45 protein-coding genes, 1 tRNA gene and 1 riboswitch (1 of these 47 running past the window's edge) are annotated in these 57,671 nt (G+C 70.8%); of the genes, 19 read left to right on the top strand and 27 right to left on the bottom strand.

What is annotated here, in order from left to right:
* From ACIRRY_RS34490 to ACIRRY_RS34425, 14 genes are all read right to left on the bottom strand, one after another.
* Positions 1-267, bottom strand: partial view of an exopolyphosphatase gene (locus ACIRRY_RS34490; RefSeq protein ID WP_403980662.1) — the 5' end (the start) only. It extends 687 nt beyond the left edge of the window; only the first 267 of its 954 coding nucleotides appear in the window; the start codon lies at positions 265-267; its stop codon lies beyond the left edge, outside the window.
* Entirely contained in the window at positions 264-902 is a 639-nt protein-coding gene (locus ACIRRY_RS34485; RefSeq protein ID WP_403980660.1) for a DUF501 domain-containing protein, read from the bottom strand. Before ACIRRY_RS34485 ends, ACIRRY_RS34490 begins: the two co-directional genes overlap by 4 nt.
* A gap of 35 nt (positions 903-937) precedes the next feature.
* On the bottom strand, positions 938-1,414 hold the full coding sequence (locus ACIRRY_RS34480) for a septum formation initiator family protein (RefSeq protein WP_200691296.1): 477 nt from the start codon (positions 1,412-1,414) through the stop codon (positions 938-940).
* Positions 1,415-1,521: 107 nt separating this feature from the next.
* Positions 1,522-2,808: a phosphopyruvate hydratase gene (gene eno / locus ACIRRY_RS34475; protein WP_317881007.1), complete on the bottom strand. Its 1,287-nt coding sequence runs from the start codon at positions 2,806-2,808 to the stop codon at positions 1,522-1,524.
* A 292-nt stretch (positions 2,809-3,100) separates the two neighbouring features.
* Positions 3,101-3,805 carry a transglycosylase family protein gene (locus ACIRRY_RS34470; protein ID WP_403980658.1) on the bottom strand — a complete coding sequence of 235 codons (705 nt, stop codon included), beginning with the start codon at positions 3,803-3,805 and terminating at the stop codon, positions 3,101-3,103.
* Between the two features lie 9 nt (positions 3,806-3,814).
* A riboswitch (cyclic di-AMP (ydaO/yuaA leader) is annotated at positions 3,815-3,987 on the bottom strand.
* A gap of 193 nt (positions 3,988-4,180) precedes the next feature.
* Positions 4,181-5,164, bottom strand: coding sequence for a transglycosylase family protein (locus ACIRRY_RS34465; protein WP_403980656.1), 984 nt, complete (start codon positions 5,162-5,164; stop codon positions 4,181-4,183).
* Between the two features lie 201 nt (positions 5,165-5,365).
* Positions 5,366-6,658: a cytochrome P450 gene (locus ACIRRY_RS34460; RefSeq protein WP_403980654.1), complete on the bottom strand. Its 1,293-nt coding sequence runs from the start codon at positions 6,656-6,658 to the stop codon at positions 5,366-5,368.
* Entirely contained in the window at positions 6,655-8,694 is a 2,040-nt protein-coding gene (locus tag ACIRRY_RS34455; protein WP_403980651.1) for a tetratricopeptide repeat protein, read from the bottom strand. Before ACIRRY_RS34455 ends, ACIRRY_RS34460 begins: the two co-directional genes overlap by 4 nt.
* Before the next feature lie 289 nt (positions 8,695-8,983).
* Positions 8,984-10,048, bottom strand: coding sequence for a nucleoside triphosphate pyrophosphohydrolase (locus ACIRRY_RS34450; protein WP_403980650.1), 1,065 nt, complete (start codon positions 10,046-10,048; stop codon positions 8,984-8,986).
* A 99-nt stretch (positions 10,049-10,147) separates the two neighbouring features.
* A complete protein-coding gene (locus tag ACIRRY_RS34445) occupies positions 10,148-10,792 on the bottom strand; it encodes a SurA N-terminal domain-containing protein (protein WP_403980647.1) in 645 nt (214 codons plus the stop codon).
* Positions 10,793-10,993: 201 nt separating this feature from the next.
* The gene (locus ACIRRY_RS34440; RefSeq protein WP_403980645.1) at positions 10,994-11,821 is read right to left on the bottom strand and encodes a glycoside hydrolase domain-containing protein; all 828 of its coding nucleotides are present in this window, start codon (positions 11,819-11,821) and stop codon (positions 10,994-10,996) included.
* Positions 11,822-11,975: 154 nt separating this feature from the next.
* On the bottom strand, positions 11,976-13,463 hold the full coding sequence (locus ACIRRY_RS34435; protein WP_403980872.1) for a protein kinase: 1,488 nt from the start codon (positions 13,461-13,463) through the stop codon (positions 11,976-11,978).
* Positions 13,464-13,501: 38 nt separating this feature from the next.
* On the bottom strand, positions 13,502-14,161 hold the full coding sequence (locus ACIRRY_RS34430; RefSeq protein WP_403980642.1) for a hypothetical protein: 660 nt from the start codon (positions 14,159-14,161) through the stop codon (positions 13,502-13,504).
* Between the two features lie 162 nt (positions 14,162-14,323).
* Complete coding sequence (locus tag ACIRRY_RS34425) at positions 14,324-16,654, bottom strand: N-6 DNA methylase (protein WP_403980640.1); 2,331 nt, start codon at positions 16,652-16,654, stop codon at positions 14,324-14,326.
* A gap of 230 nt (positions 16,655-16,884) precedes the next feature.
* Here ACIRRY_RS34425 and ACIRRY_RS34420 point away from each other — a divergent pair, with 230 nt between their 5' ends.
* Positions 16,885-17,586, top strand: coding sequence for a hypothetical protein (locus tag ACIRRY_RS34420; protein ID WP_403980638.1), 702 nt, complete (start codon positions 16,885-16,887; stop codon positions 17,584-17,586).
* A gap of 237 nt (positions 17,587-17,823) precedes the next feature.
* A complete protein-coding gene (locus ACIRRY_RS34415; RefSeq protein WP_403980635.1) occupies positions 17,824-18,573 on the top strand; it encodes a hypothetical protein in 750 nt (249 codons plus the stop codon).
* A 133-nt stretch (positions 18,574-18,706) separates the two neighbouring features.
* Here the strand turns inward: ACIRRY_RS34415 and ACIRRY_RS34410 are convergent, their stop codons facing one another.
* A complete protein-coding gene (locus ACIRRY_RS34410) occupies positions 18,707-19,441 on the bottom strand; it encodes an HNH endonuclease family protein (RefSeq protein ID WP_403980869.1) in 735 nt (244 codons plus the stop codon).
* A 205-nt stretch (positions 19,442-19,646) separates the two neighbouring features.
* Entirely contained in the window at positions 19,647-20,555 is a 909-nt protein-coding gene (locus tag ACIRRY_RS34405; RefSeq protein WP_403980633.1) for a hypothetical protein, read from the bottom strand.
* Between the two features lie 116 nt (positions 20,556-20,671).
* Here ACIRRY_RS34405 and ACIRRY_RS34400 point away from each other — a divergent pair, with 116 nt between their 5' ends.
* Positions 20,672-21,292, top strand: coding sequence for a TetR/AcrR family transcriptional regulator (locus ACIRRY_RS34400; protein WP_403980630.1), 621 nt, complete (start codon positions 20,672-20,674; stop codon positions 21,290-21,292).
* Positions 21,293-21,925: 633 nt separating this feature from the next.
* Here the strand turns inward: ACIRRY_RS34400 and mfd are convergent.
* The 3 genes from mfd to ACIRRY_RS34385 all read right to left on the bottom strand — a co-directional run bounded on the left by mfd (position 21,926) and on the right by ACIRRY_RS34385 (position 29,166).
* Positions 21,926-25,456: a transcription-repair coupling factor gene (gene mfd / locus ACIRRY_RS34395; RefSeq protein WP_403980627.1), complete on the bottom strand. Its 3,531-nt coding sequence runs from the start codon at positions 25,454-25,456 to the stop codon at positions 21,926-21,928.
* 351 nt (positions 25,457-25,807) lie between these two features.
* On the bottom strand, positions 25,808-28,381 hold the full coding sequence (locus ACIRRY_RS34390; RefSeq protein ID WP_403980625.1) for an ABC transporter permease: 2,574 nt from the start codon (positions 28,379-28,381) through the stop codon (positions 25,808-25,810).
* Positions 28,378-29,166: an ABC transporter ATP-binding protein gene (locus tag ACIRRY_RS34385; RefSeq protein ID WP_200716925.1), complete on the bottom strand. Its 789-nt coding sequence runs from the start codon at positions 29,164-29,166 to the stop codon at positions 28,378-28,380. The genes ACIRRY_RS34390 and ACIRRY_RS34385 overlap by 4 nt, the downstream gene beginning before the upstream one ends.
* A 380-nt stretch (positions 29,167-29,546) precedes the next feature.
* Between ACIRRY_RS34385 and ACIRRY_RS34380 the strand changes: the two genes are divergently transcribed.
* Positions 29,547-31,091: an MFS transporter gene (locus ACIRRY_RS34380; RefSeq protein ID WP_403980622.1), complete on the top strand. Its 1,545-nt coding sequence runs from the start codon at positions 29,547-29,549 to the stop codon at positions 31,089-31,091.
* 23 nt (positions 31,092-31,114) lie between these two features.
* Here ACIRRY_RS34380 and ACIRRY_RS34375 read toward each other — a convergent pair whose 3' ends face one another.
* From ACIRRY_RS34375 to ACIRRY_RS34365, 3 genes are all read right to left on the bottom strand, one after another.
* A complete protein-coding gene (locus tag ACIRRY_RS34375) occupies positions 31,115-32,275 on the bottom strand; it encodes an oxygenase MpaB family protein (protein ID WP_403980619.1) in 1,161 nt (386 codons plus the stop codon).
* Between the two features lie 67 nt (positions 32,276-32,342).
* Positions 32,343-33,398, bottom strand: a complete 1,056-nt coding sequence (locus ACIRRY_RS34370; protein ID WP_403980616.1) for a polyprenyl synthetase family protein — start codon at positions 33,396-33,398, stop codon at positions 32,343-32,345.
* A complete protein-coding gene (locus ACIRRY_RS34365) occupies positions 33,388-33,681 on the bottom strand; it encodes a polyprenyl synthetase (RefSeq protein ID WP_403980614.1) in 294 nt (97 codons plus the stop codon). Before ACIRRY_RS34365 ends, ACIRRY_RS34370 begins: the two co-directional genes overlap by 11 nt.
* A 338-nt stretch (positions 33,682-34,019) precedes the next feature.
* Here ACIRRY_RS34365 and ACIRRY_RS34360 point away from each other — a divergent pair, with 338 nt between their 5' ends.
* From ACIRRY_RS34360 to ACIRRY_RS34345, 4 genes are all read left to right on the top strand, one after another.
* A complete protein-coding gene (locus tag ACIRRY_RS34360; RefSeq protein WP_403980611.1) occupies positions 34,020-34,508 on the top strand; it encodes a DUF485 domain-containing protein in 489 nt (162 codons plus the stop codon).
* Positions 34,505-36,202, top strand: a complete 1,698-nt coding sequence (locus tag ACIRRY_RS34355) for a cation acetate symporter (RefSeq protein WP_403980609.1) — start codon at positions 34,505-34,507, stop codon at positions 36,200-36,202. Before ACIRRY_RS34360 ends, ACIRRY_RS34355 begins: the two co-directional genes overlap by 4 nt.
* A 157-nt stretch (positions 36,203-36,359) precedes the next feature.
* Positions 36,360-38,066, top strand: coding sequence for a PHP domain-containing protein (locus tag ACIRRY_RS34350; RefSeq protein ID WP_403980606.1), 1,707 nt, complete (start codon positions 36,360-36,362; stop codon positions 38,064-38,066).
* The gene (locus ACIRRY_RS34345; RefSeq protein ID WP_403980604.1) at positions 38,063-38,671 is read left to right on the top strand and encodes a hypothetical protein; all 609 of its coding nucleotides are present in this window, start codon (positions 38,063-38,065) and stop codon (positions 38,669-38,671) included. The genes ACIRRY_RS34350 and ACIRRY_RS34345 overlap by 4 nt, the downstream gene beginning before the upstream one ends.
* Before the next feature lie 69 nt (positions 38,672-38,740).
* Here the strand turns inward: ACIRRY_RS34345 and ACIRRY_RS34340 are convergent, their stop codons facing one another.
* The 3 genes from ACIRRY_RS34340 to ACIRRY_RS34330 form a co-directional block, all read right to left on the bottom strand.
* Positions 38,741-39,628 (bottom strand): cellulose-binding protein, encoded by an 888-nt coding sequence (locus ACIRRY_RS34340; RefSeq protein WP_403980601.1) that lies wholly within the window; start codon positions 39,626-39,628, stop codon positions 38,741-38,743.
* A 188-nt stretch (positions 39,629-39,816) separates the two neighbouring features.
* A complete protein-coding gene (locus ACIRRY_RS34335; protein WP_403980599.1) occupies positions 39,817-42,900 on the bottom strand; it encodes an SUKH-4 family immunity protein in 3,084 nt (1,027 codons plus the stop codon).
* 8 nt (positions 42,901-42,908) lie between these two features.
* On the bottom strand, positions 42,909-43,910 hold the full coding sequence (locus tag ACIRRY_RS34330) for an SMI1/KNR4 family protein (RefSeq protein WP_403980596.1): 1,002 nt from the start codon (positions 43,908-43,910) through the stop codon (positions 42,909-42,911).
* Positions 43,911-44,282: 372 nt separating this feature from the next.
* Here ACIRRY_RS34330 and ACIRRY_RS34325 point away from each other — a divergent pair, with 372 nt between their 5' ends.
* Together ACIRRY_RS34325 and ACIRRY_RS34320 are read left to right on the top strand one after the other, a co-directional pair.
* Positions 44,283-44,822 carry a YwqJ-related putative deaminase gene (locus ACIRRY_RS34325; RefSeq protein ID WP_403980594.1) on the top strand — a complete coding sequence of 180 codons (540 nt, stop codon included), beginning with the start codon at positions 44,283-44,285 and terminating at the stop codon, positions 44,820-44,822.
* Positions 44,823-44,974: 152 nt separating this feature from the next.
* Positions 44,975-45,469 (top strand): SUKH-3 domain-containing protein, encoded by a 495-nt coding sequence (locus ACIRRY_RS34320; protein ID WP_403980592.1) that lies wholly within the window; start codon positions 44,975-44,977, stop codon positions 45,467-45,469.
* A 210-nt stretch (positions 45,470-45,679) separates the two neighbouring features.
* On the opposite strand, the gene ACIRRY_RS34315 is transcribed toward ACIRRY_RS34320, so the two are convergent.
* On the bottom strand, positions 45,680-47,014 hold the full coding sequence (locus tag ACIRRY_RS34315; RefSeq protein WP_403980589.1) for a sensor histidine kinase: 1,335 nt from the start codon (positions 47,012-47,014) through the stop codon (positions 45,680-45,682).
* A 207-nt stretch (positions 47,015-47,221) separates the two neighbouring features.
* Between ACIRRY_RS34315 and ACIRRY_RS34310 the strand changes: the two genes are divergently transcribed.
* The 7 genes from ACIRRY_RS34310 to ACIRRY_RS34280 all read left to right on the top strand — a co-directional run bounded on the left by ACIRRY_RS34310 (position 47,222) and on the right by ACIRRY_RS34280 (position 52,712).
* A tRNA-Gln gene (locus tag ACIRRY_RS34310) sits at positions 47,222-47,293 on the top strand.
* A 147-nt stretch (positions 47,294-47,440) separates the two neighbouring features.
* The gene (gene glmU / locus ACIRRY_RS34305) at positions 47,441-48,886 is read left to right on the top strand and encodes a bifunctional UDP-N-acetylglucosamine diphosphorylase/glucosamine-1-phosphate N-acetyltransferase GlmU (protein ID WP_403980587.1); all 1,446 of its coding nucleotides are present in this window, start codon (positions 47,441-47,443) and stop codon (positions 48,884-48,886) included.
* A gap of 77 nt (positions 48,887-48,963) precedes the next feature.
* Entirely contained in the window at positions 48,964-49,944 is a 981-nt protein-coding gene (locus ACIRRY_RS34300; RefSeq protein ID WP_403980584.1) for a ribose-phosphate diphosphokinase, read from the top strand.
* A gap of 181 nt (positions 49,945-50,125) precedes the next feature.
* Complete coding sequence (locus ACIRRY_RS34295; RefSeq protein ID WP_403980581.1) at positions 50,126-50,707, top strand: 50S ribosomal protein L25/general stress protein Ctc; 582 nt, start codon at positions 50,126-50,128, stop codon at positions 50,705-50,707.
* Positions 50,708-50,808: 101 nt separating this feature from the next.
* A complete protein-coding gene (pth, locus tag ACIRRY_RS34290) occupies positions 50,809-51,411 on the top strand; it encodes an aminoacyl-tRNA hydrolase (RefSeq protein ID WP_403980578.1) in 603 nt (200 codons plus the stop codon).
* A gap of 206 nt (positions 51,412-51,617) precedes the next feature.
* The gene (locus tag ACIRRY_RS34285; protein ID WP_403980575.1) at positions 51,618-52,190 is read left to right on the top strand and encodes an MFS transporter; all 573 of its coding nucleotides are present in this window, start codon (positions 51,618-51,620) and stop codon (positions 52,188-52,190) included.
* A gap of 21 nt (positions 52,191-52,211) precedes the next feature.
* On the top strand, positions 52,212-52,712 hold the full coding sequence (locus ACIRRY_RS34280; protein ID WP_403980572.1) for a hypothetical protein: 501 nt from the start codon (positions 52,212-52,214) through the stop codon (positions 52,710-52,712).
* Positions 52,713-52,788: 76 nt separating this feature from the next.
* Here the strand turns inward: ACIRRY_RS34280 and ppc are convergent, their stop codons facing one another.
* Positions 52,789-55,521 carry a phosphoenolpyruvate carboxylase gene (gene ppc / locus ACIRRY_RS34275; RefSeq protein WP_403980569.1) on the bottom strand — a complete coding sequence of 911 codons (2,733 nt, stop codon included), beginning with the start codon at positions 55,519-55,521 and terminating at the stop codon, positions 52,789-52,791.
* A gap of 307 nt (positions 55,522-55,828) precedes the next feature.
* Here ppc and ACIRRY_RS34270 point away from each other — a divergent pair, with 307 nt between their 5' ends.
* Together ACIRRY_RS34270 and ACIRRY_RS34265 are read left to right on the top strand one after the other, a co-directional pair.
* Positions 55,829-56,845: an acyl-CoA desaturase gene (locus ACIRRY_RS34270; RefSeq protein ID WP_403980566.1), complete on the top strand. Its 1,017-nt coding sequence runs from the start codon at positions 55,829-55,831 to the stop codon at positions 56,843-56,845.
* Positions 56,842-57,519, top strand: coding sequence for a TetR/AcrR family transcriptional regulator (locus ACIRRY_RS34265; protein ID WP_019064642.1), 678 nt, complete (start codon positions 56,842-56,844; stop codon positions 57,517-57,519). Before ACIRRY_RS34270 ends, ACIRRY_RS34265 begins: the two co-directional genes overlap by 4 nt.
* Positions 57,520-57,671 lie beyond the last annotated feature (152 nt).

Here is a 57,671-nt window from a genome sequence, read left to right as displayed (position 1 = left end):
CGAGGCGTCGCGGGAGGCGGACGTGGCGACGAAGCGGAGGCGTTCGGCGCCGAGTTCCTTGATGATCGCCGCGTAGTCGCGGCAGGCCGCGAAGGTGCGCTCCAGTGCTTCGGGGGCCAGCCGGCCGGTCCTGTCCACGCCCTGGCCGAGCCGGACGATCGTCATCCGCCGGTCCAGGTCGACGAGTTCACCGGTCGCAGGGGTGACGTCGGCGACGAGGAGGCGGATCGAGTTCGTACCGCAGTCGATGGCGGCGACCCGGGTCACTGGTCGTCCCCCTTCGACTCGGAGGGCTCCTCGACGGGCTTCTCGACCGGCTTGAACGAGAAGTAGCCGTTGCCGTCCTCGGACGTCACGGTCTCCCAGCCCTCGCCGGTCGGCGGCACCCCGGGCACGGACACGCACGGGCCCTTCGCCCACCACTCCGGCAGCATCGCGAGGGCCTCGTCGCCCAGCGGGTTGACTCCCGGGCCGGCGGCCAGCGAGTGGCCGACCAGTACGTGCAGGCACTTCACCCGGTCCGGCATGCCGCCCGCGCTCGGGAAGCCCTCCAGGACCTCGATGGCGTCCCGGCGGGCGATGTAGTCCTCGTGGGCGGCGCGGTACGCGGCGGCCAGTTCGGGGTCCGTCTCCAGACGGGCCGTCATCTCCTTCATCACGCCGTTCGCCTCCAACGTGCCGATCGCCGAGGCGGCGCGCGGGCACGTGAGGTAGTACGTCGTCGGGAAGGGCGTGCCGTCGGGGAGGCGGGGGGCCGTCTCCACCACGTCCGGCTGTCCGCACGGGCAACGGTGCGCGATCGCGCGCAACCCGCGCGGCGGGCGCCCGAGTTGCTGCTGGAAGGCCGCGACGTCGGCGTCGGTGGGCTCGGTGCGCGGGGTGGGCGGCGGGGGCGTTTGCATGCCTGTACGAAAGTCTCTCTGAAGTGTCTGTCGGTTCACCGGTCGGAGGCGTCGGACTTGTCGACGCCGTCCCACACGTTCGCGTACCAGGGGCGGTCGGCGGCGCCCAGTTCGGCGCGTGACTGCTTCGCCGCGTCCGGGTCGATCACGATGTAGCCCGTCTCCCCGGGCATCACATAGTGCAGCCGCTGCCGGATCTGCTGTTCCGCGTACGCGTCGTCCTGCCAGCGTGCCTTGAGGTCGCGGAGCTGCTCGACGCGCTGCCGGGCCTGGTCCTGCTGCCGCTCCAGGTCGGAGATCTCGGCGCGCTGGGAGACGTACTGCCTTATCGGGTACGCCAGCGCCACGATCAGCGAGCACAGCACCAGGGCGAGGAGGGCCGCCCGGCCGGTGAGCCGGGAGCGGCGGGCCTGCCGCTTGGTCTGGGAGCGGTAGACACGGGCCGCCGTCTGCTCGCCGAGCAGCTTGAGCCTGGTCGCGGTGGAGAACCGGTCCCGGTCCTTCACGGCCATGTCCCGCCTCCCCTTCACACGTGCGTACGTCCCCGTACACGGTACGGGACCGGGTGCGGGGACGTACGTACGACTGGCTAAGGATTGACCCGGTGGAACCCTGGGTCTCAGCCCTTGAAGCGCGGGAAGGCGCTGCGGCCCGCGTACTCCGCCGCGTCGTCGAGGATCTCCTCGATGCGCAGGAGCTGGTTGTACTTGGCGACGCGGTCCGAGCGGGCCGGGGCGCCGGTCTTGATCTGGCCGCAGTTCACCGCGACGGCGAGGTCGGCGATGGTGGTGTCCTCGGTCTCGCCGGAGCGGTGGGACATCATGCACTTGAAGCCGTTGCGCTGGGCCATCTCGACGGCGTCCAGGGTCTCGGTCAGCGAGCCGATCTGGTTCACCTTGACGAGCAGGGCGTTCGCGGTGCCCTCCTCGATGCCGCGGGCGAGGCGCTCGGGGTTGGTGACGAAGAGGTCGTCGCCGACGATCTGGACCTTGTCGCCGATGCGGTCGGTGATGACCTTCCAGCCGGCCCAGTCGTCCTCGTACAGCGGGTCCTCGATGGAGACGAGCGGGTAGGCCGCCACGAGCTCCTCGTAGTACTCGGTCATCTCGGCGGCCGAGCGGGACTTGCCCTCGAACTCGTACTTGCCGTCCTTGTAGAACTCGGACGCGGCGACGTCGAGCGCGAGCCCGATCTGCTCGCCGGGGATGTAACCGGCCTGCTTGATGGCCTCGATGATGAGGTCGAGGGCGGCGCGGTTGGACTCCAGGTTCGGGGCGAAGCCGCCCTCGTCGCCGAGGCCGGTGGACAGGCCCTTGGTCTTCAGCACCTTCTTGAGGGTGTGGTAGACCTCGGCGCCCCAGCGCAGCGCCTCGGAGAAGGACTCCGCGCCGATCGGGGCGATCATGAACTCCTGGATGTCCACGTTCGAGTCGGCGTGCGAGCCGCCGTTGAGGATGTTCATCATCGGAACGGGCAGCAGGTGCGCGTTCGGACCGCCGAGGTAGCGGAAGAGGGGCAGGTCGCTGGCCTCGGACGCGGCGTGCGCGACGGCGAGGGAGACGCCGAGGATGGCGTTGGCGCCGAGCGAGCCCTTGTTGTCGGTGGCGTCCAGGTCGAACATCGCCTGGTCGATCAGGCGCTGCTCGGTGGCGTCGTAGCCGACGAGCTCCGGGCCGATCTGCTCGATGACGGCGAGTACGGCCTTCTCGACACCCTTGCCGCCGTAGCGGTTGGGGTCGCCGTCACGCAGTTCGATGGCTTCGAAGGCGCCCGTGGAGGCGCCGGACGGAACGGCGGCACGACCCGTGCTGCCGTCGTCGAGGCCGACCTCGACCTCGACCGTGGGGTTGCCTCGGGAGTCCAGGATTTCCCGGGCTACGACGACGTCGATGGACGGCACGAGCATCTCCTTCTTGGGGTCTGACGCGGCTACGGCAACACCGCAGCGGCTCTGCGAGACGAGCCTAACCGGCTCGGGGCGATTGGCCATCCGGTCGGCCGCCTGATGGACAGAACCGAGAGTAAATTGTTTCCGAACGGAACAAAAAGGTTCCCTGAAGGGGACACAAAAAGCCCCGCTCCGGTGCGTACGGGGGAACACGCACCGGAGCGGGGAGCCCGTGGGGGACGGGGGTGACCCTCACGAGGTCTCCATGGTGCGGTCCACGGATGTGAGGGCGCTGTGGTTCAGCTGAGTGCTACTTAAGGTGGAGCTGCTGACCCGGGTAGATGAAGTCGGCGTCGTCGATGATGCTCTTGTTCAGCTTGAACAGCTGCTGCCAGCCGCCCTTCACCTTGTGCTTCTCGGCGATGGAGCTGAGGGTGTCGCCCTTGACGACCTTGTACTCGCCGTCACCCTTCTTGACCTTCGTGCCGGTCGGGGTGGTGACGGTCTTCTTGGCGGCCGGGCGCTCGGCGGAGCGGGAGGCGGTGGTGTCGGTGGTGGAGCGCTCGGTGGTGCTCTTGCTCGACGAGCTGCTGCTGTTCGAGGAGCTGGAGGAGCTGCTGCCGCCGGAGTAGGCGGCGCCCGACAGGCCGGTGCCGCAGGTGGGCCAGGCACCCTTGCCCTGGGCCGCGAGAACCTTCTCGGCCACGGCTATCTGCTGGGACTTGGAGGCCTGGTTCGCGGTGGAGGCGTAGGCGGTGCCGCCGTACGCGGCCCACGTCGAGGCGGAGAACTGCAGACCGCCGTAGTAGCCGTTGCCGGTATTGATGGACCAGTTGCCGCCGGACTCGCAGCTGGCGACCGTGTCCCACTCGGAGGCGGTGGCGGCGGAGGCGCTGCCGGTCGCCATGAGCGGGGCGGCGATGGCGACACCGGTCACGCCGGCGAGCGTGGCGACGCGGGTAGACCGCTGAAGAACTGTCGGACGGCGGTGCTTGCCCTTGCTGGAAAACAGCATGGAAGATCCCAATCCCCTCACCGACGCCTACGAGGTGAGCTGTCGGGTTCGGGCCGTGTGAGTTGCCCGGCCGCACACCTCTCGGTGCGCGACTTAACCCCAAGCCGGTTCCGGTGTCTCTCGACTCCCGGGCCCGGCACTTACCTTGGGTCCCCCGCTCCTGCCTACGGCGCTTGACGCGACGACTGTTCCCGGAGGCCGCTGGCAGGACTCGGCGTGTGCGGCAGCCGGGGCTCGTGGTGACGAGCGGCCTCGACCGTAGACAGGGAACCCACGGGATTTCAAAGACGATCAGGGCTTCTGAGACTCATCCCACACTTTCACCAAAGCGGACATTCAGCGCGAAGCGTGACGCGAACTCCCGCTGTTCTCTTGCTACTTTTCGTCCGCTTCCGTACCGACGTCCAAGGTCTGACCGGCGGCGATCTGGGTCGGATCGGCGCCTATCACCTTTTTGTTCTCGTCGTAGAGCGCGCGCCATCCGCCGTCGAAGCCAAGGGAGTTCGCGATCGACGCGAGGGAGTCGCCGGCGCGGACGGTGTACGTCTGCGCCGTCACGCTCTCCTCGGCACTCGCCCCGCGATGCTTGCCGCCACTCGCCTCACTCGCGTCACTCGTGGAATCGTCGAGCGCACCGGTGTCGACGAGGCTCGACTTGCCCACCGCCTGGGCCGAGTTGTCCGATTCGTCGAGTTTTGGAGAGGTGGCGACCGAGCTGTTGCCGGTCGAAGGAGTGGTGGACTTGTCGGACTTGGCGGGGTTGTCCGTCGCGGTGGGCGAGGGACTGCTCGACGAGTCATCACCGGAGCCGGCGGACGAATCGGATGAATCAGATGAAGTCGAGTCCGTGGTGCCGGAGTCGGACAACCCGGAGGAAGCCGACGAGTCCGACGAACCCGAGCCGGATCCGGAGTCGGAGGGGTCCGTCGCGCCGGCCGACGGCGAGTCGCTCGCGAGGCCGGTGTCGACGTTCGTCGAACCCGAGTCCGTGGTGAGGCCGGCGATCAGCGCACAGGTGGTCCAGGCGGAGGTGCCCTTGTCGTCGAGGACCTTCTCGGCGACGGCTATCTGCTGGGAGCGGCTGGCCAGGTCGGCGCTCGGGGCGTAGTCGAGGCCGCCGTACTTGTCCCACTCGTCCTGGGACATCTGGAGCCCGCCGTAATAGCCGTTGCCGTCGTTCTCGCTCCAGGAGCCGCCGCTCTCGCACTCGGCGACCTTGTCCCAGGTGGTGCCGTCGGCCGCGTTCGCGGCGGCGGCGCCGAGGAGTGGAATGGCGATGGCGGAGCCGGTCACCCCGGCCGCGACGAGGAGAGCCGGAGCCTGACGGGGGCGACGGTGACGACCGTTCCCGGAGAGCATGCGGAGGCCTTTCGCGTGACGGCGGGGGGATCGCGCGACGGGTGGTGCGGGGCGCCGCGCTGGTACGTGAACGTAGCCGCAGTCGATCACTTGTCACAAGTTAATGCCACGCAGATCACGTGAAGATCACAGAGTTGAAGAACTGTCATGTTTGGGTTTACGTGGCGAGATGACCCGTTGGGTCCTGATCTGGGGCTGGTTCTAGGGAGTTGGAGTGGCCGCTCGGGGGGTGAACTCCACGGGCAGGGTGCGCAGTCCGCGCATGATGAGGCCACCGCGCCAGCGCAAGTCGGCCGGGTCCGCGGCGAGTTGCAGGTCGGGGAGGCGGGTGAGGAGGGTGGCGAGCGCGGTCTGGCCCTCCAGTCGGGCGAGCGGGGCGCCGAGGCAGTAGTGGATGCCGTGGCCGTAGCCGAGGTGTTGATTGTCACGCCGCCCGAGATCGAGGACGTCGGGGTCGGCGAACCGCTCCGGATCTCGGTCCGCGGCGGCCAGCACGACGAGCACGGGGTCGCCGGCCGCGATGTCCTGCCCGCCGAGGGTGAGCGGGCGGGTGGCGAAGCGCCAGGTGGCGAGCTCCACCGGGCCGTCGTAGCGCAGGAGTTCCTCCACGCCGGTCTCCAGGAGGCCGTGCTCCCCCGCGGCCAGGGACTTCTCCAGGCGGGCGCGCTGCTCGGGGTGGGTGAGGAGGGCGTACGTGCCGTTGCCGATGAGGTTGACAGTCGTCTCGAAGCCGGCGAAGAGCAGGATGAAGGCCATCGCCGCGGCCTCGTTCTCGGTGAGGTGCTCGCCCTGGTCGGAGGCGCGGATGAGACCGGAGATGAGGTCCTCGTCGGGGAGCGGGTCCGGGGTGTCGGGGAGGGCCTCGCGCTTGCGGTGGATGAGTTCGGCGAGATAGCCGCGCATCTTCTTGACGGACCGGGCGACCCCGCCGCGCGGGCCGCCGCCATGACGGATCATCATGCCCGCCCAGTCCCGGAAGTCGTCCTGGTCCTCGCGCGGGACGCCGAGCAGATCGCAGATGGCGTAGATGGGGAGCGGGAAGGCGAAGTCGTGGATGAGGTCGGCGGAGCCGTCGGCGACGAACCGGTCGATCAGATCGTTCGTCAACTCCTGGACCCGGGGCGCGAATTCGGCCACGCGCCGGGGTGTGAACGCCTTGCTGACCAGTCGGCGCAGGCGGGTGTGGTCCGGCGGGTCGATGTTGAGCAGATGCGTCATCAACTCGGCCTTGCGCTCACCCGGGATCCCGGTCTTGCCCTTGGCGTCCGCCGACCCGTCGTGATGCGCGGGGTTCTTGGAGAGCCGCGGATCGGCGAGCGCCTGCTTGGCATCGGCGTACCGGGTGACCAGCCAGGCCTCCACTCCGCTGGGGAGGCGCGTTCTGTGCACGGGGGCGTGCTCGCGGAGCCAGGCGTAGGTGGGGTAGGGGTCGGTGGCGAATTCCCAGGTGAAGAGGTCCGGGGCGGTGGAGTGCGGGCGCGGCTGATCGGTCACTTCTTGACGGTATCCGGAGTGGGGGTGGGACCGCCCTCGGGTGGTGAAGGGAGGGTGGCGGGGAGGCCGACGGGCCTCGCGACGGCGGCTCTGCGGAGCCATTCCTCGGATTCGGCGAACTTGCCCTGCTTCCGCAGCAGATACCCGATGGACTCCTGCGCGCCGGCGATGCCCCCTCGGAGGCCCTGGTGATACATCGCCATCGCCTCGTCGAACCGGCCCAGGTCTTCAAACCGCGCCCCGAGGTTGTGCGCCGCGTTCGCGTCTCCGCCGTCCACCGCCTGCTGGAGAAAGCGATCCATCTCGGCCTCGTCCGCCCCCGGCTCCTGCGAGAGTTGAATGCCCAGTTCGCCGGCGGCGCGCGCATCGCCCCACGCGGCCGCGTAGCGCAGCCAGCTGTCCGCCTCCGGGTCCCGCCAGTTCCTGAGCAGTGTGCCGAGACTCGCGGCCACCTCGCGACGGCCCGCTGCCGCGGACCTGCGGTACCAGCGGAGCGCCTCGTCCTCGCGGCCGGTGCCGACCAGCATGTCGCCGAGTTCGTGTGCGGCCGCTGCATTGCCTGCTTCGGCGGCCGTACGCAGCCAGGTCTCGGCGCGATCGCGGAGAAGGCTGCCGAGGGTGGCGGCGGCCCAGGGGGCGCCGGTGTCGGCAGCCTGTTCCAGATACGGCATGGCCTCCGCGGTGTCACCGCGGGCCACGAGGAACGCGGCCAGTGCCTCGGCCGCCCGCCGGTCGCCCGCGTCCGCGGCCCGGTGGAGCAGGTCCCGGCACTCGTCGGGTCCGACGCGGTCGGCGAAGGCGACCATGAGGGCCGTGTCGTCCGCCTTGAGCCGGGGGTGCAGTGCGGTACGGGCCGCGTCGAGGACGGCATCCCGGTCGATGGAGACCTCCGGCCCGGACTTGTCCAGCAGTGTCCACCACACCTCGTCCGGCACCGGTTCCAGGTCGCCGCCCGCCCTCAGGGCCTCCGCGACGAGGGCCCCGTACGCCCGCCAGGTCTGCTCCTCGTCGCCCTGTACCAGAAGCCCTGACACACCGAAGAGGGGTGTCGTCGCCCAGGCCAACGCGTCCTCGAACGACTCCCGTTCGTCCGCCCCGTACTGTTCCTGGACCGTTCTCAACAGTTCCAGCGGTACCGCTCCCGTGACCCCGCACCGGGCCAGGTCGACCGCGGCACGAACCAGCGACTGCCCACGCGGGTGCTCCACCTGTGTCCCCGCACGCCGCCACTCGTCGAACAGCAGGTGCCCGATCGCGAAGTACGAGGCCGCGCCCTCCCGACCGCTCCACATGTACGCCGGGTACGCGCGCGGGTCGTCGAGCCCCGCCAGCCGCTCCAGTTCGGCGTCGCTCCACTCGCGCGCCAGCTCCACCGTGCGGGCCGCGGCGATGACTCGCTCGCCCGGGGCCGTTCCGAAGCGGCGCTGGTAGTACTCGTCGGGACTGATCGTGCCGAGCATGACGGCTCCGAGGGAGGTGAACCGGCCCAGGAGCTTCAGGTCGAGACCACCGCTTCCCAGGTGATCGGTCACCTCGTCCAGCCAGATGACGTAGTCACCGGGCTTCCCGTCCAACGCGCCGAGCACAGCACGCAGGTCGTCGCCCGGGTCCGGGGCGTAGAGCCGGTGCCCCTCCAGCGACCGAACACCGTGCCACGCCGTGTACGACTTGCCCGCGTACGGCTCTCCGAGGATCAGCACCAGACCGTTGTGTTCGAGACGGGTACGGAGGCCGCCGTCACAGTCCCGCCGTACGTACGGCGGGACGTCGGGCAGACCGGGCACATGCCGCGTCGGACGCACCCCGAACTCGACGGGCCCGACATGTCCTACGAGACGCCAGGCCGCCGGGGCGGGAACGGTGCCGTAGTGGTAGTTGTGCTGGACGGCGGCGACCGTGCCGTTGAAGGTGCCGTCTCGGAAGTCGAGGTGGTCCTGGGACGGGGGTGAGGGCGGGGCCGCTGCGGGTGTGGCGGTCAACTCATCGATGAGGGCGATGAGTTCGTCGGCCGCCGTGTCAGGACTGGACGCTTTCATGAGCACATCGAACAGACTGAAACGCAAGTGCCTCACGACCGAAGCGCTCAACGGCTCCCGGAAGAGACTGTCGAGCCAGCCGGAGTAGTCCTTTCGCGACCCATGCCGCCAGAACCACCCCTCGAAGCCAAGCCGAACCGGCTCCCACTCGGCAACCGAACTGGCCCCGTGCGTCAGCACCTTGGCCGCTTCCTCCGCCAACCACTCCACGTCATCAGTCGCCACGTTCGCCCCCCGCGCACCTCTCAACGGCTCCACGCCAAAGGTACTGAGTAAGCCCCCCGCAGGGTCAGCCTTCGGTCACAGTCCCGGCACCGGTATCCGCAATGCCCTCCCCCTCCCTGATCGCATCCCGATAAGCCCGCCCCGCCGCCCGCAACGCCGCCTCCGGATCGACCCCGTCCGCCTCCGCGCGTACGGCCAGCGCCAGCAGCTCGTAGCCGATGCGGTCGTCGCCCTTCGGCAGCGGTAGAGGCACCTCAAGTCCCGCCGTACGCACGCGTGATGCCAGCTTCGCCGCGAGGGCCAGGCCGGGCTGGCCCATGGGGATGCCCTCGGTGATGGAGGTGCGCTGTTTCTCTATCGCCTTCGTGCGGAGCCAATGCGCCTTGACCTCTTCGGGAGTCGACGCCGTCTCGTCGCCGAAGACATGGGGGTGACGGTGGATCAGCTTGGTGATGATGCCGGCGGCCACGTCGTCGATGGAGAAGGGGGTGTCGGGATCCTCCTCGGCGATGCGGGCGTGGAACACGACCTGGAGAAGGACGTCGCCCAACTCCTCGCGCAGTTCGTCGCGGTCGCCCTCCTCGATCGCCTCGACGAGTTCGTACGCCTCCTCGATGCCGTACTTCGCCAGACCCTGGTGGGTCTGCTGCGAGGACCACGGGCACTCGGCGCGGATGCGGTCCATGACCTGGACGAGGTCGAGGAGGCGGGCGCCCGGGAGGTCGTAGGAGGCGGGGAGCAGTTCCAGCTCGGGCATCTGGACGCGGCCGGAGCCGGCGAGGCGGGCCAGGCCGTCGGTCAGCGCGGGTTCGCCCTCGCCGGACGTGATCACGACCACCGTCCGGCCTCCGGCCTCTCCTTCGGCACAGGCGGCGACCAGTTCCTCGGCGGTCGGGGACGCCTCGTCCACCCGTATCCCGGCCTCGGTCAGATACGGCAGCTGCGGATGCGCCCCGTCCGCGCACAGCACCCGGTCGGCGTCGCGCAACGCCTGCCAGGCGGGCCAGGACAGCAGGCCGGGGGCGACGCGGTGGCTGGTGGTGAGCAGGACGACACGGCCGGGGGCGGGTGCGGAGGTGCCGCCGGGTGCGGGGCCGGTCGCGTCGGAGCTGGGGCTGGTTGCGTTCACCCTCCGAACGTAACCCACGCCACCGACAGCCCCGGAGTTATCCACAGGCCACTCGGCGCCCCCGCGTCGAGCCTGCCCTCGTCCTCGCCCGCCGTACCGTTACGCCGGCTGCTGCGTCGCCGCCGTGACCTCCCGCACCCAGGGCGTCTTCGCGTCCACCCGGCTGCTCTTGGTCACGTCCCACGTGCCGTAGCGCGGATTGAGGTCGACGTGGAGTTCCTTGGAGGCGTTGGAGAGGGCCTTCCAGAAGGCGGGCTGGGTGGTGTCGGTGCCGAGTTTCGCGGCGAGTTTGCGGCCCTCCACCTGGAGGCGGAGGTTCTCGTCGAGGCGCTGCGGGGGGACGCCGTACTGGGCGAGCCAGGTCGCCTCCAGGGCCTTCGCGCCACCCGCCTGCTGGGCGAGGGCGGCCCGCATGTCCTGGATGTCCTTGCGGGTGACGGTGACGTCGGCGTCCTGCGCGGCGCGGTGGACGACCTGGTCGAAGACCATGCCGTAGAGCGTCTCGCGGGTGAGGCCGCCGGTGGTGGCGATGGCCCGCTCGTACTGCGCCTCGTTCTGCACGGACGCCCGCTGGGCCGTACGCACCTCGTTGACCCTGCTCTGCAACTGGGCGACGGTGATGCGCTGCCCGCCCACGACGGCCGCCGCGCCCGGATGCGCGTCGCTTCCGCAGGCGGTCAGGGCGGGGGCCGCGGCGGCGATCACGGCGGTGAGGACGAGCGCGGTGCGACGGCGGCGGTGCAAGTGAGCCTCCCGTTGGAGATTGCAATAACAGGTGCGGCGCGCAGCGCCTCCACCAGGGGTGGTGGTCGGGCGACGGGCGGGCGCACAAAGTCTTGCGGTGATCGATGTTAGGCAGTGGGTCGCCCGGGGCCAACCCATTCGACCAACGATTCACCAGGACTTCGGGCACCGGCACGCACGCGTGGGGCTCGGGAGCGGGGCTCAGCCGGTGATGGCCACCGGCGCGTCCCACGTGTCGCGGTCCACGGTGATCGTGTAACCGCCGCGGGTCTCCTTGCTGTTGACCATGTACTGGTGGGCGCGGCTGTGGTTGGTGAACTGGGTGGAGCCCCAGGGCCAGTCCGAGGTCGTGGTGTACGTCTTGTCCCACAGCGCGTACCAGAGGTTGCCCGGCAGGTCCGTCTTGTCGGTCGCCGTCGCGATCGCCTTGGCGCTGGAGCTGCTGAAACCGTAGAGGCCGCTGCGGTAGATCTTGGCGTGCAGTTCCTTGTCGAAGGCGCGGACGTACGTCAACACGGCTTTGTTGCAGGCCGTGTTGGTGATGTCGTACGACTCCATGTCCAGATAGATCGGGCTGCCGGCCTTGAGGCCGAGGGCGGCGGCCTTGGTCACCGCGTCGTCCGCCTCGGACTTGCCGACGGACGCGGCCGCGGAGGCGCTGATCTTCACCGAGCCGCCGGAACCGCAGGACGGCTGCGAGCCTACGTAGAGCGGGATGAACTTCCAGCCGACCGTGCTGAGGGACTTGACCCAGGAGGCGGTGAGGTTGGGCTGGCTGCAGCCGCGGTTCTTGCCGCCGATGTAGACGGCGGCAGCGCCGTAGGCGCCGTCGGTGTGCCAGGCCTTCATCGCGGCCAGGGAGGGTGCGGCGCAGGTGTCGAAGGCGCGGCCCGTGTAGGTCTTCTGCGCGGGCCAGGCGGTGGCGGCCATCGAGGTCTGCGCGGCGATACCGCCGCCGGCGACGACGGCGGCACCCGCGACGCCCCAGGCGATGTATCTGCGCTTCTTCGATTGGCGATGCTCGGACATGAAAAGACCCCACCCCTGGTGACACGTGCTGGTTCGTACGGTGTTGTGCGTACGTATCTGGCAAAAGCGAACCGCAACCTATCCGGTGCCGTTCACGCGTTCGGAAAACTCCGCCCCCAGAAGGTCACAATGTTCTCCCTGGAAACGGCAAAAACTAGCCGCGCACCTGCCCCAGCCACTGCAGCGTCCGCCGGATGTCCGCCGCGAGCGGGTGTCCGGGGCCGTGCCGGCGCTCGACGTCGACCAGGAGGCGGCCGAGGGTCTCGTGGGCCGCGCCGCGGTCGCCGAGCGCGAGCAGCAGATGGCCCATGCGGCGGCGCACCTCGTGGGCGAGCTCGGGGTCGCCGGCCATGTACTGGTTCTCGTAGTACGGCAGCAGCGCGCGGTACTCGGAGAGGGCCGCCGCCGGGTCGCCGAGCGACTCCAGGCACTGGGCGGCCTCGTAGCGGTAGCGCAGGGACTGCGGGTCGGACGGGCCTGCCTCGGCGGCGCGTTCGTCGGCGAGGCGGCGCAGTTCGGGCAGCGCGCGCCGGTACTGGCCGTCGTCCAGGAGCGTGGCCGCGTACTGCTTGCGCAGGGTGCGCACGACCGGGGAGTGCGCGCCGTGCTGCTCTGCGGCCGTGGGCAGGATCGCGCCGAGGATGTCGACGGCCTGCGTGATACGGCCCTCCCCGAGCAGCCGCTTGACCTCGTCGACGGCGGCGGCGACATCGCGCTTCTCGGCGGCGGGCGGCGCGAGCGGGGCCGGCTGCGACGCGGGGGTGCGGGCGCGGTCCGGCCAGGGGGCGTGCGGGCGCAGGAACGGGCGCGTGGGGTCGAGCGGCGCTCCGCTGGGCATCCCGCGCGCGGGCAGCAGCAGCGCGAGCCGCTCGTACACCTCCTGCGCGGAACCGGGCCGGTGCTGCGGGTCCTTCGCGAGCAGATGGAGGACGAGCGCTTCCAGCGACTCGGGGACCTCGGGGCGGATACGGCGGACGGGCACCGGCGGCTCGTACAGGTGCCGGTGCAGTACGCCGAGCGCCGTCGAACCCGCGAACGGCACGTCCCCGCTGAGGAGTTCGTGCAGCAGCACACCGAGCGCGTACAGATCGGTGTACGGGCCGACCGCGCCGCCCATCGCCTGCTCGGGCGCCATGTAGGCGGGCGAGCCGATGGGCGTGCCGGTGTGGGTGAGGCGGGTGGTGTCGGCGTCCATGACGGAGGCGACACCCAGGTCCAGGACGGTGACCGTGCCGTCCTGCTTCACCATCACGTTGCGCGGCTTCAGGTCGCGGTGGACGATCGGCACGGCGTGCACGGCGCTCAATACGGCACACAGTTGGGCCGCGACCGCGACCGCCCACTGCCACGGGTACGGGTCCTGCTCGGCGAGGTGGTCGGAGAGGTCGGCGCCGTCGATGTACTGCATGACGAGGAACAGCTCCTCGCCCTCGCTGCCCGCGTCGTGCACCGTGACCAGCCCGGGGTGGTCGACCTGCGCGGTCACCCGGCACTCGCGCACGAAGCGGCGGCGCAGTTCGTCGGCCTCCTGCCCGGCCACCTTGTCGGGGCGCAGCAGCTTCACCGCCACGCGCCGGTCCAGCCGTCGGTCGTAGGCCGTCCAGACCTGGCCCATGCCGCCCTGCCCGATGAGCGTGGACAGTTCATAGCGGTCCGAGACGACCCGTCCTGCCGCCACGGTCACCTTCCGCCCTCGTCGTGCTTGCGCAGATAGTCACTCAGCTCGTCGAGCTCGGCCCGCACCTGGTCGATCCGGGCGGGCGCGGGGCGCTGCGGCGGCGGGGTGGACATCGGCGGCTGCGGCACGGGCGTCTGGGGTATCGGGGGCGGGGTGTGCCGCGGCACGGGCGTGTGCGGCATCGGCGGCGGGGTGTGCTGCGACGAGGTCGTCGCGGTGAACGGCGTCGGGGGCCGCGCCGGTCCCGAAGGCTGCGCGGGCTGCGGATAGCCGTAGGCCGGTGCCGGGAACTGGCCGCCGCCGTAGCCGCCCTCGTAGCGGAGTCGCTGGAAGTGGCGTATGTCCGCCGCCAGGTAGTACACCGTCCCCGCCAGCAGGGTGCCCAGGAGGAGGGTGAGGCCCAGGTAGCCGCCCGAGGTGTGGATCTCCTCGCCGGGCTCGGAGCCGAGCAGCACGATGCTGAGCACGTCGGCCGCCAGCGCGGCCACCAACAGGCCCCAGTCCAGGGACTTCCGGGTCACGATGGCCAGCCGCAGCAGCATCGTCCAGGCCAGGAACCCGATGGTGAACACCGAGATCGCCACGAACAGCACACGGACGAAGACCAGTGCCGCGGCGGGCGGCGGCTGCTTCGCGGGGTGCGGGTAGCCGTGGCCTTGCATGGCTGCTCCTGATGCCTTCGAAGGACTGTCGTGCGATTGTCGCTTCGAGCGTATAGGCCCGCACCGACAACCGGTCCCGGGTTGTACCGAACCGTTGTCGTGCTGATCAATTCGTACGGCATCTCAGGTGCCGGCGGGGGGCGTTCAGTCGGGTGTGACCGTTCAGTCGGGTGTGACCGTTCCGTCCGTCAGGCCGTCGTACATGCCGCGCACGAGCTGCTCCCCGAGCCGGCCCGCCTGCCGCAGCGTCCGCTCGAAGTCCTCCAGGGCGCGGAACCGGGCACCGTAGCGGCGCTGTTCGTCCAGGGACAGGCGCGGCAACTGGAGCCTGCGGACGTCGAGTCGGGTCGCCGTGGACGCGTAGCTGCTGGCCTGGCGGTTGTTGGCGGTGCCGCGCAGGAAGCCGGCGAGGAACCACGGGTCCAGCGACCCCGGATCGGGCCGCAGCAGCACCAGGCTGCGGCCCAGGGCGGCGCCCGCGGTCGTGTCGTCGATCACGCGCGCCATCGAACCGCCGCCCAGCACAGGGACGACGACATCGCCCGGCTCGGTGAGGACGGCCTCCTCGTCGCTCCCCGGGAGCATCCCGGAAGGAGCCGTTCCGGCGAGGACGTCGTGGTCGGTGAGAACGGGCACACGCGCGTGGCCGCCGTTTCCGCCGGTACGCATCACCAGGGCGCCCCCGCGCGCGAGTTCACCGATCGTGGTGAGCGGCCAGCGCCCGGGCCGCTCGGGGTCGGCGGAGTGGGCGACGGGCGGCGGGGTGAGATCGGCGGTCAGCCGGAGCGTCTCACCGAGCCGCTCACGCACGGCCGTGAGCTCGTCGGCACCGTCGGCCGCGGTCGCGGGCGGGAGGTGACGGGCGGGAGCCAGATCCACGTCGTCGTCGAGGAGTTCGATGACCGGCACGGAACGCGCCAGCCCCGGCTCCTCGTCCAGCCGTCCGGCCCGGTCGAACGCCCGCCAGGCCTCGGTCACCGCACCCCGCACCGCCTGCCAGTCCGGCCCGCCGCGCCCCTCGGTGGCGAACCGCCCGGTGTCCACCAGCAGCACCTCCGGCTGCGCGGGCGCCCGCTCCGGCCGCCGCAGCACCCACAGGTGCAGCGGGATGTTGTACGGCGGCGCCGCCCCGATCGGCAGCGCCACGACCGCCCGCAGCGCCCCGCGCCGCAGCAGGTCGGCGCGGATACGGCGGCCCGAGCGCCGGGAGGCCGCGGCCGGCGGCATCAGCAGCACCGCGGTGCCGCCGTCCTTGAGCCGGGCCAGCGCGTGCTGCACCCAGGCCAGCTCGGACTCGTTGCGCGCCGGGAAGCCGTACTCCCAACGGGGGTCGTAGGCGAGTTCGTCGTGGCCCCAGTTGCGCTCGTTGAACGGCGGATGGCAGAGGACTACGTCGGCCCGCAGCGCCGGGTACGCGTCGGCGCGCAGCGTGTCCCCGGCCGTGCCGCGCACGGTGACCCGCGCGTGCAGGGCGAGCCGGAGCGCGGTGAGCGCGGCGAGTTCGGGGGCGTTGTCCTGGGCGTACAGCTGCTGCTCGGGCCGTGGAGTGACGGCCCGCAACAGGGCGCCGGTGCCGCAGGCCGGGTCCAGCGCGGTGTGCGCCGGGCCCGCCAACTCGGCCATGAGACGGGCGAGTTCGGTCGGGGTCAGCGTGTACTGGCGCGGGTTGGCGTCGAGATGCCGCCCCAGCAGGAACTCGAACGCCTGGCGCGCGCCCAGCTCCGCGGCGAGTTCCGCGGCGCCGCGGAGGAGGGGGGCGGAGGGGAGGAGTTGGGGGCCGGTGGGGGTGTGGACGGCGGGGGTGGGGGGCGCGGGGGTGGGGGGTGAGGTGGGGGCGGGGTTCACAGCGAACGCGGCAGGCGCGACAAGGGCCGGGTTCGCAGCGGGCGCGACGGGTGCGGAGTTCACAGCAGGCGCACGGAGTGCCGGGTTCACAGCGGGTACGGCCGGTGCGGAGTTCACAGCGCGTGTGGCGGGTGCCGTGTTCACAGAGGTCGACGGCACTGTCCCGGCGGCCAGGGAGTTCACAGTGTTCGGGGCGTTCACAGCCGTGACGGCGCTGCCCTCCCGCCCCCGGTGAACACCGCGCCCAGGCACCTGGCCGAAGCGCGGCACGATCACCTGCTCCAGCGCGCCGGGCAGCATCGCGGCCAGACGCTCGTCCGAACCGGCGCTCACGTCCAGCCAGACGGTCGGGCGTTCATGGATGAGCAGCAGGACGCAGCCCGCGTACGTCAGGGCGGTGGTCGGGCCCTCGGGATGGCCGACGAGTTGCTGCCAGACCCGTTCCCGCAGCGGGACTTCGGCGAGTTTGCCCTGCTTGCGCAGCCAGGACTCGATCTCGGCGAGGGCGAAGGCGGGGCTGGTCTCGGTACCGCCGACCGGCCTGGGGAAGTCCGCGTGACGGCGGCGCCAGTTGCTGACGGCGGCCCGGCCGACGCCGGCGAGCCGTGCGATTCCGGCGGCGGTCACCTCTGTCGCGCTGTCCTGCACTCGCCCCACTCCCCTCGTCCCGCCGGCCCCGTTGCGCCCGCCGTGTCGTCTGTGACGCCGAGCATACCGACGCAGACATGATCTACCCCTTCACGGCCGTGTACACACCACATCACGTGAATCGTGTTGACTCGGTTCACAGCCTCTGCTCTTATTGACCCAGCGAACGAGCGACCACCGGAGAAAGGCGGTCGCCGCATCGGGGGAGGGGAAGGGGGACAGCCATGGGCATGAAGGGCAGACTCGCGCTCGGTGCCGTCGTGGGGGTCGTCGTCATCGGGGTCGTGTCGGCGAACGCGGGCGCCAACGGCCCTGGCGGGGAACGCAGTTCGGGCACGACGAAGGGCTCAGGTACGACGAAGGGCTCAGGTACGACGAAGGGCTCAGGTACGACGAAGGGCTCGGCCTCGGCCAGGGCCGTCGAGGAGAAGAAGGCCGCGTTCGACGGGGACGGTGACTTCGAGGTCGGCACGGACATCGGGCCCGGCACGTATCGCACCAGCGGCAACGCCGCCGGCATCTGTTACTGGGAGCGGGCCGAGGACGCCTCGGGCGACACGGACTCGCTGTTGGCCAACGACAATGTGAGCGGCGCCAGTTACGTCACCGTCAAGGCGACCGACAAGGTCTTCAAGTCCAGCGGCTGCAAGGACTGGGAGGCCGTCGACGCGAAGCCGCACGGCTCCCCCGCCACGAGGATGGCCGGCGACGGCGGCATGTTCAGGGTCGGCGCCGACATCGCCCCCGGCACCTACAGGTCCACCGGCAACACGGACGACCTGTGCTACTGGGAGCGCGCGAAGGACGCCGAGCACGGGCCGGACTCGATCCTCGCGAACGCCAACGTGACCGGCACGGCCGTCGTCACGATCAGCTCCCAGGACGCCTACTTCAAGACGACCGGCTGCAAGGACTGGAAGAAGACGGCCTGACCCTCGGGTCGGGCAAACGCTCTCACCGCGCTCTCACCGCTCCCTCGCCGCGCCCTCGCCGCTCACGGCACTCCGTCCGTCTGCCCGGCACCTCACCGGACCCCGCTTCGGGGCACCCCCCTCGCTTCAGCGGCCCGGCACGTCGCCATCGCCGCATCTCGTCATCGCCGCATCTCTCATCGCCGCACCTGTCACCTCTCACTTCTTGCCTCTCACCTCTTCAGCCAAGGAACTGCCATGCGCCGTACCGCACTTGCCGCTCTCTGCCTCACCACCGTGGCCGCCGCGGGACTCACCGGGTGTCTGCCCGGTGAGGACAAGGCGGCCGACAAGCCGAAGGGCCCGTTCGCCGGGCTGACCGGTGGCGAGATCGCCGACCGGTCCCTGACCGCCACCACCGGCGCCTCCTCGCTACGACTGAAGGGCGACATACCCGACGACGAGAGCGGCGGCACGATCCTGATCGACATGGCGCTGAACAAGAAGGGCGAGTGCGCCGGCACGCTGAGCCTCAAGGGCCAGGGCAAGGCCGACATGATCAAGACCGGGGACACCATCTACATGAAGTACGACGAGGCGTTCCTGCGCGCGCAGAGCGACGGTGAGTCCAAGGCGGACACCGACGCGGTCGTGGACATGATGGCCGGGAAGTGGACCAAGATGTCCGCGAAGGGCGCGGACGCCAAGGACATCGCGAGCTTCTGCGATCTGAACTCGGTGCTCGGCGGCGCCAAGGACGGCAACTCGGACGCGACGCGCGGCAAGACGACCACCCTCGACGGCACTCCGGCGATCGTCCTGCACGAGAAGGACGGCAAGGACAGCTACACGCTGTACGTGGCGACCGAGGGCAAGCCGTATGTGCTGCGCATCGACAGCGTCTCCGTGAAGGACCCGGGGACGCTCACGTTCGGCGAGTACGAGAAGCCCGTGCCCGCGGCGAAGCCCGCCGGAAAGATCCTGGACCTGGACGCGCTGGACGGCTGAGTCCCCAAGTCGCCTGTGGCTACGACACGTTCACGGGGCGAGCCGTAGCCACAGGTCGGAATCGAGACCGGGGTCGGAATCGGGATCGGGATCGGGAAACCGGTCCTCGCGTCACGTCGCTTCTCGCGTCACGTCACTGCGCGTGGAACCTCGCCGGCGCGTTCGTCGGATTGCCCCCGGTCGGCAGAGCCTGCTTCGAGCAGGTGGAGAGGACCTTCACCATCGCGGCCTTCTCCGCCGAGGTGACCCACAGCCCGTACTTCTTCTTCACGGCGACCTGCGCGGCGACATACGTGCACCGGTACGCCTTGGGCGGCACCCAGGTCGCCGTGTCGCCGTCGCCCTTGCTGCGGTTGGGGCTGGCACCGACGGTGAGGAGGTTGAGCGGGTCGTTGGCGAGAGCTATGCGCTTGCTGGCGTCCCAGTACTTGGCGCCCTTCTGCCAGGCGTCGGAGAGGGCGACCAGGTGGTCGATGTCGACGAGGCTGGCGCCGCGCTTGTAGACGACTTCCTTGCCGGAGTACGGATCGGACTCGAGGACGCCGTACGACACCTTGCAGTCGCCGTCGGTGAACTTCACCTGCTTCAGGTCCCGTTTGAGGATGTCGTCCCTGGTGTCGCAGCTGTTGGAGTCCGTGTCGGCCCAGGCGGTGCCGAACCGTTCACGGGAGTAACCGGTCTTCGGTGCGCGCCCCTTCACGGTCAGCGACTCGGCGGCGGTCAGGGCCGCGCCCCCGCCGGAGCCCCCGGAGCCTGTGCCGGTCGTCGCCTCGGGCCCGGCGTCACCCGATCCCGTCGTTTCCTGCTTGCATCCGGCGACGGACAACATGACCAGGACGGCTATGGCCGCCCCACCCCTCAGACGCATCACGTGCGCCCCTCCCCTTGCTCACCCGGCCCCCGCCCCGGCAGGGGCGGACAGTGACCTGGTGCCCACGTTAGCGGCGGACATGTAGCGGATATATAGGGCCCGGGAGCACATGGCACACAACTGGGGTGTATGGCCGCGACCTTGGCGATGAAGGCGCCCCCACCTCGCACTGACTCCTCACACTCCCTCCCCAACACCCCTCTCAGACCTTGCCGATGCCCAACGTCGACTCCGAGGGCAGCAGCCCCGAACCCAGTACCGCGACCCAGAACTCCCCCAGCAGGTCGGCGAGTCGGTCCGTGTCGGTCCGGCCGAGGAACTGCCAAGGCGTGGCGGCCAGTTGGTCGGTGCGGCGCTCGACCTCCTGGCGCAGGTCGCGGCCCGCCCTCGTCGCCGTACCCCTGTCGTCTATGACGCCTCGGGCGACCAGGCGTTCACGGGCCGCCGTCCACTCCTCGGCGCTCCAGCCCCGGCTCTCGAAGCGCTGGACGGAGGCGGCGCCGATCGCGGCGAAGGAGACGAGGGACTCGACCGGGTCGAGGCCGGCGACGAGGAGGGCCGCGAGGTGGCCGTCGCCCCGGTGTTCGCGCAGGATCGTCGCCGCCTGCCACAACTGGAGGTGGGGTTCCGCGGGCCAGGCCGACTCGGCGTTGGCCGCGGCGAGGGGGCGGCCCTCGAGGTTCACCGCCTCGGCGGCACAGCGGGCGAGGGCGGCTGCCTCCGCCAACTCGGGGCTGTCGATACGGTCGCCGAATATCGCGCGGTAGGCCCGGTCAATGCCGCGCAGCCTCGCCTTCAGTACGGCGTCCGGGGTGGCCGTACTCCACGCCGAGTCCATGTGCTCGGCGACCATGCGGGGGCTGAAGCTGTAGAAGGCGGAGGTCACGCGCCCGCTGCCGACCGGGCCCAAGGGCGCGGCGCGCAGCGGGAAGTAACTGGGCCAGCGCTCCTCGGTGCCGTAGCCGAGCGCGGCCGCCTCTTCGAAGACCTCCGGCGCGTAATACAGCACCGCGTGCAGGGGTTCGAGCAGGTGCCAGAGCTGGCGCACACGGCTCAGCTCCCCGGTGGCAGGGCTTTTCGTGGTCTCCACTCCACGCACACTGTCCGACATGGCGTAACTCCTCGTCGCGTCCTGGTCGTTCCCGGTCTTTCCACAACTTGACACTGACAAGATTGCCCCAACCCCCCAAACTTGTCAATGCCTAGATTCGGCGTACGCTGCTGACCATGAGTACGACCAAGCCCACCAAGGCCACCGAGGCCACCGAGGCCGACGGATCCGCCAAGGCTCCGTACCACCACGGCGATCTGCGCCGCGCCGTCCTCACCGCAGCGCTCGACGTCATCGCCGCCGACGGTCCGTCCGCGCTGAGCCTGCGGGATCTCGCCCGTCGCGCCGGTGTCTCGCACGCGGCGCCGGCGCATCACTTCAAGGACCGCACGGGGTTGTTGACGGCGATCGCCGCGGAGGGGTTCGGGCTGCTGGCGGGCGCGATCGGCGAGGCGGCGGACCTGAAGGACGCGGGCGTTCGCTACGTGCGCTTCGCGCGCGACCACCCGGCACACTTCCAAGTGATGTTCGCGCCCGAGCTGTTGCGCGACGGCGACCTCGAACTCACCACGGCCCGCGCCCTCGCCACCGACGCCCTGCGCCACGCCGTCTCCGCCGTACCGCCCGAGGGCCGCGGCCCCGACGACCGCCTCGCCGGTGTCGCCGCCTGGTCCCTGGCACACGGCTTCGCGACGCTGCTGCTGGGTCACAACCTGGACGGGGCGGTGGGCGAGCGGGATCCGGAGGAGGTGTTCCGGGTGCTGGCGTCGATGTTGTTCCGGGCGGGGAGCGACTGAGCGCATACGCGTTGCGCCGGGCGACGGGGGACTGACTGCGCGGGGTTGTGCGGCTCGACGATCGACCAGGTGCGATCGCTCGGCTCGACGACCAACCGGCCATGGGTAATCGCTCCGCCCGACAACCGACCGACCGGCCGCGCGCGATCGCTCCGCCGACAGCCGGACCGACCGCGCGAGCGAGCGACTCGGCGTGACCGAGCGGGACGACCGGGCGGACGGCCCTGGGGCGGACGGAACTACCGGGCCAGCGGCCCAGGGCAGACGGGCAAAAGGACAGGGCGGGCAGCCCAGGTCTCCGTATCGCGCTCAACTTGCCCTACACGAGCGGCCGGTCGGCGCTCCCAGGTGGGCGAGGCAACGGCCGGGTGCTGCACCGGCTGCTCCTGGAACTCACGCCCCGAACCTGCACCGTGCCAGCCCCGTGCCAGACCCCGGTGCATCCCCAGCCCCCGGCCCGCCCGCGCACTCACGCCCCGCACTCGTACCCGCACCGCGCCAACACCTGGGCCCCGCCCCCGGACCACTCCGCAAACCGCCGCGACCACACCCCCCGGCACCCAGCCGACCCCACAAACCGCCGCGCCCGCTGCCCCGGCCCCCGCCGCATCGCCACCCCCACCCCCACCCCCGCTACGACCCCAGAATCGAAGCCAGGAACTCCCCCACCCACCCCAGCAACTCCCGCCCGACCAACGGCTTCCCGCCCACCTTGGCCGTCTTCGGGCGGGGTACCAGCACCTGGTGGGCGGCCGGCTTGATGACCGTGCCGGGGTAGAGGCGCTTGAGGCGCAACTCCTGGGACTCGCGCAACTCCACGGGGGCGAAGCGGATGTTGGTGCCCTGGAGGACGATGTCGCCGACGCCGCACGCGCGCGCGAGCATGCGCAGGCCGGCCACCAGCAGCAGGTTCTCCACCGGCTCGGGCAACTTGCCGTAGCGGTCGACGAGTTCCTCGCGTACGGCCTTGATGTCCGCCTCCGTGTTGGCGGCTGCGATCGACCGGTAGGCGGAGAGGCGCAGGCGCTCGCCGGGGGCGTAGTCGTGCGGGACGTGCGCGTCGACCGGGAGCTCGATCTTGACCTCCAGGGGCGGCTCCTCCTCGACACCGCCCTCCAGGGAGGCCCGGTAGTCCGCGACGGCCTCGCCGACCATGCGGACGTACAGGTCGAAGCCGACGCCCGCGATGTGGCCGGACTGTTCGCCGCCCAACAGGTTGCCCGCGCCCCGGATTTCGAGGTCCTTCATGGCGACGTACATGCCCGCGCCCATCTCCGTGTGCTGGGCGATGGTGGCGAGCCGCTCGTGGGCCGTCTCCGTCAGGGGCTTCTCCGGGGGGTACAGGAAGTACGCGTAGCCGCGTTCGCGCCCTCGGCCCACACGCCCCCGGAGCTGATGCAGTTGCGACAGGCCGAAGTTGTCGCCCCGTTCGACGATCAGCGTGTTCGCGTTGGAGATGTCGATGCCCGACTCGACGATCGTCGTCGACACCAGGACGTCGAACTTCTTCTCCCAGAAGTCGACGACCACCTGCTCCAGCGACTGCTCCGACATCTGTCCGTGGGCGGTCGCGATGCGCGCCTCCGGGACGATCTCGCGCAGCCTCGCCGCCGCGCGGTCGATCGATTCGACCCGGTTGTGGATGTAGAAGACCTGGCCCTCGCGCAGGAGTTCGCGGCGGATCGCGGCGCCGATCTGCTTCTCCTCGTAGGGGCCGACGAACGTCAGCACCGGGTGACGCTCCTCCGGGGGCGTCGTGATGGTGGACATCTCGCGGATGCCGGTGACCGCCATCTCCAGGGTTCTGGGGATCGGGGTGGCGGACATGGTCAGGACGTCGACGTTGGCGCGCAGCTTCTTGAGCTGCTCCTTGTGCTCGACGCCGAAGCGCTGCTCCTCGTCGACGATGACCAGGCCGAGATCCTTGAACTTGGTCTCGGAGGAGAACAAACGGTGGGTGCCGATGACGAGGTCCACGGAGCCCTCGCGCAGGCCCTCCAGAGTCGCCTTCGCCTCCGTGTCGGTCTGGAAGCGGCTCAACGCCCGCACGTTGACCGGGAATTGCGAGTACCGCTCGCTGAACGTCCCGAAGTGCTGCTGCACCAGCAGCGTCGTCGGGACGAGGACGGCGACCTGCTTGCCGTCCTGGACGGCCTTGAAGGCGGCCCGGACCGCGATCTCGGTCTTGCCGTAGCCGACGTCGCCGCAGACCAGTCGGTCCATCGGGACCGACTTCTCCATGTCGTCCTTGACCTCGGCGATCGTGGTCAACTGGTCGGGCGTCTCGGCGTACGGGAAGGCGTCCTCCAGCTCGCGCTGCCAGGGCGTGTCCGCACCGAACGCGTACCCCGGGGCCGCCATCCGGGCCGAGTACAGCTTGATGAGGTCGGCCGCGATCTCCTTGACGGCCTTCTTGGCGCGCGCCTTGGTCTTCGTCCAGTCCGCGCCGCCCAGACGGTGCATGGTCGGGGCCTCGCCGCCGACGTACTTGGTGATCTGCTCCAACTGGTCGGTGGGGATGTACAGCCGGTCGCCGGGCTGGCCGCGCTTGGCGGGGGCGTACTCGACGACCAGGTACTCGCGCGTGGCGCCCTGCACCGTGCGCTGCACCATCTCGATGTAGCGGCCCACACCGTGCTGCTCGTGGACGATGTAGTCGCCCGTCTCCAGGGTGAGCGGGTCGATGGTCTTGCGGCGGCGGGCCGGCATCCGGACGCCGTCCTTGCCTGCGGCCTTCTGCCCGGAGAGGTCGGTCTCGGTGAGGACCGCGAGCTTCAGCGCCGTGTCGACGAAGCCGTAGTCGATCGAGCCGGTCGCCACATGGACGACGGACGGGGCGATCTCCCCCAGCTCGGTCTCCAGTCGGGCCGCTACGCCTTCGGTACCGAGGACCTCGACCGTGCGGGCGGCGGGGCCGTGGGCCTCGGTCACGAAGACCGTGCGCCAGCCGTCCGCGAGCCAGCCCTTGGTGTCGGCGAGGGCCTTCGCGGTGTCCCCGCGGTAGGTCTCCGGGGCGTGCATCCCGAGCTTCAGGGTGTCCGCGTCGAGCTCCTCGTCGGCGGCGAAGGGCGACACCGACCACCACATCATGTCCAGCTCGCGCGCCCGGTCCCGTACGTCCGCGATGGCCCACAAGGAGGCCGCGCCGACGTCGATGGGCGCCTCGCCGCCGCCCGCGGTGGCCGCCCAGGAGGCCTGCAGGAACTCGTGCGAGGTGGCGACGAGATCGGACGCACGCGTGCGTACCCGCTCCGGATCGCACACGACGGTCATCGCACCCTTGGGCAGGACGTCGAGCAGCAGCTCCATGTCGTCGACGAGCACCGGAGCCAGCGACTCCATGCCTTCTACGGCAATGCCCTCGGCGATCTTGCCGAGCAGTTCGCCAAGCTCGGGGTGCTGCTCGGCGAGGACACGCGCGCGCGAGCGGACGTCTTCCGTCAACAGAAGTTCACGGCAGGGGGGTGCCCACAGGCCGTGTTCGGCGACCTCCAGGGAGCGCTGGTCGGCGACCTTGAAGTAGCGGATCTCCTCGACGTCGTCGCCCCAGAACTCGATGCGCAGGGGGTGTTCCTCGGTGGGCGGGAACACGTCCAGGATGCCGCCTCGTACGGCGAACTCGCCGCGCTTCTCGACGAGCTCCACGCGCGCGTACGCGGCGGCGCCGAGCGCGTCCACGACCGCGTTCAGGTCGGCGGTCACTCCCGTCCTCAGGGCGACCGGCTCCAGGTCTCCCAGCCCCTTGACCTGCGGCTGCAGCACGGACCGCACGGGTGCTACGACGACGGAGACCGGGCCCGTCTCCGGGTCGTCGTCCCTCGGGTGGGCGAGGCGGCGCAGGACGGCGAGGCGGCGGCCCACGGTGTCGCTGCGCGGGCTCAGCCGCTCGTGCGGGAGGGTCTCCCAGGAGGGGTAGTCCACGACACCGTCCGGCGGGAGCAGCGAGCGCAGGGCTGCCGCCAGGTCCTCCGCCTCGCGGCCCGTCGCGGTCACCGCGAGGACCGTACGGCCGGTCTCTCGGGCCAGCGCCGCCACCGCGAAGGGGCGGGTCGCCGGGGGGCCGACCAGGTCGACGTGCATGCGGTTGCCGTCGGCCGCGGCGCGGGTGGCTTCCGCGAGGGCGGGGTCCTTGACTACGGCGTCGAGCAGACCGTGCAGGCTCATGGAGGGGCGCTTCCGTCCGGGGGGTGGGCAACACGAAGGGCCCGACGCGGGTAGTGGGCCGGGGGTCTCCAGCGTACGTCGGGGCGCTGCCGTATGCCGGGGCTGTGGACAACCCCTGCTTTTCTGGCACCCTGCGCTGGTGTGGGCGTACCAGGGGGCTCCGCCCCCGGACCCCCGGGCCCATGCCCACCCAGCCGCCCGACTCGGTCCGCCGCAAAGTCACCCTTCAAAGACCTTCAAAGACAACAAACAAACCCGGGACGACAAACAAGCCCGGCGCCAAGAAGTCCCCCGTGACTTCTCGGCGCCGGGCCTGCCCCCGTTGGACAGTGGCTCCAGTGGCTCCAGTGGCTACTCCGTGGCGATCGCGTTGAGGACGTTCATCCGCCCCGCCCGGAACGCCGGGACCAACGCGGCGAACAGGCCCACGAACGCCGACCCCACGAAGACCGCGATGATCGTGCCCCAGGGAATCTCCAGGACCTTCAGCCCCTCCAGGGCGAGGAGCTGCTGCGCGGTCGCTCCCCAGCCCATCCCCAGGCCGAGGCCGAGCAGCGCTCCGAAGAGGGCGATCACGACCGACTCCATGCGGATCATCCGGCGGAGCTGTCGGCGGGACATGCCGATCGCTCGCATCAAACCGATCTCCCTGGTGCGCTCGACCACCGACAGTGCCAGCGTGTTCACCACACCCAGGACCGCCACGATGATCGCCAGAGCCAGCAGACCGTAGACCATGTTCAGGAGCTGGCCGATCTGGTCCTTCAGTTCCTGCTTGTAGTCGGTCTGGTCGCGCACCTGGTACTGCGGGTACGGCTCCATGGCCTTCTTCAGGGCCGCGTACGCCTCCTTCTCCTGGCCGTCCTTGGCCTTGGCGAACATGATCTCGTTGGGCGGGATCTTGTTCGCGGGGAGGTACTTCTGCATCGTCGTGATGCTGGTGTAGCGGACCTCGTGGTCGATGGCGACGTCGTCGTCGGTGATGGCCGCGACCTTCAGCTTCGCCGTCGAGCCGCCCTTGAAGGCGACGCTGATCGTGTCGCCGACGTGGACGCCGTGCTTCCTGGCGTACGTGGAGCCCACCGACATCGCGTTGGTGCCGTAGGCGGCGGACAGTTCGCCGGCCGTGGTGGCGCGACGCAGGTCCTGGGCGTAGGACGGGTCGGCGGCGGTGATGCCGTCGGTGTCCTTCTGGCCGTCGGGCGAGGTGAGGGTGGCGTCGAGATCCTTGTAGCGGGTGACGTGGACGAGGTCGGGCGACTGTTCCATCGCCTTCTCCGCCTGCGGCACGATCCGCTGGTTGCCCTGGACGATGAAGTCGGCGCCCACGGACTTGTCCAACTCACTGGTCGCCGAGGCGACCATCGAGGAGCCGACCACCGACAGACAAGCAACCAGGGCCAGGCCGATCATCAGGGCCGCACCCGTGGCACCCGTACGCCTGGGGTTGCGGAGCGCGTTGCGTTCCGCCAGGCGCCCCACCGGACCGAAGGCCCGCAGCAGGACCACGCTGATCACCCGTACGACCCCGTTGGCGAGCAGCGGGCCGATGATGACGAAGCCGATCAGCGAGAGCACGACACCCGCGCCCAGGACCAGTGAACCGTCCGTCGCCTTCTTCGCGGTGGCCGCCGCGAACAGGGCGGCGGCGCCGGCACCGGTCAGTACCAGGCCGATCAGACCCCGTACCCAGCCGGCCTTGCCGTCGGCCGGTGTACCGGCGTCGCGCAGCGCGGCCATCGGGGAGATCTTGCCGGCCCGGCGGGCCGGGAGGTACGCGGCGAGGACGGTGACGATCACGCCGAGGAGCAGGCCGAGCACCGGAGTGGTCCACTTCACGGTCAGGTCCCGTGTCGACAGGTCCATGCCGGCCGCGCTCATCAGTTTTATCAGGCCTACGGCGATCCCGACGCCGGCGCCGACACCGAGGACGGAGCCGACGGTCCCGAGCAGGGTCGCCTCGACCAGCACCGAGCCGTTGACCTGCGCGCGGGACGAACCGATCGCCCTCATCAGGCCGATCTCGCGGGTCCGTTGGGCGACCAGCATCGAGAAGGTGTTGATGATCAGGAAGATGCCCACCAGGAACGCGATGCCGGCGAAGCCGAGCATGGCGTACTTGATGACGTTCATGAACTGGCCGACGCCCTGACGGTTCTCGTCGGCGTTCTCCTTGGCCGTCTGGATCTTGTACGTCCCCGTCGCGGCGAGGGTCTGTGCCACGCTCTGCTTGAGCTGCGTGTCGGTCACACCGCTCGCGGCGGTGACGCCGAGCTGGGTGAACCGGCCGGTGGCGCCCAGGAGTTCGCGCTGTGCGGTGGCGGTGTCGAAGTAGACGACGGCCGCACCGGGGTTGGTCACCTTGAAGGTGGCGATGCCGACGATCTTCGCGGTGAAGTCACCGGTCTGCGAGATGGTGCGCAGCGAGTCGCCCATCTTCAGGTGGTGCTTGTCGGCGGTGTCGGCGTCGACCATCGCCTCGGTCGGGCCGCGCGGGGCGTGGCCGGAGGTGATCTCCATCGAACGCAGGTCGTTCTTCGTCCAGTTGCCCGCGATGGTGGGCGCACCGGTCGAGGACCCCATGTTCTTGTTGGCGCTGTTGACGACGGTCACGTTCATCGAACTGACGCCGCCCTCGACGGACTTGACGCCCTGGGCCTTCGCCACCTGCGCGACCGCGGAGGCCGGCAGCGACTCGGGCAGTCCGTTCTGCGGGGTGCCGCCGTCGGCCTTGGCCGCCTTCGGCAGGACCGTCACATCGGACGCGGTGGCCGCGAAGAGCTTGTCGAACGTCGTGTTCATCGTGTCGGTGAACACCAGCGTGCCGCAGACGAACGCCACCGACAGCAGCACGGCTATCGCCGAGAGCGCCATCCGCCCTTTGTGGGCGAAGAAGTTGCGCCTGGAGGTCTTCATGACAGTCATGACGTACGCCCCCGCGCGTCGAAGTCCTTCATGCGGTCGAGGACGGCGTCCGCGGTCGGCTTGAACATCTCGTCGACGATGCGGCCGTCCGCGAGATACAGGACGCGGTCCGAGTACGACGCGGCCACCGGGTCGTGGGTGACGATCACGATGGTCTGGCCGAGGTCGTCCACGGACCGGCGCAGGAAGCCCAACACCTCAGCTCCCGCACGGGAGTCGAGGTTTCCGGTCGGCTCGTCGCCGAAGATGATCTCGGGGCGGGCCGCCAACGCCCGCGCCACGGCGACGCGTTGCTGCTGGCCGCCGGAGAGCTGGTTGGGCCGGTGCTTGAGCCGGCCGGCCAGCCCGACGGTCTCCACGACCTGCGCCAGCCAGCCCTTGTCGGGCTTGCGGCCGGCTATGTCCATGGGGAGGGTGATGTTCTCCAGCGCGTTCAGCGTCGGCAGCAGGTTGTACGCCTGGAAGATGAACCCGATCCGGTCCCGGCGCAGTTGGGTGAGCTTCTTGTCCTTGAGGCCGGTGATCTCGGTCTCGTCCAGGTAGATCTGCCCGGAGGTCACGGTGTCGAGCCCCGCGAGGCAGTGCATGAGCGTGGACTTGCCGGACCCCGAGGGGCCCATGATCGCGGTGAACTGGCCGCGGGCGATGTCCACGTCGACATGGTCGAGCGCGACGACCCGGGTCTCCCCGGCCCCGTACGCCTTGACGACCTGCCGCGCTCGCGCGGCAACGGCCGTACGCCCTCCAGTGCCCCCGTGCCTGGGAATGGTCACAGCCGATGTCACGGTATGTCTCCTAAGTCGGTCGGCAGACGAGCGTGCCGGTGCCCGGTCGATGCGTTTCACGTGGTTACGACGACGATTCTGGCGGCGGGAGGGGGTCCGGCGCGCTGGTGCTCAGCGCAGTCTTTCCCGGGGGAAAACCCCACCCCCTGCGGTTCGGCCTGCCGCCCCCCAGCGGCATAAAGCCAGGTTAAGGACGACCCCGGGTCCATCTCCTCCTCCGCCGGTACGAACCCGCCCCGGGCCGCAGTAAGGAGGGACCCCTAGGGGCTCTCCACCGCCGGGTGGAGTCGGTCTCGGGGTTCGGTCCACCCACCGGCCCGCTCACCTTCCACCCTGCCGCTACGTGAGGCTCAAGTGGGAAGCTGGTGCGCGGCAGATAGATGCAAGGGGAAAGGAATCCTGTGGACCAGGGGGACAGGGACAGCGACACCGAGATACGACCCGAGGCGGCCGAGCAGCCCAGCCCGACCGCTCCCGACCGGCGCCGCAAAGCCGTCGTCGCGGCCCTCATGCTCGCGATGGCGCTGGCCGCCCTCGACTCCACCATCGTCTCCACGGCCGTACCGCAGATCGTCGGCGACCTCGGCGGCTTCTCCGTCTTCTCCTGGCTGTTCTCCGGCTATCTGCTGGCGGTGACGGTCACCCTGCCCGTCTACGGCAAGCTCTCCGACACCTTCGGCCGCAAACCGGTGCTGATCACGGGCGCGGCGGTGTTCCTCGCGGGCTCGCTGCTGTGCGCGGTGGCCTGGAACATGGGCGCGCTGATCGCGTTCCGGGTCGTACAGGGCCTGGGCGGTGGGGCGTTGCAGGGCACGGTGCAGACGCTGGCCGCCGATCTGTACCCGCTGAAGGAACGGCCCAAGATCCAGTCGAAGCTGTCCACCGTGTGGGCGGTGTCGGCGGTCGCGGGCCCGGGGGTGGGCGGACTGCTCGCCGCGTACGCCGGCTGGCGCTGGATCTTCCTCGTCAACCTCCCTGTCGGGGCGCTGGCGTTGTGGCTGATCGTCCGCCACCTGCACGAACCGGAACGGGCCCGCGCTGCCCGCCCCCGCGTCGACTGGGCGGGCGCGCTGGCCGTGTTCGCGTGCGGGGGTGTGCTGATCACGGCGCTGGTGCAGGGCGGGGTGGCGTGGGACTGGCTCTCGGTTCCGTCAATCGCCTTGTTCGGTACGGGACTTGCCCTGGTCGGACTGGTGGTCGTGATCGAACGGCGGGCGGCCGAGCCGATCATCCCCGGGTGGGTGTGGCGACGCCGTACGATCGCGGCCGTCAACCTGGCCCTGGGCGCACTGGGGTTGCTGATGGTGGCGCCGAGTGTGTTCCTGCCGACGTACGCGCAGTCGGTGCTCGGTCTCGCGCCGGTGGCGGCCGGATTCGTGCTGTCCGTCTGGACGTTGACCTGGCCGGTGTCGGCCGCGCTGAGCCAGCACGTGTACCGGCGGATCGGTTTCCGCAACACGGCGATGCTGGGGATCGGGACGGCGACGCTGATCCTGTTCGCGTTCCCGTTCCTGCCGTATCCGGGCTCGGCCTGGCAGCCGATGCTGCTGATGCTGCTGCTCGGCGCGGCCCTCGGGCTCTTCCAGCTCCCGCTGATCATCGGGGTGCAGTCGACGGTGGGGTGGGAGGAGCGCGGGGTGACGACCGCGTCCGTCCTGTTCTGCCGCCAGACCGGCCAGACCATCGGCGCGTCCGTGTTCGGGGCCGTGGCCAACGGGGTGCTCGCGTCCCGGCTGGGCGGCGCGAGCGACCTCGACTCGGTGACACGGGGGCTCGACGCGGGGGCCGTCCCCGAGGCGACCCGGCGGGCGATCGCGGACGCGGTCCACGCGGTGTACATCGGAGCGGGCTGCGCCGCGGCGGTGGCCTTCCTCGTGCTGCTGTTCCTGGCGCCGCGACGCTTCCCGGTCCTCAAGGAGCAGTGAGGGCAGGCGGGTTGAGGTGCCGCTCAGGAGACGGTGGCGGCGGGCGGGGTCCAACGGCGGTTGTGGGGAACGGCGTTGGAGACGCCGTAGTCCCTCTTGAGCTGTTCGGGGATGGCGTAGTGCATGACGCGTCCGCGGGTGAGGGAGGACAGCTCCAGGACGCTGGTGAGGTGGCCGAGGCGGTCCAACGCCCAGGCGCCGAGCGGGGAGTGGTCCTCGATGGTCTCCAGGACGCCGAGGAGGTGGGGCACGGACTTGACGACGGTGTCCCACGGTGTGCGCGGCACCTGGAGCCAGTCGGCGCAGATGTCGCCGACGAGATGGCGGATGAGGGCGGAGACGATGGGGTCGAAGAAGGTGCCGGGTACGACCTCCTCGTAGAGGTCGATGAGCTGGCGGGTCAGGTGGACGCCCTCCTCGGACGGTCCCATGTGCCGGACCATGTACAGGTCGAGGAACTGGCGTGCTTCTTCGAGGGACTTGGGGACGGCGTCCTGGTCGACGCCGAGCATCGCGCCGACCACGCGCCAGGCGTAGTAGTAGGCGTCCGCGCCCTCCGTGGACATATGGATGCCGAGCCGGTGCAGGCTGTCCAGCACGAGCATGGAGAAGAACATCTGCCCGCCGATCATGTCCTCCTGGCAGATCGGTGTCCCCAACTCGCCGGTTTCCCAACGGTTTTCGCGGACGAGGTGGTGCCGGATGGACGCGTGCAGGAGGCGGACCTTCTGCGCGGCGGGGATGAAGCGGCCACCGGCCTCGAAGGCGTCGGGCCGCATCAGGTAGACGGTGAACTGCCCTGTCTCCGCCATCCGTTTGGAGGGGTACTTCAATCCGTGGGTGGCCGACAGGAGCTTCGCCACGGTCGGGACGACGTAGCAGGCGGGCATGGAGGCGAAGGACAGGGCGGTCGAGATGTGCACGTTGTTGTCGATGAAGAACAGCCGGGCCTTCTCCATCTCGCCCCAGTCGACCCAACTCGGCGGCGTGCTCGTCGCGTTGAGGTACTCGCGGGCCACGTCGGGCAGGCCGTCGGGCAGCGGGGCGCCCGCCACGGAGACGTAGCGCATGAGGGTGTTGAACTTGCCGACCTCTCCGCGCTCGAACAGGGCGGCGACGGTGGCGTCGGCGAGTTCGTCACCGGCCGTGCGCAGGCCGTCCATCGAGGTCTCGGTGTAAGTCACAGGGGTCTCCCGGTAGTTCACGGATCACAGGTGACGGATCGCGGGTCGCGGGCACACGGGCCACGGGTCAAGAGAGACGGACCGCCGCCGAGTGGGCCAGTTCGGTCAGCGCGGCCTCGGCGGGGGCGGGGACGTTCAGGTCGTGGAGGGCGTCGAGCGCTTCCTCGACCCGGGCGGTGATCATGCCCTCGACCCGGTCGGGCGCCTTCAGCCGGCGCATGGTCTCGCGCACCGTGTGCAACCCCGCCTCGTCCAGGCCTCGTTGGCCCATCAGCGCGCGCAGCCGCTCCCGGTCCTCGGTGCCGGCGCCGCGCCAGGTCTCCGCCAGCAGGGCCGTGGGCCGGTGGCCGCGCACGTCGTCGGCGTTGGCCTTGCCGGTGTGTGCCGGGTCCCCGAACAGGCCGAGGACGTCGTCCCGCAACTGGAAGGCCTCGCCCAGCGGCAGCCCGTACGCCGAGTAGCCCTCGCGCAGCCGGCCGCCGGCCCCGGCCAGCGCGCCGCCGATCAACAGGGGCTGTTCCACGGTGTACTTGGCGGTCTTGTACCGGATCACCTTCAGGGACGCGGCGGTGTCCGGCTCGGCCCCGGTGCGCAGGATCTCCAGACACTCCCCCGCGATCAACTCCCTTGCCAGCACGGACCACAGCGGGCGGGCCCGGGCGAGATACGCGGCGGGCAGCCCGCTGGTGGCGAACAACTCCCCCGCCATGCCCATCAGCAGGTCCCCCACCAGCAGGGCGAGGGACCTGGCGGCCGCGACGGCGCGCGGGCGGCGGCGTACGGCGCCGCGCAGCGCGATGTGGGCGGTGGGGCGGCCGTGCCGCAGCGGGCTGTCGTCGATGAGGTCGTCGTGCACGACCGCGGCGGCGTGCACGAGTTCCATCGAGGCCGCCGCCCGCACCAGCGCGTCGCTGTCGGGCTGGCCGACCGCGCGCCAGCCCCAGTAACAGAACGCCGCCCGCAGCCGTTTGCCGTCCGCGACCGCGGCTTCCAGTTGCCCGGCGACCGGGTCGAGGGCCGGGTCGATCTCCGCGAACCGCTCGGCCTCCTCGGCCACGAACCGCTGGAGCACCTGGTCGACCCGGCCCTTGAAAGCGGCCGGCTCCCACCGCTCAGACGCCATCGGCCGCGGCCCGCCGGGCGAGGGCGTGCCGGGCGAGGGTCTCCAGATGGGCCGGGGGCACGACCGTGTACCGGTCGAGCACCAGGCGCCCGCGCGCCGTCAGATCCCGCTCGGCGTCCGCCGCCAACTCGGCGGCGTCCGAGCGGCGCAGCAGCCCCCGCACCACCCCCAGGGCCGAGCCCGCCACCGCCCCCGCCGTACTCACCGCCAGTTCGGCCAGCCCGGCCACCAGCAGTAACGCCCGTTCGTCCAGACCCTCGTGTCGCTCCGCCGCCCGCGTCATGGCACACCTCACCCCTGGTACGTGCGGGCGACACCGATCGCCCGCCCTCCTGTCAGGATCGCGACACATCGGGCACGCGGGAGGAGAAACTCACGATCGAGTGATCACCTCGCTCGACCGTCCGGCCACCGCCATCGTGTTCGCCCCGGACCCCCGGACACCCCGTCAACCCGGACAACACCCGAGGTCAGCGCCCGATGGACACGGCAAGTGCGCACCGACCGCCCAGTTCGGAGAAAAGCGCCCACATCCCCCAACCGGCGAGTAACATGCGTGACCCGCTCCGCCCACTCCCTGCGGTCCGCCGCCACGGACCCGAGCCACGCAAGGAGCACGGGATGTCCTACGACCCGTACCCTCCGCATGACGCATACCGCCCGGACGATGTGCGTTCGTCACCCGAGCCCCGCCGGTACGACCCGTACGGCCAGGCACCACCCCCGACTCCACCCACCGTCACCTACCCCTGGCAACCACCCCCGCCCCCGCCCGAACGCCGCCGCCCGCCCCGCCGTCCCGCCCTCGGCAACCACAGCGATCTGCGCATCCTGCGCGGCGCGTACCGCCGTCAGCGCCGGGTGGCGACCAGTGCCGCGCTCGGCTACTTCTGTCTCTTCCTCGGGCTCTCCGCGTTCGCGCCCGCGCTGATGGCGAGCACCGTCGCCGGCGGTGTGCCCACCGGGCTGCTGCTCGCGCTGGTCCAACTGCCCGTCACCTGGCTGGCGATAGCGCTCTACGAGCACACGGCCCGGCAGCGCGTCGACCCCCTCGCGGAGCGCTTCCGCAAGCAGGCCGAACTGGACGCCAGACGGGAGGCGGCACGATGACCGCGCCGAGCACGACGACCGCGCTGACCGGCCTCCGCGACTCCTCGCAGACCATGTCGCTGGTGGCCTTCTCCACCGTCGCCACGATCACCTTCCTGCTCTGCGTGCTGACGGGCCCCGACGGCGACGACCTCGACGAGTTCTACACGGGCTACGGCTCCCTCTCGCCCCTGCGCAACGGCCTTGCCATAGCCGGTGACTACATCTCCGCGGCGAGCGTGCTGGGCACGGGCGGGGTGATCGCCCTGTACGGCTACGACGGCGTGGTGCTCGCGCTGAGCACGGCCCTCTCGTTGCTGCTGCTGATGTTCCTGCTGGCCGAACCGCTGCGCAACACGGGCCGGTTCACGATGGGCGACGCGCTCGCCCGCCGGATGCCGGGCCGGTCCGTGCGGATCGTCGCGTGCACGGTGACCATCATCGCGCTGCTGCCGTTGATGCTGGTCCAACTCGCGGGCGCGGGACAGCTGTTGGCGTTCATCCTCGGCTTCTCCAGCGACTTCCTCCAGACCGGCTGCATCATCGGCCTGGGCGCGCTGATGATCAGCTACGCGGCGATCGGCGGCATGAAGGGCACCGCCCTCATCCAGATCCTGAAGATCGTGATGCTGCTCGGGTCCGGAGCCGTCATCGCCGTACTCCTCCTGAACCGTTTCCACTGGGACTTGGGCCAGTTCTTCGACACCGCCGCGGACCGCAGCGGCGCCGGACCGGCCTTCCTGCACTCGGGACTCCAGTTCGCGGGCGGCCCAAGTCCCCGGCTGGACATGATCAGTTCACAGCTGACGGTGGTGATCGGCGGCGCCTGTCTGCCGCACATCACGATGCGCATGTACACCGCGTCGAGCGCCCGGCAGGTACGGCGGTCGATGTCGTGGGCCGTGTCGAGCGTGGCACTGTTCGTGGTGATCGTGACGGTCGTCGGGTTCGGCGCGACGGCGTTGATCGGCCGGGCGGCGATCGCGCGGGCGGACCCGCAGGGCAACACGGCCTATCTCCTGGGCTCACGTGCGGTGTTCGGGGCGGACATGTCGACGACGGAGACCCTCCTCCTCACCACCGTCACCACGGCCGTCTTCCTGACCCTGCTCGCCTCGGTCGCCGGAATGATCCTCGCGTCCGCCAACTCCCTTGCCCACGACGTCTTCGCGACCCGCGTCCAGGAGATCCCGGTCCGCCGCGAGACGACACTGGCCCGCTACTCGGCGCTGGCGGTGGGCGTTTTGGCGATCCTGCTCGCGACACTGGTCCAGCACCGGGGCCTGCAACCCCTGGTGACCCTGTCCTTCTGCCTGGGCGCCTCGGCCATAGCGCCCGCCCTCGTCTACAGCCTCTTCTGGCGCCGCTACACCCGAACAGGCCTGCTCAGCACGCTCATTGGCGGCACCCTGGCCGTCCTGGTGCTGATGCCGGGCACGAACCTGGTCTCCGGCTCCCCCGCCGCCGCCTTCCCGCAGGCCGACTTCAACTGGTTCCCGTTCACCACCACGGGCCTGGTCACGATCCCGCTCGGCTTCGCCTTCGGCTGGCTGGGCACGGTCGCCTCGGGCCGCCGCACGGAGGAGGAACAGCGCGGGCGGTACGACGCGTTGGAGGGCTGGATCCTGGCGGGCGCGGTACGGAGGGACGGCCGGGAGACACACGGAGAGACACCGGACGACCGGCGCAGAAGCCCCGCACGACCCACGCCGTAGCCGTGCATGACCCACGCTGTAGCCGTGCATGACCGACGTTGTAGCCGTGCATGACTCGTTCTTTGCCACACCACCACCCCGACTCCCGTTGTTCACCGCTCCTTTCCAGACTCTGCACGTCCGAGCGTGAAGGTCCCTGCATCAGCGGGAGTTGAACATGAGCCACGGCCACAGTCACGGCGACCACGGTCACCACCACCATCACCACGGGGACGGGGACACCTCGTCGCTGCCGCCCGCTCTCGACACATCCATCCCGGACGCCGAGTTGACGCCCAGCCAGCTGTCACGAAGAGGCATGCTGCGCCGAACCGGATTGCTGGGCGCGGGTCTTGCCGCGGGCAGCGTGCTCGCCGGCGCGGGGGAGGCAGCCGCGTCGGTGCAGGAGCACACGGCCAAGTCGTCGAAGGGCAACGGCGGTTACCTGTGGCTGGCCGGCGACCACCACATCCACACCCAGTACAGCAGCGACGCCAAGTACCGCGTCATCGACCACGTACGCCAGGCGAACGCGCACGGCCTGGACTGGATGGTCATCACCGACCACGGCAGCGTCGCGCACGCCAAGATCGGTGTGGAGAAGGTCAACCCGGACATCGTCGACGCCCGTGACAAGACCGACGACACTCTCGTCTTCCAGGGCATGGAGTGGAACATCCCGGGCGCCGAGCACGGCACGGTGTTCGTGCACCCCGGCGCCAACGAGGTAGCCGTACTCAAGGAGTTCGAGAACTCCTTCGACGGCAGCGTGAAGAACGCGAGCGGCAACTCGCCCGCCAACGAGGCCCTCGCGATCGCGGGCGTCAACTTCCTCGCCGACCAGGTCCGCCGCCGCAAGGTCAAGGACGCCCTGTTCCTCGCCAACCACCCCGCCCGCAAGGGCATCGACTCCCCGCACGAGATCCGCGGCTGGCGCGACGCGCAGCCCACGATCGCGGTCGGCATGGAGGGCGCCCCCGGCCACCAGGCGGGCGGCATCCCCAAGCCGAACGGCCCCGGCGGCGGACGCGGCATCTACGACGGCAGCCCGAGCGCCGACTCCTTCGCCGGTTACCCGTTGGAGAGTTACCGCACCTGGGGCGGCTTCGACTGGATGACCTCGACGGTCGGCGGCCTGTGGGACAGCCTCCTCGCCGAGGGCAAGCCCTGGTGGATCACCGCCAACTCCGACTCCCACAACGTCTACGCGGACACCGCCCTGCGCGGCCCCGGCGGCGACTTCAACGCCAACGGCCGCTACGAGGACCCCGTCTACAGCGGCGGCATCAGCCTCACCGACACCGACTTCTGGCCCGGCCAGTACTCCCGCACGCACGTCGGCTCGACCTCCTTCGCGTACAAGGCGGTCATGGACGGCATCCGCGCGGGCCGCGTCTGGGTCGACCACGGCGGCCTGATCAGCGGCCTCGACGCCCGCCTCTCCTCCGGCGGCCGCGAGGTCACCCTCGGCGGCTCGCTGCACGTCCGCCGCGGCGCCCAGGTCGACCTGGTCATCAGGATCAGCCTCGCCAACGGCCCCAACTGGGCCCAGTTCCAGCCCACTCTGGCCCGCGTCGACGTCATCCAGGGCGACGTCACCGGCCCGGTCAAGGACAAGGACACCTTCGCCACCCCGGCGACGAAGGTCGTCAAGTCCTTCGAGGTCGACAAGTCCACCGGCACGGTCCGCCTCACGTACTCCCTCGGCCGCCTGGACAAGCCGGTCTACGTTCGCCTCCGCGGCACCGACGGCAACCGCTCCGCCGTAGGCATCAACGGCGCGGCGATCGACCCCGCGGGCCCCGCGATGGACGTCCTCGGCGACGCCGACCCGTGGAAGGACCTCTGGTTCTACTCCAACCCGATGTGGGTCCTCCCCGCATGACCACCCCCTACGACCCGTACGGCGTCCACTCCGTCATAGGGGTGGACGCCGGCACGGCGACCCTCCGCGAGGCGGACCACCTGATCCGCGACCTGACGACCACGCTTGAGCTTCCAGCGGGGACGGTTGCCTGCACTCACCTGATCCGCACGGACACCCGGAGGGGGACGGCCGTATCGCTGGAGTTGGCTGATGGTGGGGCGGCGGCGGAGGCATGGCAACGGCTCACGGAGACGCATACGGAGCTGGGCGCGTCCTTGAACGACCGTAGACACGGGCCTTCCGAGGCGGCAGCCCTGGCGGCGACCGAGCACACGGCACGACGATCGGGCCGGGCAGTCCTGTTCCCCGGCGCGGAACACTTGAACGGCACGATCCCACTGTCAGATCTGCTCGAACTGACGGCAATCGACCGGGTGACCGTGGTGGGCGCGACGTCGGGCGAAACCCCGGCCCCTACGACCCCCGTGCACACCCAGGACCACGTACGCCCCGAGTGGCGCGAGGGTCAGTTGGTACTGGCCTTGGTCCCAGCGGCAGGCGGCACCCTGGCCCCCTTCGAGGTCCCCAACCCGACACCTTGTTGTGCCGATCACACCAGCTAGCCAAGGGGCGCGGGGAACTGCGCGACCAGCCCCCACCGGGCCCGCGCACAACCACAACCGCGCCCCCGTTCACTCAGCCGCCGCCCGCCCCGTAAGCGCCGTCAAACTACTCCGCACATGATCCATGTGCGCCTGCACGTCGTCCCACGTCTCCCCGTGCTCGCGCAGCACCCGCTCCGTATCCCGAGCAACCCGCTCCGCCCGCACCCGCGCCTCCGCCACGACCTCGTCCGCCCGCTCCGCCGCCTCCCCCTGCCGCCGCCGGTCCGACAACTCCGCCTCGGCAAAAGCCTGTTCGGCCTCGGCAAGCCCCGCCTCCGCCCGCGCCAGCCGCTCCGCGTACTCCGCGTCCGAGGCAACCACCCGCGCCTCCAAGGACCGCTCCGCCCCGGCCCACCGCTCGTCGTGCTCCTTGGCCTGATCCCCCAGCATCGCGGCGGTACGTTGCCGCACCTCACGCAGCGCGGACAGCGCTTCCGTGCGCCCCTCCTTCACCTCGCGCCGCGCGCCGATCCGGATGTCGTCGGCCTCGGCGCGGGCGGCGAGGAGCCGCTGCCGGGCGCGTTCCTCGACCTCCGCGCGGAGCGCGTCCGCGTCGTCGCGCGCGGCTTGGAGCACGCCCGCGGCGCGCGCCTCGGCCTGCGCGACCTGGTCGTCCGCCGCACTCCGCGCGGAGTCCCGTAGGGCCGCCGCCTCCTCCACCCCCAGGTGGAACAGCCGCTGCGCCCGCTCGCCGAGCGTCTCGTACGTCTGCGGGGCGAGCCGCGCGACGGTCTCCCGCAGCCGCTCGGCCTCCGCCTCCATGTCCCTGGCCAGTACGGTCAGCCGCGCGGCCCGTTCCCAGGCCGCGTCCCGGTGACGTGAGATCGCCGCCGCGTACGGATCGACCTGGTCGGGGCGGTAGCCGCGCCCCCGTACTGCCACGAAGCCACGTGGCGACACCGATGCGCTGCTCATCCTGGAACCCCTCTCCACCCGACGGACACGAAATGATGATTTCGCGCATATCTTGATGGATCGGGCGTAAGTGCTCATAACGCGACACTCCGCAGACAGGTCACGGGCGTCATCCAGGCAAAAAGGGCCGGACCCGGTCGTCCGACCGGGTCCGGCCCTTTCCGTACGGCCTGTTCAGCGGAGCGGCGTCACAGCAGCCCGTCCCACATCTGCTCCAGCAGCACCGACCACCAGCTCTCCGGCGAACCCAGCGCCGCCGGATCCAGCGAGGCGAGCTGCGCCTGGAAGTCGACGGTCCAGCGGCCCGCCTGCTCCTGGTTGAGCCCGTACCGCAGTCGCCACATCCGGCCGAGCAGCGCCAGACAGCGCGCGAACTCGGGCAGCCCGGTGTTCACGAACTGCGGCGGTACGGGCGCACCGCCCGGCCCCGCCTCCACGGGCACGGCGACGATGTTGGCCGTGCCGTACTGGACGCAGATCGCCTTGCCGAAGTCGCTGCCCATGACGAGGTAGGAGCCCGCGTCGGCGGACGGCCGTACCCCGCGCTCCTGCGCGAGTTCGGCCAACGTCGGTACCGGGCGGCCGGGTTGGGCCTGCGCCCAGAAGAACGGGCCCATGTCCATCGGCAGCCCCGCCGCGACCAGGGTGTGCGCGACGACCGGCGGTACGCCCTGCCGGGACACCGCCGCCTGCTCGAACCGGAAGACTCCCGGCCCGAACGCGCCCGCCAGTTCCTGCGCGATCGCCTCCGGCGGGATCGGCGGCGTCGACTGCACCGGCGGCAACGGCGCCCGCACCGGGGCGAGTCGAGCCGGCCCGTCGGCCACCTGGTGCAACTCGCCCTGGTGGGCGAGGAGTTCGCGCATCCCCTGCTGCCGGCTCGCGTGATCCGTGCCGTACGGCGCGATGCTCGCGATGCGGGCCTGCGGCCACTGTTCGCGGATCATCCGCGCGCAGTACGCGCCCGGCAGTTCGCAGGACTCCAACTCCGTGTGCAGTTCGAGTACTTGGTCCGGCGGGATGTTCATGCCGCGCAGCTCGTGGAAGATCTGCCACTCCGGATGCGGCGTTCCCGGCGCGGACCGCCGGATCAGCTGCTGCTCGGAACCGTCCGGCGCGCGGTAGCGCAACACGGCCTGATAGCCCGGCCCGACGGTCGGCTGCCCCTGCTGCGGATAGCCGTAGGCAGGCTGCTGCTGCCCGGGGAAGGGCTGCCCGGGCGCGGGCACGGGGCCGCCGGGCATCTGCTGCCCCGGGGGCGGCATGGCACCGGGAGGCATGACTCCGGGCGGTACCGCGCCCTGCGGCGGGGCGCCCGGCGGCATACCGGGACCGCCCAACGCACCGGGCGCGCCCGGGAATTGCGGCGGCGGAGGCGCACCGGGCCCACCCACCGGGGGCCCGGCCAGCACGGTCTCCGCGTGGTGCACGGCACCGGGGGCGCCACCTTGCGAACCGGGCATCCCGGGGGCGTTCGACGGCTGAGGCGCACCGGGAGAGCCGGGAGCGCCAGGGGCACCCGGCGGCTGCGGAGCCCTCGGCCCCGCGCCCCCGGGCCCACTCTGCCCGGGATCGGCGAACATGGTCGCGGCATGGTGCACCCCACCAGGAGGCGGCCCCCCGGGAGTGTTCGGCGCACCGGGTCCACCGCGCGCACCCGGCGGCTGAGGCGCGCCGGGCCCCGCGTAGCCGCCCTGACCGCCCTGCCCTCCAGGCGCACCCGGACCGGCCGGCGGCTCAGGCCCGTCCGGACCGAGCCCGGAAACCATCTGCGTGGCCACATACCCCCCGCCCGGCAGCGGCGGAGGAGGCGGCGGCGAGGCAGGCGCACCGCCCGGCCGCGCACCCGGCGTCCCCGGCGCACCCGGCGGAGGAGGCGTCCTCGAACCACCGCCCCGGCGCGGCGGAGGCGCCGCCTTGCTGGTGGCGGCGTCGGCGATGTCCCCGGCGTTGGGCGCGAGCCCCCGCCCGGGCACACCGGGCCCACCCGGAGGCTGAGGCACGTTTCCGGCTCCGCCCGGACCCTGCGGATACCCATAGGCGGACCCCGGCGAAGGCGCACCCTGCGGACCACCGGGCGCCGGCGGCGGGGTACCCGGAGCACCGGCCCCTTGGGGATACCCGTACGACGAGGGACCCGGCTGCGGCGCACCCTGCGCACCCCCGGGACCGGGCGGCGGCGGGGTACCCGGCCCACCGGCCCCCTGGGGATACCCGTAAGGCGACGAACCCGGCGCCCCAGGCTGTCCCTGCCCCTGCGGATACCCGTACGACGACGGCGCGTTGCCCTGCGGCACACCCGGCCGCCCGCCCGGCCCCTGCGGACCCTGCGAACCCCCGCCGCCACGCCCCGAGTTGGGCTCGCCCATCGCCGGAGACACAGCCGTACGCGGGAGTTGACTTCCGCCGGACATCAGGGCGGTCTGGGCGTCGGCCGGGGTGGTGTCCTCGGGCTCGCTCAGCGGTGGCGCGAAGACGGTCGCGGGCAGCGGTACCGAACGGTCCTCGCCGGCATCCGCGTTGGTGTCGGTCCCCGCCCAGGGGGTGGCCCCGGCGGGCACGGCGGGCGATTCCGGCACCTCGGACCCCCCGGCATCCGGCCACGCCGAAGCGGTCGGCACCCCGGCCTGCGTCTCCGGAAGCGAACTCCGCACCGAACCCGACCCCACACCCACACTCGCACCCGGAACCGGTCCCGGCCCCGAGCCCGAAGGCGAAGCCCCAACTCCCGGCCCCGCAGCGGGACTAGAAGCCGAAGAACCGACCCCCGCACTCCCGGCCGAAGCCGAAGGCGAAGCACCACCCCGCACACCCCCGGCCGAAGCCGAAGGCGAAGCACCACTCCCCACACCCCCGGCCGGAGTCGAAGCCGACTCCCCCCGCCGGTCCGGAATCCCCAGCTTGTCCGCCGCCTCCTGCAACCACTCCGGGGGACTCAGCAGGAACGAGGTCTGATTGAGGTCCACCCGGGCAGGCGGCGCGGCGGCCGGTACCGCGTCGGCGACCTCGTCGGCACGGCCGTACTCCTCCTCGTAGCGGCGGATGACCTCACCCACCGGCAGCGAGGGCCACAGCGTGGCCTCGCCGCTGTCGCGGGCGAGCACCAGCCGCTGGGCGCCGCCGTCCGAACGCGGCCCCTCGGCCCGGTCCTCGGCCCAGATCACGAAGCCGAGTTCGAACTCCCGCACCCGCACCTCGCGATGCTGGTACGACGGCACATCGCCGTTGATCCACTCCTCGGCGCGCTCCTGCGCCTGCGCGAAGGTCACCATCGGTCAGCTCACTCCCCCACCGCGGACGCCGCGGACGGCACCGGAACGGACCGCGCGAACCCGCCGTCCACCATCAGATTCGCCACCGTCTCCAACTCCGGTGGATTTCCCGCGAGTCGGGCGAGGAACTGGTCGAAGTCGGCCCCGGCGGACAACAGCAGCCGCTCCACGCGGGCGGCCGGCGCCCAGGACGGATCGACGTCGCGGGCGTCGTCGTAGGCGCAGAACCAGACCGAACCGATCGCCTGCCCCTTCACCTTCACCGCGAGCAGACCGCCCTGGACGAAACCGACCCCCAGATAGTCCTTGGTGAGGTGATCGCGCAGGCACTTATTGACATACACAAGGTCGTTGACGGCGGCCTCTTCGCGGACCGTGAAGAACGGCTGGTCGATCAGCAGCCCCAACTCGGCGTCCAGGGCGGTGCCGATGGGCGCGGAGCCGCCGGCCGCCTTGAGGAACGAGCGGTAGGCGCCCGGGAGTCGGTAGCCGAGGTCCTCCTCGACGCCCTGCACCTGGGCCTCGGTGACCGCCACCGTCGACTTCGGCAGCCCGAAGTGCGCGGGGCGGGTCTCCTGGAGGGGACGGGTGCCGCGCTTGTCGTGGTCGACGGCCGAGGTGGCGATCCCGCCGTGGTGGCGCAGCAGCGCCTTGACGTCGACGGGGACGAGTTCGAGGCGCCGGGTGCCGACCACGTGGTGCCAGGTCCAGCCGTGCGGGGTGGCGACGGCGGGCACGGTGTCCCACAGCTCATGACCGGTCGCGGCGAGGGCCGCGTTCGCCGAGACATAGTCCGTCAGCCGCAGCTCGTCGACCCCGAAGCCCTCCGGAGGCTCCGCGATCTCGGCCGCAGCGCGCGCGTACGGCGAGAAGTCGGGGTAACCGTGCTCGTCCATCCGCACCCCTCTGGGGTGACGGGCCGCCCGGACCGGGTCCGGGAAGTGCACGACCTGCCCGGCGTAGGCCGCGTTCGGTGGCGCGGCTCGCTGCCCGAGCCGACCTGTCGTCATGGCGGTTGCCCCCTGCGGCATTCAGTACGATTCACAGCAGGCGCATGTCCAACTCGCCCCACCGTGCCCCGTATCGACTGTCTCGTCTTCTTGACGTCTTCGTTCGACTGTCTCCACGCGTCGACCGCGTGGAACGCGGTGCGGACAGCCTATGCGGTACGGCGGCACCGGTCACCGGCAGCGGTCGGCGGCACCCTCTCACCGCACCCCGCGCCGAACGCACCGCACCCCGCACCGGACCTTCGCTTCCGTGACCTGACGTCACAGCGCCGTGACAGCCCGCCGAAGCCCTGGCGTGTCGCACCGCCCCAGCTACCGCACCAGCCACGGCATTTGGCACTCTGAGACCCGCCGGGGGATGCTCGGGAGGGGATGACGATCATGAACGCGACGCAGACGGGGCCGCACACCGGGGCGCACACGGGGTCCTCGGGCGACCCCAGGGTCGGCTGGAGCGCCACCGAGGGACGGCACGCGCCGGCCCTCAGCCACCGCCGTGACGGCATACTTCCGACCGTCGCCGCCGCCCTCTCCGTGCGCGGCGCCACCACTCTCACCGGCACCGCCGCCCGCGGCGACCATGCGCCGGCGCTGCACCCGCTCGTGCAGGACTTCCTCGACACCCTCACCAGCGCCCAGCGCGACCGGTTCACCGGCCGCTGTGCCGAGGCGATCCTGATCTCCCGCCACATCGCCACCGCCGACGCCGCCCGCAGCAAGCGCGCCGCGCGCAAGCCGATGACCAACGGCGAGGCCCGCAAGACCCTCAAGCAGGCCAAGCTCACCGCCCGCCGCATCCGCGAGGACGGCGACCCCCTGCACGGCAGCTTCGCGGCACCCTGCCGGGCCTGCGCGGCCCTGAGCGCCCACTTCGGCGTCCGCGTCGTGGACCCCGCGACGGAGAACGCCTGACACCCAACCCCCGCCCAGCACAAGCCAGTACAAGGCAACACAAGGCAGCACAAAGGCAGCACTCAGCACCACCGGCTCCGCTCAGCACCACCCGGCACCACCGCACCACCGCACCACCGTCCCTGACGCCGACGCCGACGATCGAAGGGCAGATGCACGCCGACCGCCACTTCTCCACGCGCTTCTCCGTACCCGTCGACGCCGCCCTGCGCGCCGCGGGCTGGCAGCCCGGCCGCTGGGACATAAAGCAGGCCGAGATCTGGGCGGACACCCTGCGCGACCACACCTCGCCCGCGGGACACCAGCACGCCGTGTTCCCGGCGGCGGTCGAGGCCTGGGCCGAGTTCGGCGGCCTGCGCATCACACCTTCCGGCCCCGGCCGCCAGATCTCCCCCGTGGCACTCCACCTGGACCCGCTGCACGGCCTCCACATGGCCCGCACGCTCGGCGACCTGGGCCGCGCCCTGGACACCGACGTCAGCCCCCTGGGCGAGGAACCCGACACCCAGTCCCTCCTGGCCATCGACGCCGAGGGCCGCGTCTATGCCCTGGACCACACCGGCGACTGGTACCTGGGCGCCGACATCGACCAGGCCCTCGCGGCCCTCGTCTCGGGCATCGAACCCGTACGCCTGACAACGGCCTGACCCGCGCCGAACAGGCGGAAGGCCGTAAGACCGCCGCCACCCGCGTACGGCGAGAAGGTGCCGTGTCGGGGGGTGTCCGCCCGCAGCGGTCGGCGCTCAACACCGCCGCACTCTTGAGAAACCTTGCCGCACCGATCCGAGGACGGAGACCCCCCCGACACGGCACCGACCCACAACGCACCCCAGGCGAGGACCGACGCACCCGCGGCCTCAAGCCGACGGAATAACCGCCGACACCCGGAACCCACCCGCATCCGTGGGCCCCGAAACAAACACCCCGCCCAACGCGAGCACCCGCTCCCGCATCCCCACCAGCCCGTTCCCCCCGGAGGGAAACCGCGCCGCCGAAGCGGACGCCAACTCCGGCGGCGGCTCGTTCTCCACCTGCATGGCGATCTCGGACACCCGATGCGCCAGCCGCACATGCGTCTTCGCGCCCGCCGCGTGCTTGTGGACGTTCGTCAACGCCTCCTGCACCACCCGGTACGCGGTCTGCTCGATCTCCGCCGCGTACGAACGGGTCTCACCCTCCACGGACAGATCGACGGCCATCCCGGCCGCAGCGGACTGCCCGAGCAACTCGTCCACGTCCGACAGACACGGGCCGTCCCCCGCGCCCTCATCGTCGACAGCCCGAGAGGCCGCCGCCGCGGCGGCCACACCCACCGCCACCAACGGCACGGCGGCACGCTCGCGCGCATCCCGACCGCCCCCGCGCCCACCCCCGTCCCCACTCCTCAACACCCCGAGCATCTCCCGCAACTCGGTGAGCGCCTGCCGCCCCATGTCCCCCACAAGAGCAGCGTTCTTGACGGCCTTCTCCGGATCCTTACGCGCGACGGCCTGGAGCGCCGCCGCATGCACGACCATCAGACTCACCCGATGCGCCACGACGTCGTGCATCTCCCGAGCGATCCGCGTCCGCTCCTCCCCCCGCGCCCACTCGGCCCGCTCCTCGGCGCGCTCCGCGAGGAGTTGGAGCTCCCGCTCCAGGCTGTCCGCGCGCTCCCTGAGGCTCTCCATCAGCCGGCGCCGAGCGCCCACGTACATCCCGAGCAGCACGGGCGGCGCGGTCATCCCGACCGCGGTGGTGATCGAGGCGAACGGCACGAACCAGTCCCCGAGTTCCCAGGACCCCCGCTGCGTGTCCTGCCGTACCCGCACGAACATGACGATGAGCATGCCGAGGAAGGACATCCCGGCGAGCGATCCGATGATCCGGCGCGGCAGTTCGGACGCGGCGAGGGTGTACAGGCCGACGATGCCCATCAGGTAGCCCATCTGGGCCGGGGTGATGGCGATGGACACGAGGACGACGGCGATGGGCCACTTCCGCCGGACGATCAGCGCCGAGCCGGACAGCACCCCGAAGGCGACTCCGACGGCGGCCGGGATCCCCGCGTCGTGCGCGAACCGGACGCCCTCCGCACCGCACTCCGCGGCGGAGACCGCCGCGAGCCCGGTGTCCAGCACCGCGCTGCGCCACCTGGTCCACCACCACGGCCCTCCCCGGACCGTGGCATGGTCTTCCCCCGTCGTGGTCATGCCTCCAGCCTACGGGCGCCGGGCCGCGCTTTTCCGGTGAGTTTCCGACGACCGGCCTACACCACAGGGCACACCACAGGACGTAATCGAACAGTGACGAAACCGATCACGCAGAAGAAGTCCCGTCGCACGGAGGGCATCCGGTACGGCATAGTGTTGCGTGCCCACTCGGCAGCCAGAGCAAATATCTGGTTCACCCGAGTTTGATCCCCCGTGGTGTAATCGGCAGCACCGTGGCTTTTGGTGCCATTTGTCCGGGTTCGAGTCCTGGCGGGGGAGCACAAAAAGAGCAACACCCCCTTCTCGTACCCCACTTCGGGCCCTGACAGCACTGTCAGGGCCCACTCTCATGTCTCCCATGAAACGCCCCGGTATCCTGCGAATGTCCACCCCCCCCCCAGCATTCCGAAGCCGAAGGGCAAACCCGTGAGCGCCATTCGCCCGGCAGCCGTCGTCGTCCTCGCCGCGGGTGAGGGCACCCGTATGAAGTCGGCCACACCGAAGGTCCTGCACGAGATCTGTGGCCGGACCCTCGTCGGTCATGTGCTGGCCGCCGCCCGCGAGTTGGAGCCGGAGAACCTGGTCGTCGTCGTGGGCCACGCCCGCGAGAAGGTGACCGCCCACCTCGGCGCGACCGACCCCGGCGTACGCACCGCCGTACAGGCCGAGCAGAACGGCACCGGGCACGCCGTACGGATGGCGCTGGAGGAACTCGGAAACATCGACGGGACCGTGGTCGTCGTCTGCGGCGACACCCCCCTCCTGCGCGGCGAGACCCTGCGCGCCCTCGCCGCGAACCACACCGCCGACGGCAACGCGGTGACCGTCCTGACCGCCGAGGTCCCGGACGCCACCGGCTACGGCCGCATCGTCCGCGACGGCGCCTCCGGCGCGGTGACCGCGATCGTCGAGCACAAGGACGCCTCCGACTCGCAGCGCGCGATCCGCGAGATCAACTCCGGGGTCTTCGCGTTCGACGGGCAGTTGCTCGCCGACGCCCTCGGCAAGGTGCGCACCGACAACAGCCAGGGCGAGGAGTACCTCACCGACGTCCTCGGCATCCTGCGCGAGGCCGGACACCGGGTCGGCGCCTCCGTCGCGGGCGACCACCGCGAGATCGCCGGCATCAACAACCGCGTGCAGCTCTCCGAGGCCCGCCGCATCCTCAACGACCGGCTGCTGACCGACGCCATGCTCGGCGGGGTAGACGTCATCGACCCGGCGACGACCTGGATCGACGTGGAGGTCACCTTCGGCCAGGACGCGGTCATCCACCCGGGCACCCAACTGCACGGCGCCACGCACATCGGCGAGGGCGCCGAGGTCGGCCCCAACACCCGCCTCACGGACACCGTCGTCGACGCGGGCGCCCGCGTCGACAACACGGTCGCCTACAGCTCGCACATCGGCCCGCAGGCGAGCGTCGGCCCGTTCGCCTATCTCCGTCCCGGCACCCGCCTGGGCACGAAGAGCAAGATCGGGACGTACGTCGAGACGAAGAACGCGACGATCGGCGAGGGCACGAAGATCCCGCACCTCTCCTATGTCGGGGACGCGACGATCGGCGAGTACACCAACATCGGTGCCGCCAGCGTCTTCGTGAACTACGACGGGCAGACCAAGCACCACACCACCGTCGGATCGCATTGCCGTACAGGTTCGGACAATATGTTTGTGGCACCCGTCACGGTCGGGGACGGCTCCTACACCGCCGCCGGATCCGTGATCACCAAGGACGTACCGCCCGGTTCGCTGGCCGTGGCCCGTGGCCAGCAGCGGAATATCGAGGGCTGGGTGGCCCGCAAGCGGCCGGGCAGCGCGGCGGCGAAGGCCGCGGAAACGGCTTCCCGCCAGGGCGAGAGCGAGGACTGACCGGAAACGGGTGCGTCGAACACGGCGTACCGTGATAAACGCACACCCAGTTGAATGACCTCTGAGGAGACAGTGCTGTGACCGGGATCAAGACGACCGGCGAGAAGAAGATGATGTTCTTCTCCGGCCGCGCCCACCCCGAGCTTGCCAAGGAGGTCGCCCAGCAGCTGGGTGTCGGGGTCGTCCCGACGAAGGCCTTCGACTTCGCGAACGGCGAGATCTACGTCCGCTTCGAGGAGTCGGTGCGCGGCGCCGACTGTTTCGTGATCCAGAGCCACACGGCTCCGATCAACCAGTGGCTCATGGAGCAGCTCATCATGATCGACGCGTTGAAGCGCGCGTCGGCCCGCTCCATCACGGTGATCGTGCCGTTCTACGGCTATGCCCGGCAGGACAAGAAGCACCGCGGCCGTGAGCCGATCTCGGCCCGGCTGGTCGCCGACCTGATGAAGACGGCGGGTGCGCACCGCATCCTCACTGTCGACCTGCACACCGACCAGATCCAGGGCTTCTTCGACGGGCCCGTGGACCACCTCTTCGCCCTCCCGCTCCTCGCGGACTACGTGGGCAGCAAGGTCGACCGCGCCAAGCTGACCGTCGTCTCCCCGGACGCCGGCCGCGTGCGCGTCGCCGACCGCTGGTGCGACCGTCTGGGCGCGCCCCTGGCGATCGTGCACAAGCGGCGCGACAAGGACGTGGCGAACCAGGTGACCGTCCACGAGGTCGTCGGCGAGGTCAAGGGCCGCGTCTGCGTCCTGGTCGACGACATGATCGACACCGGCGGCACGATCTGCGCCGCCGCGGACGCCCTGTTCGCGCACGGCGCGGAGGACGTCATCGTGACGGCCACGCACGGCGTGCTCTCCGGCCCGGCCGCCGACCGCCTGAAGAACTCCCGCGTCAGCGAGTTCGTCCTCACCGACACCCTCCCCACCCCGGGCGAACTAGGCGCCGACCTCGACAAGATCACGGTCCTGTCGATCGCCCCGACCATCGCGAACGCGGTCCGAGAGGTCTTCGAGGACGGTTCGGTGACGAGCCTCTTCGACGAGCACTGACTCCCACGGTCGTAGATCGATTTCTTGTACGGCCTCCCCGCCGAGTAAGCTGCCCTAGTTGCTCGGCGAGGGAGGCCGTACCCGTTCTCGGATACGGCGGTCCGTTATCGACGCGCTCTTCGTAGCAGGCCGATGTTCGGCCGGGTGACCGCCTTCCCCATCTGTTCTACGAGGAGTGACCATGGCCGACGTCAAGCTCGCCGCCGAGACCCGCACCGAGTTCGGCAAGGGCGCCGCCCGCCGTATCCGCCGCGAGAAGAAGGTCCCCGCCGTGGTCTACGGCCACGGTGTCGACCCGCTGCACATCACCCTGCCGGGCCACGAGCTGCAGCTCGCCCTGCGTACCCCGAACGTCCTGCTCACCCTGGACATCGAGGGCACGACCCAGCTCGCGATCCCGAAGGCCGTCCAGCGTGACGCCATCAAGGGCTACCTGGAGCACGTCGACCTGCTCACCGTGAAGAGCGGCGAGAAGGTCACCGTCGAGGTCTACGTCCACACCGAGGGCGAGCTGGCCCCGGGCTCCTTCCTGCTGGAGCACGTGCTGAGCACGATCACCGTCGAGGCCGAGGCCACGCACATCCCCGAGTCGGTCACCGTGTCCATCGCGGGCCTGGAGGCCGGTGCCTCCATCGCCGCCAAGGACATCCCGCTGCCCAAGGGCACCACGCTGGCGATCGACGAGGACGCGGTCGTCCTCCAGGTCCTGGCCGCGCAGGCCGAAGAGGCCGCCGCCGACGAGGCCGCGACCACCGAGGCCTGATCCTCACCTTCACCACTGCTGTCAGCCGCTGTTCCCACCGGGAGCAGCGGCTGGCTGCTGGGGTCCGGGGGACTGCCCCCGGGAAAACACAGCAAGGAGACATGGACGTGACGACCGACGCGAATGCCCCCTGGCTGATCGTGGGACTCGGCAACCCCGGCCCCGAGTACACGAACAACCGGCACAACGTGGGCTTCATGGTGGCCGACCTGCTGGCCGAGCGGATCGGCGGCAAGTTCAAGCGGGCCGGCAAGGCACAGGCGCAGGTCCTGGAGGGCCGGATCGGGGCGCCGGGTCCGGCCGGCCGCCGGGTCGTGCTGGTGAAGCCGACGTCGTTCATGAATCTGTCCGGCGGCCCGGTCAACGCGCTGCGCGACTTCTACAAGGTGCCGCTCGCGAACGTCGTCGCCGTGCACGACGAGCTGGACATCGACTACGGCACCCTCCGCCTCAAGCTCGGCGGTGGCGACAACGGCCACAACGGGCTGAAGTCGATGACGAAGGCGATGGGCCCGGACTATCACCGGGTGCGGTTCGGGATCGGGCGTCCGCCGGGCCGTATGCAGGTGGCCGATTTCGTGCTGAAGGACTTCTCCTCGACGGAGCGCAAGGAACTCGACTTCCTGGTGGACCGGGCGACCGACTCGGTCGAGTGTCTGGTGAGCGAGGGGCTGGAGCGGGCGCAGAGCGCCTACAACTCCTGAGCCGTAGGCTCCCTTGTTCCGTCGTACCGCGGATCCCCCGTTCCGTCGACCGGAACGGCGGCGGGGGCGGCGGTGGGCCTCGCCTGCGCGGCGGTGGTCGCGCGCCACGTCCCCCGGGAACACCACAGCCCGCCGCCGCCGCGCGAGGAACCGGCGACTACCGCCCGCTCCTCGCCGACCGCCGCTGCCTGCTCCTCCTCTTCGCGATGCTGACCAGCACCTTGGTCTACGTCCAGTACCTGTCCGCACTGCCGCTCGCGGTACGGGACCGGGGCCTGTCCCCCACGGTGTACGCGGCGCTGATCACCGTGAACGGCCTGGTGGTCGTCGCCTTCCAGCTGCCGGTGACCCGGTTCACCCAGCGCTGCCGGGTACGTCCGGTAGTCGCGCTGGGCACCGCCCTGACCTGCCTGGGCATGGCCCTGTACGGCCCGTCGTGGGGCGTGCCGGGCCTGGTCACCGGCACGGTTGTCCGGTCCTTCGGCGAGGCGGTCTCGGCCCCCACCCTGTTCCTGGCCCACCCGGCCCAGGCGGGCCCACCGGAACTCCGGGGCCGCTACCTGGGCGCGGCCAACGCGATGTACGGCCTCGGCGCGTCCCTGGGCCCGGTCCTGGCGGTAGCGGCCTGGGGGCACGTGGGCGCCTCGCTGTGGTGGTCGGCGGTGGCCGGGGTGGTGGCGGTACCGGCGGCCTGGGCGGGGGTGCGACCGGGGGTGCGGGGGATGCGGGGCGAGTGGACCAGGGCGGCTGACAAACCCCCCACACCGGCCCCCAGTTGACTCGGCGTGCAGGTATGGCCAATGATCCCCGCCATGTCACCCGCCGCCTCCACCTCTCCCGGTGCCTTCGCCGCCCTGAACTTCGGACGGGTCGCGGCGATGGGTGCGGTCACCGTGTTGATCCTGGTCGCGGGGGTGTGGGGGTCGTGGCCGACCGCGCACAACGTGATGCTGACCAAGGGGCGCGAGAGCGGCACGGTCGCGGTCACCGCGTGCGGGGACGACACCTGCACCGGGCCGTACACACCGGTCTCGACGGGGTCGAAGGCTCGCGCGAAGGTCGTCATCGAGCACACCGTCGCGGTGAAGAAGGGCGAGACCTACGCCGTGGTCGTGAAGCCCGGCACCGACGAGGTCATGCGCTCCGGTCCCGCCGGTGTCCTGTACGCCTGGGTGCCCCTCGGCGGCGCCCTCCTGCTGGCCTCGGTGGTCGTCGCCGGCGGGCTGCGGCTGACCCGGGCCGCGAAGATGCTGGCCTGGGCGGGGATCGCCCTGCTGACGGCCGCCTTCGTCGCGATCTGACCCGGCCGCCACAGCGAAAGTGCCCCCGAGCGAGCTGTCGTGGAAGCTCGCTCGGGGGCACCTCGTGCTCGTGCCGTCAGCCCGTGTTGCGCAGGCCCGCCGCCACGCCGTTGACCGTGAGGAGCAGGGCCCGCGAGAGCAGCGGGTCGGGGTCCGCCCCCGCCGCCGCCTCGTCGCGCTGGCGCTTCAGCAGGGTCACCTGGAGGTACGAGATCGGGTCGAGGTAGGCGTCCCGGACGGTGAACGTCTGCTTCAACACCGGGGTGGCGTCCAGCAGTTCGGTCTCGCCGGTGATGCGGAGCACCTCGGCGACGGTCAGGTCGTGCTCGGCCCTGATCGTGTCGAAGACGTGCTTCAGCTCGTCCGGGACGAGGGTGTCGACGTAGTGCTGGGCGATCCGCAGGTCCGTCTTCGCGAGGGTCATCTCGACGTTGGAGACGAAGTTGCGGAAGAAGTGCCACTGCTCGTGCATCTCGTCGAGCACGGTGTCGAGACCGGCTTCGCGCAGCGCCTTCAACCCCGAACCCACGCCGTACCAACCGGGCACGATCTGCCGGGACTGGGTCCAGCCGAACACCCACGGGATCGCGCGCAGTCCGTCGAGCGAGACGCCCGAGCCGGGGCGGCGGGAGGGCCGCGAGCCCAGGTGCAGATCGGCGAGCTGGTCGACCGGCGTGGAGGCGAGGAAGTACGTCGGCAGGTCCGGGTCCTCGACCAGCCTGCGGTAGGCGGCGTGGGCGGCGTCGCTGACCACGTCCATGGCCGCGTCCCAGCGCGCGAGCGCCTCGTCGGACTGGCGGGGTGAGGTGTGCAGGGCCGAGGCCTGGAGGGTGGCGGCGACCGTCAGCTCCAGGTTCTCCCTCGCCAGCGACGGCACCAGGTACTTGTCGGAGATGACCTCGCCCTGCTCGGTCACCTTGATCTCGCCCTCCAGGGTGCCCCACGGCTGGGCGAGGATCGCGTCGTGCGACGGACCGCCACCGCGGCCGACCGTGCCGCCCCGGCCGTGGAAGAGACGCAGGCGTACGCCGTAGCGGTGGGCGACGTCGCGCAGCCGCCGCTGGGCGCGGTGGATCTCCCACTGCGAGGTCGTGATGCCGCCGAACTTCGACGAGTCCGAGTAGCCGAGCATGACCTCCTGGACATCGCCCCGCAGCGCGACCAGGCGCCGGTAGGACGGGTCGGACAGCATGTCCTCAAGGATCGTGTCGGCGGCCTTCAGCTCGTCCGTGGTCTCCAGCAGCGGCACGATGCCGACCTTCGCCCACCCGGCGTGCAGATCGATCAGCCCGGCCTCACGGGCGAGCACCGCGGCGGCGAACACGTCGTCGGCGCCCTGGCACATCGAGATGATGTACGACTCGATGACCTCGGGCCCGAAGACCGCGAGGGCCTTCTTGACCGTCTCGAACACGCCGAGGGTCTTCTCACCGGCCGCGTCGACGGGCGCCGGGGTGGGCGCCAGCGGACGGCGCGACCGCAGCTCCTTCGCGAGCAGCTTCGCGCGGTACTCGCGGGGCATGTCGGAGTACCGCCACGACTCCTCGCCGAGCCGGTCGAAGAGCTGGCCCAGCGCGTGGTGGTGGGCGTCCGCGTGCTCCCGTACGTCCATGGTCGCGAGCTGGAGGCCGAACGCGCCGAGCGTGCGGATCGTACGGTCCATGCGGCCGTCGGCGAAGAGGCCGCCGCGGTGGGCGTGCAGCGAGGTCTGGATCAGCGTGAGGTCGGCCAGCAGCTCGGCGGTGCCCAGGTAGTCGCGGCCGGCCTCGTGCGGGGTGCCCTTGGCCAGCCGGCTCTTGGTGTTCTCCAGCTTCTGCCGGATGCAGGTGGCCTTGAGCCGGTAGGGCTCCTCGGCGTTGAGCCGCTTGTAGCGGGGGCTGATCTCGGGCAGCAGCTCCAGGTCGGCCCGCAGCGACTCCAGCAGCTCCTCCGTCGCACCTGTGTAGCGGATGGAGTTGGAGAGGAAGCCGCGCAGCTCGTCGATCGTCTCCAGGGCGTCGTTGATGCCGTGCTCGTGCTGGAGGATCAGGACGTCCCAGGTGACCTGCGGGGTGACGTTCGGGTTGCCGTCGCGGTCGCCGCCGATCCAGGTGCCGAAGGTGAGCGGGCGGGTGTCGTCCGGCAGCTTGACGCCGACGCGCTCCAGCTCGGCGGTGAGGTCCTCCAGGACATCCCCTACGGCGCCGGCGTGCAGCTCGTCGAGGTAGTAGATGGCGTTACGGGCTTCGTCCGCGGGCTCCGGCCGTACGACCCGCAGCTCGTCGGTCTGCCACACCAGGTCGATGTTCTCGGCCAGCCGGGTGTCGTGGCGGCGGCGGTCGGACTCTATGACCGGGGTCTCCAGGAGCGCGGCGATGCGCCGGAGCTTGTTGAGGACCGACCGGCGCGCGGCCTCGGTGGGGTGCGCGGTGAAGACCGGGCGGACGTTCAGGTTCTTGACCGTCTCGCGCAGGTGCTCGGGGTCGGCGTCCTTGAGGCGGTCCGCCGTACGGGCGAGGAGACCGCCCTCGGCGGCCCGCCGGGCCCGCAGCTCACGGCCGCGGTGCACCTGCTCGGTGACGTTGGCCAGGTGGAAGTAGGTGGAGAAGGCGCGGACCAGCTTGGCGGCGGTCTCCAGCTCGGTGCCGCGCAGCAGCTCGGCGGCGGCCTCGCCGTCCTCCCGGGTGAGGCGGCGGACCTTCTCGACCAGTTCGAGCAGTTCGGGGCCCTCCTGGCGGACGAGGGTCTCGCCGAGCAGGTCGCCGAGGCGCCGGATGTCGGCGCGCAGTTCGTTGTTGGTCGTGGTGGCCTGGTCGTCGGCACTGCTCACAGGTGCGGCTCCTTGCAGTGTTTGAAGCTCGTCTGGAGGGAACCCGGACGGCGGTCCCACGGCGGCTGCCGCATACAGGACGGACATCCGGGAAGAAAACAGAGCGGACCGCGCTGTCCGACCGACACCAAGGATAGGTGTCCACTCTGACGCGCGGTCTCACGGGCTTCGTCCACCGGTCGACACGCTGCCATACTTACGTTGCCGTAGGTTACGGAACCGTAGGGAAGTACATGCTGAACTGTTGCCGCCCGGCTTCCGCCGTCCGACGCTCCGCCTCCACCTCCGAACCCCACAGGGGACGCCCATGACCACGAGCTCCGATGTGATCGACGACGCCCCGCGGGCGAACGACGACGGCACTCCGCTCCCCGCCGCCACCCGGGGCGGCGAGAAGAAGGGGTCGCTGGAACAACTCACCCTTCTCCTCTTCATCACCGTCCCGTTCCTGGCGCTGCTCGCGGCGGTGCCGCTGGCCTGGAGCTGGGGCGGGGTGAGCTGGCTGGACCTCGGCCTGCTGGTCTTCTTCTACTACCTCGGCTGCCACGGTGTGACGATCGGCTACCACCGGTACTTCACGCACGGCTCCTTCAAGGCGAAGCGCCCGCTGCGGATCGCCATCGCGATCGCCGGGTCGATGGCGGTCGAGGGACCGCTGGTGCGCTGGGTGGCCGACCACCGCAAGCACCACAAGTTCTCCGACGCGGAGGGCGACCCGCATTCGCCGTGGCGCTACGGCGAGACCGTGCCCGCGCTGATCAAGGGTCTGTGGTGGGCGCACATCGCGTGGATGTTCGACGAGGAGCGCACCCCGCAGGAGAAGTACGCGCCGGACCTGATCAAGGACCGCACGATCCGGGCGATCTCCCGCCAGTTCATCTTCTGGACGATGCTGTCGCTCGCGCTCCCGGCGCTGATCGGCGGCCTTGCCACCATGTCCTGGTGGGGCGCCTTCACCGGCTTCTTCTGGGGCTCGCTGGTGCGGGTCGCGCTGCTGCACCACGTCACGTGGTCGATCAACTCGATCTGCCACGCGATCGGCAAGCGCCCCTTCAAGTCGCGGGACCGCTCGGGCAACGTGTGGTGGCTGGCGATCCTGTCCTGCGGCGAGTCCTGGCACAACCTGCACCACGCCGACCCGACGTCCGCGCGGCACGGTGTGGAGCGCGGCCAGCTCGATTCCTCGGCGCGGATCATCCGCTGGTGCGAGCAGCTCGGCTGGGCCTATGACGTGCGCTGGCCGTCACGCTCGCGTATCGATTCGCGCCGTATCTCCGGTACGGACGGCTCCGAGCCCCGGAAGGAGTCGGCGGAGGCGGCATGATTGACGCCGTGGCGACCGATCCCAGCAGCACCCCGAGCAACGAGAAGCCCCGACGCGCGCGCCGCACCCGGATGACGGGAGCCGAACGCCGGGCCCAGTTGCTGGAAGTCGGTCGCACGCTCTTCGCGACGAAGGGCTTCGAGGCCACGTCGGTGGAGGAGATCGCGGCGAAGGCCGGGGTCTCCAAGCCGGTGGTCTACGAGCACTTCGGCGGCAAGGAGGGCCTGTACGCGGTGGTCGTGGACCGCGAGATGCGCCGCCTGCTGGACATGGTGACCAGCTCACTGACGGCCGGCCATCCCCGCGAACTCTGCGAACAGGCGGCCTTCGCGCTCCTCGACTACATCGAGGAGTACACGGACGGCTTCCGCATCCTGGTCCGCGACTCCCCCATCCCCCAGTCGACCGGTTCCTTCGCGTCCCTGATCTCGGACATCGCGACGCAGGTCGAGGACATCCTGGGCCGCGAGTTCAAGAGCCGGGGCTTCGACGCGAAGCTCGCCCCGCTCTACGCCCAGGCCCTGGTCGGCATGGTCGCGCTGACCGGCCAGTGGTGGCTGGACGTCCGCCGACCGAAGAAGGCGGAGGTGGCGGCCCATCTGGTCAACCTGGCGTGGCACGGGCTGGACGGGCTGGAGTCGAAGCCGCATTTGATAGGACGCCGAAAAAGCTGAACCCGTAAGCCTGTGAGCCTGTGAGTACGGAGAACGTGGCGGGGGGGGGGGGGGGGGCCCCCGGGGGCCCCCCCCCCCCCGGGGGGGGGTGGGGGGGGGGGGGGGGGGTTGTGGGGGGGGGGGGGGGGGGGGGGGGCGCGGGGCGGCCCGTG

The organism is Streptomyces sp. NPDC101776 (assembly GCF_044766845.1).
GTDB lineage: Bacteria > Actinomycetota > Actinomycetes > Streptomycetales > Streptomycetaceae > Streptomyces.
The sequence above is the reverse complement of the archived record's forward strand: the minus strand, read 5'-3'. Positions and strand labels throughout refer to the sequence as shown.

Coding starts and splice junctions, on each gene's coding strand:
- ACIRRY_RS34485 (WP_403980660.1), bottom strand. CDS start 902: ATGCAAACGCCCCCGCCGCCCACCCCGCGCACCGAGCCCACCGACGCC.
- ACIRRY_RS34480 (WP_200691296.1), bottom strand. CDS start 1,414: ATGGCCGTGAAGGACCGGGACCGGTTCTCCACCGCGACCAGGCTCAAG.
- eno (WP_317881007.1), bottom strand. CDS start 2,808: ATGCTCGTGCCGTCCATCGACGTCGTCGTAGCCCGGGAAATCCTGGAC.
- ACIRRY_RS34470 (WP_403980658.1), bottom strand. CDS start 3,805: ATGCTGTTTTCCAGCAAGGGCAAGCACCGCCGTCCGACAGTTCTTCAG.
- ACIRRY_RS34465 (WP_403980656.1), bottom strand. CDS start 5,164: ATGCTCTCCGGGAACGGTCGTCACCGTCGCCCCCGTCAGGCTCCGGCT.
- ACIRRY_RS34455 (WP_403980651.1), bottom strand. CDS start 8,694: ATGAAAGCGTCCAGTCCTGACACGGCGGCCGACGAACTCATCGCCCTC.
- ACIRRY_RS34440 (WP_403980645.1), bottom strand. CDS start 11,821: ATGTCCGAGCATCGCCAATCGAAGAAGCGCAGATACATCGCCTGGGGC.
- ACIRRY_RS34430 (WP_403980642.1), bottom strand. CDS start 14,161: ATGCAAGGCCACGGCTACCCGCACCCCGCGAAGCAGCCGCCGCCCGCC.
- ACIRRY_RS34420 (WP_403980638.1), top strand. CDS start 16,885: ATGAAGGGCAGACTCGCGCTCGGTGCCGTCGTGGGGGTCGTCGTCATC.
- ACIRRY_RS34415 (WP_403980635.1), top strand. CDS start 17,824: ATGCGCCGTACCGCACTTGCCGCTCTCTGCCTCACCACCGTGGCCGCC.
- ACIRRY_RS34410 (WP_403980869.1), bottom strand. CDS start 19,441: ATGCGTCTGAGGGGTGGGGCGGCCATAGCCGTCCTGGTCATGTTGTCC.
- ACIRRY_RS34405 (WP_403980633.1), bottom strand. CDS start 20,555: ATGTCGGACAGTGTGCGTGGAGTGGAGACCACGAAAAGCCCTGCCACC.
- ACIRRY_RS34400 (WP_403980630.1), top strand. CDS start 20,672: ATGAGTACGACCAAGCCCACCAAGGCCACCGAGGCCACCGAGGCCGAC.
- mfd (WP_403980627.1), bottom strand. CDS start 25,456: ATGAGCCTGCACGGTCTGCTCGACGCCGTAGTCAAGGACCCCGCCCTC.
- ACIRRY_RS34390 (WP_403980625.1), bottom strand. CDS start 28,381: ATGACTGTCATGAAGACCTCCAGGCGCAACTTCTTCGCCCACAAAGGG.
- ACIRRY_RS34380 (WP_403980622.1), top strand. CDS start 29,547: ATGCAAGGGGAAAGGAATCCTGTGGACCAGGGGGACAGGGACAGCGAC.
- ACIRRY_RS34370 (WP_403980616.1), bottom strand. CDS start 33,398: ATGGCGTCTGAGCGGTGGGAGCCGGCCGCTTTCAAGGGCCGGGTCGAC.
- ACIRRY_RS34365 (WP_403980614.1), bottom strand. CDS start 33,681: ATGACGCGGGCGGCGGAGCGACACGAGGGTCTGGACGAACGGGCGTTA.
- ACIRRY_RS34360 (WP_403980611.1), top strand. CDS start 34,020: ATGTCCTACGACCCGTACCCTCCGCATGACGCATACCGCCCGGACGAT.
- ACIRRY_RS34355 (WP_403980609.1), top strand. CDS start 34,505: ATGACCGCGCCGAGCACGACGACCGCGCTGACCGGCCTCCGCGACTCC.
- ACIRRY_RS34350 (WP_403980606.1), top strand. CDS start 36,360: ATGAGCCACGGCCACAGTCACGGCGACCACGGTCACCACCACCATCAC.
- ACIRRY_RS34345 (WP_403980604.1), top strand. CDS start 38,063: ATGACCACCCCCTACGACCCGTACGGCGTCCACTCCGTCATAGGGGTG.
- ACIRRY_RS34340 (WP_403980601.1), bottom strand. CDS start 39,628: ATGAGCAGCGCATCGGTGTCGCCACGTGGCTTCGTGGCAGTACGGGGG.
- ACIRRY_RS34335 (WP_403980599.1), bottom strand. CDS start 42,900: ATGGTGACCTTCGCGCAGGCGCAGGAGCGCGCCGAGGAGTGGATCAAC.
- ACIRRY_RS34330 (WP_403980596.1), bottom strand. CDS start 43,910: ATGACGACAGGTCGGCTCGGGCAGCGAGCCGCGCCACCGAACGCGGCC.
- ACIRRY_RS34325 (WP_403980594.1), top strand. CDS start 44,283: ATGACGATCATGAACGCGACGCAGACGGGGCCGCACACCGGGGCGCAC.
- ACIRRY_RS34320 (WP_403980592.1), top strand. CDS start 44,975: ATGCACGCCGACCGCCACTTCTCCACGCGCTTCTCCGTACCCGTCGAC.
- ACIRRY_RS34315 (WP_403980589.1), bottom strand. CDS start 47,014: ATGACCACGACGGGGGAAGACCATGCCACGGTCCGGGGAGGGCCGTGG.
- ACIRRY_RS34295 (WP_403980581.1), top strand. CDS start 50,126: ATGGCCGACGTCAAGCTCGCCGCCGAGACCCGCACCGAGTTCGGCAAG.
- pth (WP_403980578.1), top strand. CDS start 50,809: ATGGACGTGACGACCGACGCGAATGCCCCCTGGCTGATCGTGGGACTC.
- ACIRRY_RS34285 (WP_403980575.1), top strand. CDS start 51,618: ATGCTGACCAGCACCTTGGTCTACGTCCAGTACCTGTCCGCACTGCCG.
- ACIRRY_RS34280 (WP_403980572.1), top strand. CDS start 52,212: ATGATCCCCGCCATGTCACCCGCCGCCTCCACCTCTCCCGGTGCCTTC.
- ACIRRY_RS34270 (WP_403980566.1), top strand. CDS start 55,829: ATGACCACGAGCTCCGATGTGATCGACGACGCCCCGCGGGCGAACGAC.
- ACIRRY_RS34265 (WP_019064642.1), top strand. CDS start 56,842: ATGATTGACGCCGTGGCGACCGATCCCAGCAGCACCCCGAGCAACGAG.